The organism is Aeromonas sp. QDB18 (assembly GCF_027705325.1).
Lineage (GTDB): Bacteria > Pseudomonadota > Gammaproteobacteria > Enterobacterales > Aeromonadaceae > Aeromonas > Aeromonas caviae.
Window position 1 is genome coordinate 1 of the sequence record NZ_JAPDBQ010000009.1, and the last position, 56,123, is coordinate 56,123.

General features: G+C 63.1%; 53 protein-coding genes, 1 rRNA gene and 1 pseudogene (1 of these 55 running past the window's edge). 33 read left to right on the forward strand and 22 right to left on the reverse strand.

Annotated elements, in window-relative coordinates; genetic code table 11:
• The first annotated feature begins 179 nt into the window (after window positions 1-179).
• Window positions 180-294: ribosomal RNA gene (gene rrf / locus OKC30_RS03020) — 5S ribosomal RNA — on the forward strand.
• Between the two features lie 101 nt (window positions 295-395).
• Here rrf and OKC30_RS03025 read toward each other — a convergent pair.
• The 3 genes from OKC30_RS03025 to ilvY all read right to left on the reverse strand — a co-directional run bounded on the left by OKC30_RS03025 (window position 396) and on the right by ilvY (window position 4,252).
• A complete protein-coding gene (locus OKC30_RS03025) occupies window positions 396-2,969 on the reverse strand; it encodes a bifunctional acetate--CoA ligase family protein/GNAT family N-acetyltransferase (RefSeq protein WP_160838234.1) in 2,574 nt (857 codons plus the stop codon).
• Between the two features lie 90 nt (window positions 2,970-3,059).
• A complete protein-coding gene (locus tag OKC30_RS03030) occupies window positions 3,060-3,251 on the reverse strand; it encodes a hypothetical protein (protein WP_010676124.1) in 192 nt (63 codons plus the stop codon).
• A gap of 107 nt (window positions 3,252-3,358) precedes the next feature.
• Window positions 3,359-4,252 (reverse strand): HTH-type transcriptional activator IlvY, encoded by an 894-nt coding sequence (gene ilvY, locus OKC30_RS03035; protein ID WP_124245146.1) that lies wholly within the window; start codon window positions 4,250-4,252, stop codon window positions 3,359-3,361.
• A 193-nt stretch (window positions 4,253-4,445) separates the two neighbouring features.
• Here ilvY and ilvC point away from each other — a divergent pair, with 193 nt between their 5' ends.
• Window positions 4,446-5,927, forward strand: coding sequence for a ketol-acid reductoisomerase (gene ilvC, locus OKC30_RS03040; protein ID WP_039041087.1), 1,482 nt, complete (start codon window positions 4,446-4,448; stop codon window positions 5,925-5,927).
• A gap of 163 nt (window positions 5,928-6,090) precedes the next feature.
• On the opposite strand, the gene pgi is transcribed toward ilvC, so the two are convergent.
• Window positions 6,091-7,740 carry a glucose-6-phosphate isomerase gene (gene pgi / locus OKC30_RS03045; protein WP_039040994.1) on the reverse strand — a complete coding sequence of 550 codons (1,650 nt, stop codon included), beginning with the start codon at window positions 7,738-7,740 and terminating at the stop codon, window positions 6,091-6,093.
• 421 nt (window positions 7,741-8,161) lie between these two features.
• Here pgi and OKC30_RS03050 point away from each other — a divergent pair, with 421 nt between their 5' ends.
• Window positions 8,162-8,350 (forward strand): hypothetical protein, encoded by a 189-nt coding sequence (locus tag OKC30_RS03050; RefSeq protein ID WP_029314882.1) that lies wholly within the window; start codon window positions 8,162-8,164, stop codon window positions 8,348-8,350.
• Window positions 8,351-8,465: 115 nt separating this feature from the next.
• Here the strand turns inward: OKC30_RS03050 and OKC30_RS03055 are convergent, their stop codons facing one another.
• The 5 genes and pseudogenes from OKC30_RS03055 to coaBC form a co-directional block, all read right to left on the reverse strand.
• Window positions 8,466-9,302 carry a mechanosensitive ion channel domain-containing protein gene (locus OKC30_RS03055; RefSeq protein WP_042864726.1) on the reverse strand — a complete coding sequence of 279 codons (837 nt, stop codon included), beginning with the start codon at window positions 9,300-9,302 and terminating at the stop codon, window positions 8,466-8,468.
• A 386-nt stretch (window positions 9,303-9,688) separates the two neighbouring features.
• A pseudogene (locus OKC30_RS03065) lies at window positions 9,689-9,790 on the reverse strand (nucleoid occlusion factor SlmA); the annotation flags it as partial.
• Between the two features lie 10 nt (window positions 9,791-9,800).
• Entirely contained in the window at window positions 9,801-10,397 is a 597-nt protein-coding gene (gene slmA / locus OKC30_RS03070; protein WP_005307475.1) for a nucleoid occlusion factor SlmA, read from the reverse strand.
• 70 nt (window positions 10,398-10,467) lie between these two features.
• A complete protein-coding gene (gene dut, locus OKC30_RS03075; protein ID WP_010676116.1) occupies window positions 10,468-10,926 on the reverse strand; it encodes a dUTP diphosphatase in 459 nt (152 codons plus the stop codon).
• Window positions 10,927-11,002: 76 nt separating this feature from the next.
• Window positions 11,003-12,205: a bifunctional phosphopantothenoylcysteine decarboxylase/phosphopantothenate--cysteine ligase CoaBC gene (gene coaBC / locus OKC30_RS03080; RefSeq protein WP_161646788.1), complete on the reverse strand. Its 1,203-nt coding sequence runs from the start codon at window positions 12,203-12,205 to the stop codon at window positions 11,003-11,005.
• Between the two features lie 146 nt (window positions 12,206-12,351).
• Between coaBC and radC the strand changes: the two genes are divergently transcribed.
• The 6 genes from radC to OKC30_RS03110 all read left to right on the forward strand — a co-directional run bounded on the left by radC (window position 12,352) and on the right by OKC30_RS03110 (window position 16,000).
• Window positions 12,352-13,026, forward strand: coding sequence for a RadC family protein (radC, locus tag OKC30_RS03085; protein ID WP_160838230.1), 675 nt, complete (start codon window positions 12,352-12,354; stop codon window positions 13,024-13,026).
• 136 nt (window positions 13,027-13,162) lie between these two features.
• Window positions 13,163-13,399 (forward strand): 50S ribosomal protein L28, encoded by a 237-nt coding sequence (gene rpmB, locus OKC30_RS03090; protein ID WP_005307492.1) that lies wholly within the window; start codon window positions 13,163-13,165, stop codon window positions 13,397-13,399.
• 11 nt (window positions 13,400-13,410) lie between these two features.
• Window positions 13,411-13,578 carry a 50S ribosomal protein L33 gene (gene rpmG, locus OKC30_RS03095; protein ID WP_005323752.1) on the forward strand — a complete coding sequence of 56 codons (168 nt, stop codon included), beginning with the start codon at window positions 13,411-13,413 and terminating at the stop codon, window positions 13,576-13,578.
• A gap of 90 nt (window positions 13,579-13,668) precedes the next feature.
• Window positions 13,669-14,124 (forward strand): hypothetical protein, encoded by a 456-nt coding sequence (locus tag OKC30_RS03100; RefSeq protein ID WP_160838228.1) that lies wholly within the window; start codon window positions 13,669-13,671, stop codon window positions 14,122-14,124.
• Window positions 14,125-14,138: 14 nt separating this feature from the next.
• The gene (mutM, locus tag OKC30_RS03105) at window positions 14,139-14,951 is read left to right on the forward strand and encodes a bifunctional DNA-formamidopyrimidine glycosylase/DNA-(apurinic or apyrimidinic site) lyase (protein ID WP_160838226.1); all 813 of its coding nucleotides are present in this window, start codon (window positions 14,139-14,141) and stop codon (window positions 14,949-14,951) included.
• Between the two features lie 176 nt (window positions 14,952-15,127).
• Complete coding sequence (locus tag OKC30_RS03110; protein ID WP_160838236.1) at window positions 15,128-16,000, forward strand: VirK/YbjX family protein; 873 nt, start codon at window positions 15,128-15,130, stop codon at window positions 15,998-16,000.
• A gap of 74 nt (window positions 16,001-16,074) precedes the next feature.
• On the opposite strand, the gene coaD is transcribed toward OKC30_RS03110, so the two are convergent.
• Window positions 16,075-16,557 carry a pantetheine-phosphate adenylyltransferase gene (gene coaD, locus OKC30_RS03115; RefSeq protein ID WP_045522755.1) on the reverse strand — a complete coding sequence of 161 codons (483 nt, stop codon included), beginning with the start codon at window positions 16,555-16,557 and terminating at the stop codon, window positions 16,075-16,077.
• A gap of 221 nt (window positions 16,558-16,778) precedes the next feature.
• On the opposite strand from coaD, the gene OKC30_RS03120 reads away from it, so the two are divergent.
• Complete coding sequence (locus OKC30_RS03120) at window positions 16,779-17,822, forward strand: glycosyltransferase family 9 protein (protein ID WP_041214218.1); 1,044 nt, start codon at window positions 16,779-16,781, stop codon at window positions 17,820-17,822.
• 340 nt (window positions 17,823-18,162) lie between these two features.
• On the opposite strand, the gene OKC30_RS03125 is transcribed toward OKC30_RS03120, so the two are convergent.
• The gene (locus OKC30_RS03125) at window positions 18,163-18,939 is read right to left on the reverse strand and encodes a glycosyltransferase family 2 protein (RefSeq protein ID WP_010676108.1); all 777 of its coding nucleotides are present in this window, start codon (window positions 18,937-18,939) and stop codon (window positions 18,163-18,165) included.
• Between the two features lie 339 nt (window positions 18,940-19,278).
• On the opposite strand from OKC30_RS03125, the gene waaF reads away from it, so the two are divergent.
• From waaF to OKC30_RS03140, 3 genes are all read left to right on the forward strand, one after another.
• The gene (gene waaF / locus OKC30_RS03130) at window positions 19,279-20,376 is read left to right on the forward strand and encodes a lipopolysaccharide heptosyltransferase II (RefSeq protein WP_160838224.1); all 1,098 of its coding nucleotides are present in this window, start codon (window positions 19,279-19,281) and stop codon (window positions 20,374-20,376) included.
• Between the two features lies 1 nt (window position 20,377).
• The gene (waaA, locus tag OKC30_RS03135) at window positions 20,378-21,646 is read left to right on the forward strand and encodes a lipid IV(A) 3-deoxy-D-manno-octulosonic acid transferase (RefSeq protein WP_160838222.1); all 1,269 of its coding nucleotides are present in this window, start codon (window positions 20,378-20,380) and stop codon (window positions 21,644-21,646) included.
• Between the two features lie 110 nt (window positions 21,647-21,756).
• Complete coding sequence (locus OKC30_RS03140; RefSeq protein ID WP_160838220.1) at window positions 21,757-22,635, forward strand: DMT family transporter; 879 nt, start codon at window positions 21,757-21,759, stop codon at window positions 22,633-22,635.
• Window positions 22,636-23,035: 400 nt separating this feature from the next.
• On the opposite strand, the gene OKC30_RS03145 is transcribed toward OKC30_RS03140, so the two are convergent.
• Entirely contained in the window at window positions 23,036-23,899 is an 864-nt protein-coding gene (locus tag OKC30_RS03145; RefSeq protein ID WP_160836786.1) for a YicC/YloC family endoribonuclease, read from the reverse strand.
• Between the two features lie 146 nt (window positions 23,900-24,045).
• Here OKC30_RS03145 and rph point away from each other — a divergent pair, with 146 nt between their 5' ends.
• The 9 genes from rph to OKC30_RS03190 all read left to right on the forward strand — a co-directional run bounded on the left by rph (window position 24,046) and on the right by OKC30_RS03190 (window position 33,882).
• Window positions 24,046-24,762, forward strand: a complete 717-nt coding sequence (gene rph, locus OKC30_RS03150; protein ID WP_160836784.1) for a ribonuclease PH — start codon at window positions 24,046-24,048, stop codon at window positions 24,760-24,762.
• A gap of 341 nt (window positions 24,763-25,103) precedes the next feature.
• Complete coding sequence (gene pyrE / locus OKC30_RS03155; protein ID WP_160836782.1) at window positions 25,104-25,757, forward strand: orotate phosphoribosyltransferase; 654 nt, start codon at window positions 25,104-25,106, stop codon at window positions 25,755-25,757.
• Between the two features lie 179 nt (window positions 25,758-25,936).
• Window positions 25,937-28,366, forward strand: coding sequence for a heavy metal translocating P-type ATPase (locus OKC30_RS03160; protein ID WP_270661575.1), 2,430 nt, complete (start codon window positions 25,937-25,939; stop codon window positions 28,364-28,366).
• On the forward strand, window positions 28,363-28,752 hold the full coding sequence (gene cueR, locus OKC30_RS03165; protein WP_160836778.1) for a Cu(I)-responsive transcriptional regulator: 390 nt from the start codon (window positions 28,363-28,365) through the stop codon (window positions 28,750-28,752). Before OKC30_RS03160 ends, cueR begins: the two co-directional genes overlap by 4 nt.
• A gap of 153 nt (window positions 28,753-28,905) precedes the next feature.
• Entirely contained in the window at window positions 28,906-30,060 is a 1,155-nt protein-coding gene (locus OKC30_RS03170; RefSeq protein WP_039039690.1) for a GGDEF domain-containing protein, read from the forward strand.
• 30 nt (window positions 30,061-30,090) lie between these two features.
• Entirely contained in the window at window positions 30,091-30,354 is a 264-nt protein-coding gene (locus tag OKC30_RS03175; protein ID WP_010676098.1) for a YihD family protein, read from the forward strand.
• 197 nt (window positions 30,355-30,551) lie between these two features.
• Window positions 30,552-32,000, forward strand: a complete 1,449-nt coding sequence (gene ccoG, locus OKC30_RS03180; protein ID WP_160836776.1) for a cytochrome c oxidase accessory protein CcoG — start codon at window positions 30,552-30,554, stop codon at window positions 31,998-32,000.
• 74 nt (window positions 32,001-32,074) lie between these two features.
• The gene (locus OKC30_RS03185) at window positions 32,075-33,064 is read left to right on the forward strand and encodes a serine/threonine protein kinase (RefSeq protein ID WP_160836790.1); all 990 of its coding nucleotides are present in this window, start codon (window positions 32,075-32,077) and stop codon (window positions 33,062-33,064) included.
• A gap of 209 nt (window positions 33,065-33,273) precedes the next feature.
• Window positions 33,274-33,882: a thiol:disulfide interchange protein DsbA/DsbL gene (locus tag OKC30_RS03190; RefSeq protein ID WP_043153379.1), complete on the forward strand. Its 609-nt coding sequence runs from the start codon at window positions 33,274-33,276 to the stop codon at window positions 33,880-33,882.
• An 80-nt stretch (window positions 33,883-33,962) separates the two neighbouring features.
• Here OKC30_RS03190 and phnE read toward each other — a convergent pair whose 3' ends face one another.
• From phnE to OKC30_RS03215, 5 genes are all read right to left on the reverse strand, one after another.
• Entirely contained in the window at window positions 33,963-35,510 is a 1,548-nt protein-coding gene (gene phnE / locus OKC30_RS03195) for a phosphonate ABC transporter, permease protein PhnE (protein ID WP_109112443.1), read from the reverse strand.
• Window positions 35,498-36,259: a phosphonate ABC transporter ATP-binding protein gene (locus OKC30_RS03200; RefSeq protein ID WP_160836772.1), complete on the reverse strand. Its 762-nt coding sequence runs from the start codon at window positions 36,257-36,259 to the stop codon at window positions 35,498-35,500. Before OKC30_RS03200 ends, phnE begins: the two co-directional genes overlap by 13 nt.
• Entirely contained in the window at window positions 36,256-37,101 is an 846-nt protein-coding gene (locus OKC30_RS03205) for a putative selenate ABC transporter substrate-binding protein (RefSeq protein ID WP_043153390.1), read from the reverse strand. Before OKC30_RS03205 ends, OKC30_RS03200 begins: the two co-directional genes overlap by 4 nt.
• A gap of 342 nt (window positions 37,102-37,443) precedes the next feature.
• Window positions 37,444-38,622 (reverse strand): nicotinate phosphoribosyltransferase, encoded by a 1,179-nt coding sequence (pncB, locus tag OKC30_RS03210; RefSeq protein WP_104452104.1) that lies wholly within the window; start codon window positions 38,620-38,622, stop codon window positions 37,444-37,446.
• A gap of 1 nt (window position 38,623) precedes the next feature.
• A complete protein-coding gene (locus OKC30_RS03215) occupies window positions 38,624-39,259 on the reverse strand; it encodes a nicotinamidase (protein WP_043153394.1) in 636 nt (211 codons plus the stop codon).
• A 74-nt stretch (window positions 39,260-39,333) separates the two neighbouring features.
• On the opposite strand from OKC30_RS03215, the gene OKC30_RS03220 reads away from it, so the two are divergent.
• From OKC30_RS03220 to OKC30_RS03230, 3 genes are read left to right on the forward strand one after another with little or no spacing between them, the layout of a single operon-like run.
• Window positions 39,334-39,984 carry an NUDIX hydrolase gene (locus OKC30_RS03220; protein ID WP_104454977.1) on the forward strand — a complete coding sequence of 217 codons (651 nt, stop codon included), beginning with the start codon at window positions 39,334-39,336 and terminating at the stop codon, window positions 39,982-39,984.
• A 16-nt stretch (window positions 39,985-40,000) separates the two neighbouring features.
• Window positions 40,001-40,306: a hypothetical protein gene (locus OKC30_RS03225; protein WP_143236902.1), complete on the forward strand. Its 306-nt coding sequence runs from the start codon at window positions 40,001-40,003 to the stop codon at window positions 40,304-40,306.
• Window positions 40,303-40,776, forward strand: a complete 474-nt coding sequence (locus tag OKC30_RS03230) for a DUF523 domain-containing protein (protein ID WP_160836770.1) — start codon at window positions 40,303-40,305, stop codon at window positions 40,774-40,776. The genes OKC30_RS03225 and OKC30_RS03230 overlap by 4 nt, the downstream gene beginning before the upstream one ends.
• Here OKC30_RS03230 and OKC30_RS03235 read toward each other — a convergent pair.
• From OKC30_RS03235 to OKC30_RS03245, 3 genes are all read right to left on the reverse strand, one after another.
• The gene (locus OKC30_RS03235; RefSeq protein ID WP_045522722.1) at window positions 40,722-41,678 is read right to left on the reverse strand and encodes an acyltransferase; all 957 of its coding nucleotides are present in this window, start codon (window positions 41,676-41,678) and stop codon (window positions 40,722-40,724) included. The genes OKC30_RS03230 and OKC30_RS03235 overlap by 55 nt on opposite strands.
• 7 nt (window positions 41,679-41,685) lie before the next feature.
• The gene (locus OKC30_RS03240; RefSeq protein WP_160836766.1) at window positions 41,686-42,585 is read right to left on the reverse strand and encodes an acyltransferase; all 900 of its coding nucleotides are present in this window, start codon (window positions 42,583-42,585) and stop codon (window positions 41,686-41,688) included.
• A 132-nt stretch (window positions 42,586-42,717) separates the two neighbouring features.
• Entirely contained in the window at window positions 42,718-44,235 is a 1,518-nt protein-coding gene (locus OKC30_RS03245; protein WP_270661548.1) for a YifB family Mg chelatase-like AAA ATPase, read from the reverse strand.
• A 384-nt stretch (window positions 44,236-44,619) separates the two neighbouring features.
• Here OKC30_RS03245 and ilvG point away from each other — a divergent pair, with 384 nt between their 5' ends.
• The 6 genes from ilvG to ompA all read left to right on the forward strand — a co-directional run bounded on the left by ilvG (window position 44,620) and on the right by ompA (window position 52,434).
• Window positions 44,620-46,266 carry an acetolactate synthase 2 catalytic subunit gene (ilvG, locus tag OKC30_RS03250; protein ID WP_160836762.1) on the forward strand — a complete coding sequence of 549 codons (1,647 nt, stop codon included), beginning with the start codon at window positions 44,620-44,622 and terminating at the stop codon, window positions 46,264-46,266.
• Window positions 46,263-46,520 carry an acetolactate synthase 2 small subunit gene (gene ilvM, locus OKC30_RS03255; protein WP_010676086.1) on the forward strand — a complete coding sequence of 86 codons (258 nt, stop codon included), beginning with the start codon at window positions 46,263-46,265 and terminating at the stop codon, window positions 46,518-46,520. Before ilvG ends, ilvM begins: the two co-directional genes overlap by 4 nt.
• A 12-nt stretch (window positions 46,521-46,532) precedes the next feature.
• Window positions 46,533-47,477: a branched-chain amino acid transaminase gene (locus OKC30_RS03260; protein WP_039039680.1), complete on the forward strand. Its 945-nt coding sequence runs from the start codon at window positions 46,533-46,535 to the stop codon at window positions 47,475-47,477.
• 146 nt (window positions 47,478-47,623) lie between these two features.
• Entirely contained in the window at window positions 47,624-49,465 is a 1,842-nt protein-coding gene (ilvD, locus tag OKC30_RS03265) for a dihydroxy-acid dehydratase (RefSeq protein WP_160836760.1), read from the forward strand.
• A gap of 64 nt (window positions 49,466-49,529) precedes the next feature.
• Entirely contained in the window at window positions 49,530-51,062 is a 1,533-nt protein-coding gene (gene ilvA, locus OKC30_RS03270) for a threonine ammonia-lyase, biosynthetic (RefSeq protein ID WP_160836758.1), read from the forward strand.
• Between the two features lie 241 nt (window positions 51,063-51,303).
• Entirely contained in the window at window positions 51,304-52,434 is a 1,131-nt protein-coding gene (gene ompA / locus OKC30_RS03275; RefSeq protein ID WP_048209598.1) for a porin OmpA, read from the forward strand.
• Between the two features lie 52 nt (window positions 52,435-52,486).
• Here the strand turns inward: ompA and OKC30_RS03280 are convergent, their stop codons facing one another.
• Window positions 52,487-52,945, reverse strand: coding sequence for an HPP family protein (locus tag OKC30_RS03280; RefSeq protein WP_010676081.1), 459 nt, complete (start codon window positions 52,943-52,945; stop codon window positions 52,487-52,489).
• A gap of 87 nt (window positions 52,946-53,032) precedes the next feature.
• Between OKC30_RS03280 and OKC30_RS03285 the strand changes: the two genes are divergently transcribed.
• The gene (locus OKC30_RS03285; RefSeq protein WP_160836756.1) at window positions 53,033-53,572 is read left to right on the forward strand and encodes a TetR/AcrR family transcriptional regulator; all 540 of its coding nucleotides are present in this window, start codon (window positions 53,033-53,035) and stop codon (window positions 53,570-53,572) included.
• On the opposite strand, the gene priA is transcribed toward OKC30_RS03285, so the two are convergent.
• Window positions 53,569-55,776, reverse strand: a complete 2,208-nt coding sequence (gene priA, locus OKC30_RS03290) for a primosomal protein N' (RefSeq protein ID WP_160836754.1) — start codon at window positions 55,774-55,776, stop codon at window positions 53,569-53,571. The genes OKC30_RS03285 and priA overlap by 4 nt on opposite strands.
• Window positions 55,777-55,923: 147 nt before the next feature.
• On the opposite strand from priA, the gene rpmE reads away from it, so the two are divergent.
• Window positions 55,924-56,123 carry the 5' portion of a 50S ribosomal protein L31 gene (gene rpmE / locus OKC30_RS03295; RefSeq protein ID WP_010676078.1) on the forward strand. Its footprint extends 16 nt past the window's final position, so the window shows 200 of its 216 coding nt (coding positions 1-200); it begins with the start codon at window positions 55,924-55,926; its stop codon lies off the right edge, out of view.

Genomic DNA, 56,123 nt, shown 5'->3' on the forward strand with positions numbered 1-56,123 from the left:
TGTAAGCGTAGCGATACGTTGAGCTAACCCATACTAATTACCCGTGAGGCTTAACCATACAACACCCAAGAAGTGTTTCTGGCCTTGTAGCGAATGAGCGAACTACTTACAAATTCAGTGATAATGACAAGCAACTAGCGAAGTCGTTATTCACGTCAGCTTTCTGGATTAAGATTTTGCCTGGCGGCAATAGCGCAGTGGAACCACCTGACCCCATGCCGAACTCAGAAGTGAAACGCTGTAGCGCCGATGGTAGTGTGGCATTCGCCATGCGAGAGTAGGACACTGCCAGGCACCCAATACAAGAAACCCCGCTCACTCGAGCGGGGTTTTTTATTGCCTGAAATTCACGTTATCCATCCATATCTGGTTGATTTACCACCACGATTGTATCGTTATACAACCTGATCAGCACAGGGCAGCTCCATGTTGACTATCCCGTCTTCCAGCTGAATATCGATCTTGAAACCGAGCCGTTTGGCCAGATTGATCATGCCGCGATTGCTGGGCATGGTCATGCCAGAGAGCTGGCCTATGCCACGCTCTCTGGCATAGCGCACGATCTTTTCCATCATCAACTTGCCGAGTCCGAGGCCTTTCAAGTCTGAGCGGACCAGGATGGCAAACTCCGCATCCGATTGATCCGGGCTGGCAATGGCTCGCACCACTCCCAGGATCTGCTGGCTGAAAGGGCCGTCCTGACCCACGGCGACGAAGGCCATTTCCCGGTCATAATCGATCTGGGTCATGCGGGCCAGCTCCTCATGCCCCAGCTCCCCCACGTCGGCGAAGAAGCGTTTGTACCTGTCTTCATCAGACACCTGCCGCACGAACTGCTTGTGGGCCGGCTCGTCTTCGGGGCGGATGGGGCGCAGCAGTACATGACTCTGATCTTTCAGCCAGGCCCCCTCTTCCAGCTCGGTGGGATAGGGGCGAATGGCCAGTGGCAGCACTTGTTGTCCTCGCTCTGCCAGGACGAGCCGGGCATCCAGGATCACCATCTCTTCGCCACAGGCCTGCAGCGGGTGCAGATCCAGTTCTTGTATCTCGGGGAAGGCCAGCAGCAGCTCGGAGAGCTGGCACAGCACCTGGCCGAGGGCGTCGATATCGAGCCGTACCGGACTGGCCTGCTCGCGGATCTTGCCATCCTTGAGGGCACCAATGATCTGGTAGCGAGCCAGTGCCTGGTTGAGGGGAGGAAGGGCCGCGACCATCTCGCGGGGCTCGGCGCCGGATTCCCCGAGCAGGATGACGGGGCCGAAGACCGGATCCTGCTGCAAGCGGATCCGTAGCTCCAGACCCCCGCTGCGGCGTGCCATGCGTTGTACCAGAAGCCCTTCTATGCGGGCGCCAGGATCGTGCTGACGTACCCTGTCCAGAATGGCATCCGCCGCCTGGGCGACTTCCGCCGAGGTGCGCAGGTTCAGCATGACACCGTGTACATCGGATTTGTGGGCGATGTCGGGAGATCGCAGCTTCACCGCTACGGGGTAGCCGATCTGTTCTGCAGTCAGTGCGGCCTCGATGGCATCGGAAACGATCCAGGTCGCGAGGGTGGATAGCCCGGCTGCCTGCAAGATGGGATGGGCCAGGTGGGTGTCCAGCACCCTCTGCTGGCGCTCCAGCGCTTGCCCAAGGAGCTGCTGGCAGCGCTCGACATCGAGCCTGTCGCCCTGCAGGGAGGCTGGTGTTTCCATCAACTGCTTCTGGTTGCGGCGATATTCCACCATATGCATGAAGGCCGTGACGGCGCTTTCCGGGGTGCGATAGGTCGGGATGCCCGCCTCGTTGAACAGGCGTCTCCCCTCCTGGGCGGAGTATTCGCCTGCCCAGTTGGTCAGGATGTTGAATCGTCTGGCCCTGGGATGCTGCTTGATGAAGTCGATCAGGCTGCTGGCGAGGGTGACACCTCGGGCGGTGAGGGACGGTGCATGGATCAGCAGGATGGCATCGGCACTGTCCCCTTGCAGCAGCGTCTCGAGTGCACTCTTGTAGGCCTCGATATCGGCATCGCTGCCGATGTCGAGGGGCGGCATCGCCAGCTTGCCTCCCCGAGACAGCAGTACGTCTGCGGCCATGTTGGCGAGGCCGCGCCCATTGGAGAGGATGGCGAGCCGCTCCCCCTTGAGGGTCAGGGAGTGGCTCAGGGTCTCGACAGTGGCAAACAGTTCGTGGGTATCCCGGACGCGCAGCATTCCAGCCCGGCGGATGGCGGCATCATAGACATTGTCGAGACCGTTGGCCGGGTCGTGCCGACCGCTCTTGAGGATCAGGATGGGTTTGTTGCGCGAGGCGGCACGGGCGGCGGAGAGAAAGTGCCTAGCATCGTACAGCTTGTCCATGTAGATCAGGATGGCGCGGGTCGTCCCGTCCCGGGAGAGCTGATCCAGCAGTTGGCCAAAGTCGATGTCGCAATGATCGCCCAGGGAGATGAAGGCCGAGAAGCCGATTTCGCGCTGCTTGGCCCAATCCAGGATGGTGGTGCTGACCGCTGCCGACTGGGAGAGAAACGCCACCTGTCCCGGAGTCGCTGCAATGGGGGAAAAGCTGGCGTTGATACCCTGCCCGGGGAGCAGCATGCCCATGCTGTTGGGGCCGAGCAGCCGGATGCCGTATTGCTGGCACAGATGCTTGAGCCGCAGGCGCTCGTCAGTGGAGAACTGGGCGGCCAGTATGATGGCGGCTCCGGTTCCTTTCTTGCCGAGCCCCTCGATGAGCGGCAGTACCCGTTCGCGCCGGGTACAGACGATGGCGAGATCGGGGGAGAGGGGAAGGCTCTCTATGTCCGGATAGGCGAGCACGCCAGCGATGGCCTGGCTGCGGGGGGCTACGGGTAGTATAGGGCCCTGGAACTGACCCGCCAGCAGGTGCCGGATGACCACATGGCCTGCTTTCTGCGGATCACTGGAGGCGCCGATGACGGCGATCGAGTGAGGTTTGAAGAGCCGATCCAGGCCGCTTTGTTTCATGGGCACTCCTCGTGGTGGCCCCCGGGGCGAGGGGGACGGATGGTGCCAGTCTAATACGCTTTGCGTGCGGGTTCTGTGACCGATTGCGGATCACGATCTGGCCAGTGCGCTGGCGCGCAGATAAAAGCGCAGCTCCCCCTGAATGCATTGCACCGTGGCGAGGTGCCTGTCCTGGAGATAGATCTCCTGCTCCCGATCGAGTTCATGGCGCTGGACCCCGAGGCTTTGCAGATATTCTGCGAACAGGATGGCACTGCGGATTTCGACAAGATGCTGGCTCACGCTCTATTCCTTGATGGTGGCTGGATGGTGCTGGCCAGTGTCCCCTCTTCTCCCCCACTTTCATACTGATACATTTGACACTCACTGTGGCTCCGACGCCTGCCGGATCAGCGAAGGCCTCCCTGGCCGCGTGCGGTGTCCCAGAAGGCGCGGATCAGCGGCTCTTCCAGCCGCTTCTTGAGTACGGCGATGCCGACGTCGAACGCCTTGAGCGCCGGTTTGGGCTCGACCACACGCACCTTGTCCCCCATGGGGCTGTGATCGATGACGGCGGCAGGCACGACACCCACACCGAACCCGAGGGCCACCATGGCGACGATGCCCTCGTTGCCCGCCACTTCTGCATAGATGTTGGGAGCTATCCCCTTGTTGCGAAACCATTGATCACAGCGCTTTCGGGCCAGCCCCTGCTCGGAGAGGATCAGTGGCAGCCGCTCCCAGTCTGGCTCTCCCTGAGAAAACCACTGGCTCTGCTGCGGTGCGGTGCGGGGGGCGATGAACACCAGAGGGACTTGTTGCAGGCTGGCGAATTCCAGCTTGGACGAGAGCGCATCCGGCCTCGCTGCGATGGCGAGATCGGCTTCGTCAGCCAGGATCTTGTCCACTGCCAGTGCAGGGTCGCCGGTCTCCAGCTTGATCTCCAGTTGGGGATAACGGCGACGAAAGCGTTCCAGTACCTCGGGCAGCAGAAAGTAGCTGGCGGTGACCGAGCAGAACACCCGCAGCCGCCCTTGCAGCGGCTCGTCGCTGCGTTTGAGCTCCTGTTTGAGTTGGCGCCACTCCTGCAGCAAGGCACCGCCAAACTCCCGCAGCTTGTCACCAGCAGGGGTGAGCCGCACCGAGCGGTTGTCCCGCTCGAACAGCACGCAGCCGGTCTCCTGCTCCAGTCGCTGGATGGCGCGGCTCAGGGTGGAGGGGCTGACCGCCATGGCATCGGCGCTTTTGCCGAAGTGGAGGGAGTCGGCGAGGTGGAGAAACAGTTCAAGATTGCGAAGGTCCATCTTTTTATTCCTGCTGCGTTGTCAGGCGCCCTGTAGCACGATGGCTCGGCGGCGGGAGATTGCGGGAAATCACATTTCAATTCCTGCAACGTACTGTTTCGAATATATCAGTTCAGGCAATAAGTGTCCCGCGCTATAGTGGTTTCGACAACGCCGCTATCCGGCATGGAATCAATCGAACGGAGCAATCACCATGGCTAACTATTTCAACACCTTGAACCTGCGTCAGCAGTTGGCCCAGCTGGGCAAGTGTCGTTTCATGCAGCGCGAAGAGTTCGCGGACGGCTGCAACGTGCTGAAGGGCAAGAAGGTGGTGATTGTGGGCTGTGGCGCCCAGGGTCTGAACCAGGGTCTGAACATGCGCGACTCCGGGTTGGACATCTCCTACGCCCTGCGCAAGGCCGCCATCACCGAGAAGCGCGCCTCCTGGCAGAAGGCCACCGACAACGGCTTCGTGGTCGGCACCTATGAAGAGCTGATCCCGACCGCCGATCTGGTGCTGAACCTGACTCCGGACAAGCAGCACTCCGACGTCGTCAAAACCGTGATGCCGCTGATGAAGCAGGGCGCCGCTCTGGGCTACTCCCACGGCTTCAACGTGGTGGAAGAGGGTCAGCAGATCCGCTCCGACATCACCGTCGTGATGGTTGCACCCAAATGCCCGGGCACCGAAGTGCGTGAAGAGTACAAGCGTGGTTTCGGCGTACCGACACTGATCGCCGTCCACCCGGAGAACGATCCCCAGGGTGAGGGCATGGCCATCGCCAAGGCGTGGGCCTCTGCTACCGGTGGTGACCGTGCCGGCGTGCTGGAATCCTCCTTCGTCGCAGAAGTGAAATCCGACCTGATGGGCGAGCAGACCATTCTGTGCGGCATGCTGCAGGCCGGTTCCCTGCTCTGCTACGACAAGCTGGTTGCCGAGGGCACCGACCCGGCCTATGCCGGCAAGCTGATCCAGTTCGGCTGGGAGACCATCACCGAGGCCCTGAAGCAGGGCGGCATCAGCCTGATGATGGACCGTCTCTCCAACCCGGCCAAGCTGCGTGCTTTCGAGCTCTCCGAGCAACTGCGCACCCTGATGCGTCCGCTGTTCGAGAAGCACATGGATGACATCATCGCCGGCGAGTTCTCCCGCGGCATGATGGCTGACTGGGCCGAAGACGATGCCAAGCTGTTCGGCTGGCGCGAAGAGACCGGCAAGTCCGCCTTCGAGAATGCCCCTGCCTATGCCGGCAAGATCGCCGAGCAGGAGTACTTCGACAATGGCGTGGTCATGGTGGCCATGGTCAAGGCGGGTGTCGAGCTGGCGTTCGAAACCATGGTGGCCTCCGGCATCTATGAAGAGTCCGCCTACTACGAGTCTCTGCACGAGCTGCCGTTGATCGCCAACACCGTCGCTCGCAAGCGTCTGTACGAAATGAACGTGGTCATCTCCGATACCGCGGAGTACGGCAACTACCTGTTCGCCAACGCCGCCGTGCCGCTGCTGCGTGAGCACTTCATGCCGACCCTGCAAGCAGGGGACCTGGGCAGTGCCCGTGCCGAGAGCAAGGCGGTGGACAACCTGGCCCTGCTGGCTGCCAACGAAGCGACCCGCAACCACCCGATCGAGAAGATCGGCCAGACCCTGCGTGGTTACATGAAGGACATGAAGCGTATTGCCGTTGGCGGTTAAGCCTTCGCTGAGCGGCATCGGAAGGGGCGGGGATGACGATCCCCGTTACTGGCTGGCTTAGACACCTGGCCTGTCGTCCGGATGATGCAAACAGACAGATTGAAGCCTATAAAAAAGCCCCGCTCATCGAGCGGGGCTTTTGCATTCTGGAGGGCGCGAGCAATCAGGCCTTCCAGGCTTTCCAGGTGTTGATCAGGCCGTTGGTGGAGCCGTCGTGGCTGGTGACGGCCTCATCGGTGCCCAGCTCCGGCAGGATCTTGTTGGCCAGCTGTTTGCCCAGCTCCACACCCCACTGGTCGAAGGAGAAGATGTTCCAGATTGCGCCCTGTACGAAGATCTTGTGCTCGTACATGGCAATCAGGGAGCCGAGGGTTTTCGGGGTCAGCTGCTTGAACAGGATGGAGTTGGTCGGGCGGTTGCCTTCGAACACCTTGAACGGCACCAGATCCTTGACCTGCTCTAGCGTCTTGCCGGCGGCCAGGAACTCGGCCTCCACCGCTTCCTTGCTCTTGCCGAAGGCCAGGGCCTCGGTCTGGGCGAAGAAGTTGGCCAGGAGCTTCGGATGGTGGTCACCGATGGGGTTATGGCTGATGGCCGGCGCCAGGAAGTCGCAGGGGATCAGCTTGGTGCCCTGATGGATCAGCTGGTAGAAGGCGTGCTGGCCGTTGGTACCCGGCTCACCCCAGATGATGGGGCCGGTCTGGTAGTCCACCGGATTGCCGTCGCGGTCCACGTACTTGCCGTTGGACTCCATGTTGCCTTGCTGGAAGTAGGCAGGGAAGCGGTGCATGTACTGATCGTACGGCAGGATAGCTTCGGACTCGGCACCATGGAAGTTGTTGTACCACAGGCCGATCAGGGCCAGCAGTACGGGCACGTTCTGTTCATAGGCGGCAGTGGCGAAGTGCATGTCCATCTCGAAGGCGCCTTGCAGCAGGGCCTCAAAGTGCTCGAAGCCGAGGGAGAGGGCGATGGGCATGCCGATGGCGGACCAGGAGGAGTAGCGGCCGCCGACCCAGTCCCAGAACTCGAACATATTGTCGGTGTCGATGCCGAACTCGGCAACGGCCTTGCCGTTGGTCGACAGGGCGGCGAAGTGCTTGGCAACGTGGGCCTTGTCACCGGCATGACCGAGGAACCAGTCGCGGGCGGTCAGGGCGTTGGTCATGGTCTCCTGGGTGGTGAAGGTCTTTGAGGCCACCAGGAACAGGGTGGTTTCCGGATCGATCTTCTTGAGCGTCTCGGCGATGTGGGTGCCGTCGACGTTGGAGACGAAGTGCATCTCCAGGTGATTCTTGTAGGGGCGCAGGGCCTCGGTGATCATGACGGGGCCCAGATCGGAGCCACCAATGCCGATGTTGACCACGTGCTGGATGGCCTTGCCGGTATAGCCCTTCCACTCGCCACCGATGACCTTCTCGCAGAAGCCCTTCATCTTGGCCAGTACGGCGTTCACTTCCGGCATCACGTCCTTGCCGTCAACCTCGATGGGACGGTCGGAGCGGTTGCGCAGGGCGGTGTGCAGTACGGCGCGCCCTTCGGTCATGTTGATCTTGTCGCCGTTGAACATGGCGTCGATGGCGCTGCGCAGATCGGTCTCGCCAGCCAGGTTCACCAGCAGCTTGAGGGTCTCTTCGGTGATCAGGTTCTTGGAGTAGTCGACCAGGATGTCGCCACCGAAGGTGAGGGAGAACTTGTCAAAACGCTTGGGATCCTGTGCGAACAGATCCTTGAGACGCATCTCCTTGTTGGCTGCAAAATGGGCTTCCAGTGCCTGCCAGGCCTGGGTCCGGGTTGGATTGATATTTTTCATAGGATTATCAGTCTTCCAAGTTGTGTTTGAACCTTGCAGGCAAGGCTCCCGCCAAACCTTATTATGCGAGCATTATACCGGGCACTCCGTGCGCCCCGTGTAACAGAGCATTACCAATTGTCTGCAACGAGGGAGTGTACAACCAAAACAGTGCGATTATGAGTCACTCAGTACCCCGGGATCTTGCGTTCGCGCATGCTTGTTCGGGTTGAAAAGGCTTTCATTTCAAGGGGAGCGCGGCCGTGGCTCTGGAAAGCTGGCGTGACAGATCAAAGGGTATTCAACAGACGCTCATCGGACGGTTTTTTGAGCAGGCGCAAATGGTGGGCAACAGACGCTGGCTATCATATGAGCCGAATGGACGAGATCTCCCAGGGATGGCCAAGGTATGGAATCAATGGTGTGGAATGAGGAGATCGAGATGAAAGCCCTGTTATCCCTGTTTGCCCTGAGCCTGATCGCCACCGGCCTCATCGGTTTGCTGACCCTGACGCTGGCCAATGCGGCGCCGACGCTGGAGATCCGCGTACTGGCGGTGATCGGAGCCGTGCTGGGGGGTTATGTGCTGATGCAGCCCCTGCTCAACCGGGTTGCACGCCGGCTGGGGTGAGAACGCGGTGCGACCTGGTGCGCAAGACCGGCCTGTGGCCGGTTTTTTCATGTCACAGAAGGCAGAAACGACAGTGCCAGCCCGAAGGCTGGCACTGGAGAACGCACACCGAGGATCAATCCGCCGTCTTTTGCATGTGGACCACACGCTGGGGGAAGGGAATCTCGATGCCCTCGGCGTCGAAGGTGAGCTTCACCTTCTCGTGGAAGTCGAACCAGACACCCCAGTAATCGCCGGTCTTGACCCAGGGACGCACCACTATGTTGACTGAGGAGTCGGCCAGCGCGGCAACGGCAATGGTGGCGGCCTGCTCCTTCAGGATGCGGGGCTCTTCGCTCACCAGCCGCTCCAGGATCTGTTTGGCCTTGCGCAGGTCGGAGCCGTAGCCGATGCCGAAGGTCATGTCGACGCGGCGGGTATCCATGCGCGAGTAGTTGACGATGGTGCCGTTGAGGATGGCGGAGTTCGGCACTACCACCATCTTGTTGTCACCCGAGGTGAGGGTGGTGGTGAAGAGCTGCACCGATTGCACAACGCCATTGGTGCCTGCCACCTCGATGAATTCCCCTGCCTTGATGGGGCGGAAGATGATGAGCAGGAAACCGGCGGCAAAGTTGGAGAGAGAGCCCTGCAGCGCCAGACCGATGGCCAGACCGGCGGCACCGATGATGGCTACGAAGGAGGCGGTCTGCACCCCGACCCGGCCCAGAGCGGCGATCACCACGAACACCAGAATGGTGTATTTGAGGATGCTGCCGACGAAGTGGGTGACGGTGGTGTCCAGCTTGCGGGTCTGCATCACCTTGACCACGCCACCGCTGAGAAGGTTGGCGGCAATGTAACCGACCAGCAGGGTGATCAGGGCGGCGGCGATGTTGACCGCATACTCGATGATCAGTCCCTGGTTGTTGGTCAGCCAGGTCTGTGCTTCGGTAATGATCTCGGGTTCCATAGGATGTCCTGTTGGTGTGAAGATTTATGGCAGATGAATCTAACACTTGAGCGCGACAAGCTGGGTCGCATCTGGTGCTTGTCTCTTCTTTTGTGCCACAAAAAGCAAGGGAGGCCAAGGCCTCCCGCTTTGTCACAACCCTGCTGGCGCAGGGACGCTGGGCATGTGCGCACTCAGCTTTGCAGCAGCTGGCTGCGGATAAACTGCCACTGATCTTCAGTGGGCTTGATTTTGAACTCGGAGCGGACGTGCATTGGTTGATGCGGTCTGCTGGCTCAGCTTTGCAGCAGCTGGCTGCGGATAATCTGCCACTGATCTTCAAAGCCGGCAGTGGGCTTGATTGTGAACTCCGAGCGGACGTGCATTGGTTGATGCGGTCTGCTGGCTCAGCTTTGCAGCAGCTGGCTGCGGATAAACTGCCACTGATCTTCAAAGCCGGCAGTGGGCTTGATTTTGAACTCCGAGCGGACAATGCATTGGTTGATGCGGTCTGCTGGCTCAGCTTTGCAGCAGCTGGCTGCGGATAAACTGCCACTGATCTTCAAAGCCTGCAGTGGGCTTGATTTTGAACTCCGAGCGGACGAACTGGCTGATGCGGCCCTCGGTATAGGCCAGCAGCAGGTTGGCCAGCATGGTCTCATCGAGCTGGAAGCCCTGGCCTTCCCGCAGCCGTTTCTCGCGCAGTACCTGCTTGATCTGGGTCTCCAGCTTGTCGAACAGGATGCTGATGCGATCCCGCAGCCGATCGTGTTCGCCCAGCAGGGCATCGCCATTGAGAATGCGAGTGATGCCGGGGTTGCGCTCGGCGAATACCAGCAGCAGCTGCAGTATGTGATGGCAGCGGGACATGGTGTCCTTCTCTTCGGCCATGATCAGGTTGACCCGTGACAGCAGGGAATCCTCGATAAAGTCGATCAGCCCCTCGAACATCCTCGCCTTGCTGGGAAAATGCCGGTAGAGGGCCGCCTCGGACACGCCCACCTCGGCCGCGAGGCGTGCCGTGGTGATGCGCTGGCCCGGGCTGGTTTCCAGCATGTGGGCGAGTGCCTGCAGGATCTGATCGCGCCGACTCTGTTTCTGGTTACTGCTTGCCATGGATTCCCCTAAAAAAACAATGGCTTGATTCTATTATTTGGCACGTGCCCCAGGGGGACGTGTGGTCTTGTTATTGGCGACCAGAAGAACCAAACCCGCCTTCACCCCGTTCACTCTGATTGAATTCGTCGACCAGCTGGAAGCTGGCCTGTACCACCGGCAGGATCACCAGCTGGGCGATGCGCTCGCCGGGCTGCATGGTGAAGCTGTCGTTGCCACGGTTCCAGACCGAGACCATCAACTGACCCTGGTAGTCGGAGTCGATGAGGCCGACCAGGTTGCCCAGCACGATGCCGTGCTTATGGCCGAGGCCGGAGCGGGGCAGGATGGTGGCGCACAGACCCGGATCCTGGATGTGAATGGCCAGCCCGGTCGGCACCAGCGTGGTGTCGCCTGGGGCCAGGGTCAGTGGGGCATCCAGCAGGGCGCGCAAGTCCATGCCAGCGGAGCCCGGTGTGGCGTAAGCGGGCAGCGGGAAGTCGGTGCCGATGCGGGCATCCAGGATTTTCAGTTCAATTTGTGTCGTCATGAATCTTTTTCAATTGGATCGCCTGGCGATCGGGTGGTACTGCAGGAGCCTGGGGCTCCCGGCATGTTCAATGGGCTCAGGGTCGATAATGGCGTGCAATCAGGGCGACAAGATGACGGGCGAGCGTCAGCTTATCGGCCAGGGGCAGGGCGGCTTGACCCCCTTGCCAGAAGACGGTCAGGGCGTTGTCATCGGCATTGAAACCCTGGCCTGCACGGGACACATCGTTGGCTGCGATCATGTCCAGCCGCTTACGTCGAAGTTTGTCGAGGGCGTATTGTTCCACATCCACGGTTTCGGCGGCAAATCCGACGGTGAAGGGTTTGTCTGACAACGCCCCCACATCGGCGATGATGTCGGGGTTTTTGACCAGGGTCAGCTGCATCTGGTCGTTGTCGCCGGTCTTCTTGATCTTTTGCTCGGCCACCTGGGCGGGACGGTAGTCGGCGACGGCAGCGCAGCCGATAAAGAGGTCGCACTCACCGACCCGGCTCATCACCGCTTCGTGCATCTGCAGGGCACTCTCCACATCGATGCGGGTAACGCCGGCCGGGGTGGTCAGTGCCACCGGGCCGCTCACCAGGGTCACCTCCGCGCCCGCTTCGCGCGCGGCGCGGGCGATGGCGTAGCCCATCTTGCCGGAGCTGTGGTTGCTGATATAGCGCACCGGATCGAGCGCCTCGCGGGTCGGCCCGGCGGTGAGCAGCAGCCTGACGCCTGCCAGGAGCGGTTCGGCTGCGAGCTGCTGGCAGCAGCGTTCCACCAGTTCCAGGGGATCCAGCATCCGGCCCGGGCCCACGTCGCCGCAGGCCTGGCTGCCGGAATCCGGCCCCCACAGCTGAATACCGCGCTCGGCTAGGGTCTGAAGGTTGGCCTGGGTAGCGGCGTTGCGATACATCTGCTGGTTCATGGCTGGCGCCAGGGCGACAGTCGCCGGGGTGGCCAGGCAGAGGGTGGTGAGCAGCTCGTCCGCCATGCCGGCGGCCATGCGGGCCATCAGATTGGCGCTGGCGGGGGCGATCAGCACCAGATCGGCCCATTTGGCCAGCTCGATGTGGCCCATGCCCGCCTCGGCAGCTGGGTCCAGCAGACTGTCGGCCACCGGGTGGCCTGAGACGGCTTGCAGGGTCAGCGGGGTGATGAACTCCTTGGCGGAGCGGGTCATCACCACTCGCACCTCGGCCCCCTGATCTTTCAGGCGACGTACCAGTTCGGCACTCTTGTAGGCGGCGATCCCGCCACTGACACCCAACAGGATGCGTTTATCGGCCAATCTCATCTGCTGCTTCTCTTCCGGCTCACTCTGACTGGTCGGCTAAGATAGCACAGGCAATGGGTGGCGACAGAGGCTGACATGGGGAGTTGTGGTCGGGCTCGCGGGATTCTTTGCTATGTTTTCTCTCAATAGCCATGAGGGAGAGACAAATGAGCATCAAGGAGTGGCCGGAAGAGGAGCGCCCGAGGGAAAAGCTGCTGCGCCGAGGGGCGGCGACGCTCTCCGATGCCGAACTGCTGGCCATCTTCCTGCGCACCGGGGTCAGCGGGTTGAGTGCGGTGGATCTCTCCCGCCAGTTGTTGCAGCAGTTTGGTTCCCTGCGGGCACTGCTGGGGTCCGATCAGCAGGATTTTTGTGGCGCTCACGGGCTGGGACCTGCCAAGTATGCCCAGTTGCAGGCGGTGCTGGAGATGGGGAGGCGCCATCTGGCCGAACAGTTGCAACGGGGAGAGGCGCTCACCTCGCCCGGGCTTACCCGGGACTTTCTGCAAGCCCAGTTGCGGGATCGAGGGAGGGAGGTGTTCGCCCTGCTGCTGCTCGACAACCAGCACAGGGTCATCCGGTTTGTCGAACTTTTTTACGGCACCCTCGACTCGGCGAGCGTCTGGCCCAGAGAAATCGTGCAGATCGCGCTCAAACATAATGCAGCCGCCGTGATTCTGGCGCATAATCACCCGTCCGGCGTGGCCGAGCCCAGTCGGGCGGACCGCCAGATCACGGATCGGATCCTGGCCGCCCTGGCCCTGGTCGATATCAGAGTGCTTGATCACCTGGTGATCGGTGATGGCATCACGGTTTCTTTCGCAGAGCGTGGTTGGTTGTGACTGGGCTCTGGCACTGTATTAGTTGATCTTTGATCACGGATGCTGTATAAAATGCCGCCTTCTGTTTGCCCCGCAATCGAAGGCCAGCGGGGCAGATATTTGCTCGAGCAATGAAGTAAGATTTGGAGAGACTGACATGTCTAGAGTATGCCAAGTAACCGGCAAGCGCCCGGCAGTTGGTAACAACCGTTCGCACGCTAACAACGCTACCAAGCGTCGTTTCCTGCCGAACCTGCACACTCACCGTTTCTGGGTTGAGAGTGAAAAACGCTTCGTGAGCCTGCGCGTATCCGCAAAAGGCATGCGTATCATCGACAAGCGCGGCGTTGAAGTGGTTCTGGCTGAACTGCGTGCCAGCGGCGTTAAGGTATAAGGAATTAGATCATGGCTAAAGGTATTCGCGATAAGATTCGCCTGAACTCCAGCGCCGGTACTGGTCACTTCTATACCACTACCAAGAACAAGCGCACCATGCCCGAAAAAATGGAGATCAAGAAATTTGATCCCGTGATTCGTCAGCATGTGATCTACAAAGAAGGCAAAATCAAGTAATTACTTGGTTTCGCTGCAAAAACCCGGCCTCGTGCCGGGTTTTTTTATGGCTGGAATTCAGTACACTGCCGATTCGAAGGGAGGCTAGCCATGTTCAAACTGAGCCGCAAAGGCTGGAACAACGTGATCATCGTGGTCGTGTTGATCGTCATTACTCTGTTGCACCGGCTGGAGCAGGCCCAGCAGGAGAACAGTGCCAAACGCGCGCGTCCGCTGTTGCCGGAGAGTGCCGTGGTACTGACCTGGCAGGGGCCGAGCTGGCAGATAGAGCGTATCGGCCAGGGCTGGCGCAGCGCGCCGGATCTGGGGTTTGGCAGCGCCCAGCTGGCGGCCCGCATCGAGGCGTGGCAAGGCTGGCTGCTGCCCCCCGGCGAGCCCGTGCGCGGCACCCCGGTGACCCTCAAGATCTGGATCGCCGGACAGAGCGATCCGGTGGAAGTCGGGCTCTATCAGGACGACGGCAAGTTTGCCGCTCTGCTGCCCTCCTCGACCTGGCTCAGCCTGAGTCAGGCGCAATACCGTGACCTGATGCGTCCCATTCCCTGAACGAGAGATCGCCCATGCCTGAATTACCGGAAGTCGAAGTCAGCCGCCAGGGCATCTCCCCCTGGCTTACCGGCATCAAGGTGACCCGCGTGGTGGTGCGGGACGGCCGCTTGCGCTGGCCCGTGCCCGGCGAGATCCAGGAGCTGGTGGATCTCGTCATACACCGGGTCAGCCGCCGCGCCAAATACCTGTTGCTGGAGACCGACTTCGGCACCGCCATCCTGCATCTCGGGATGTCCGGCAGCCTGCGGGTGCTGGACATCGGCACCCCGGCCGAGAAGCACGATCACGTGGATATCGAGCTGGCCAACGGCAAGCTGCTGCGGCTCAACGATCCGCGCCGTTTTGGCGCCCTGCTGTGGACCCGCGAACCGGCCGAGGCCCATGCCCTGCTCGTCAAGCTGGGGCCGGAACCCCTCACCGATGCCTTCCATGCCGATTACCTGCGGGAGAGGGCGAAGGGGCGCAGCACCGCCATCAAGCAGTTCCTGATGGACAACCACGTGGTGGTCGGGGTGGGCAACATCTACGCCAACGAGGCGCTCTATGCCGCCGGCATTCATCCCAGGCGGGCGGCGGGCAACATCAGCGCCGAGCGGCTGGGCACCCTGGTGAGCGAGATCAAACGGGTGCTGGCCGAAGCCATTCGCCAGGGGGGCACCACCCTCAAGGATTTCACCAGCGCCGACGGCAAGCCGGGCTATTTCGTCCAGCAGTTGCAGGTCTATGGCCGCGGGGGGCAGCCCTGTTTCCACTGCCATACCCTGCTCACCGAGGTGAAGATGGGCCAGCGAACCACGGTGTTCTGCTCCCACTGCCAACGCTGAAAGAGGGATTTTTGAGCCGGGATCAGCCAAGTTGTAAGAGAGTATTTCCGGTCTGTTGATGCGGCGTCAGCCCATGACTACTATCTCGCCAGTTCAGGCTGCGAGGTAATAAAATGACAGCTAAATCAATAGACTGGGAACAGTTATCCCGGCAGGGACACTATTGTGCCCACGATATGGCCCGCTTCCTCTATCCCGAAGACAGCGCCCGCAAGACCTTCAATCGCGGCAAGTTTTTGCTGCGCAGTCTGCTCTACCGTGCGCAGTTGAACCGGGTATTCGAGCTGTTCCAGAGCGCCCCCCTGCGGGCGCTTCCCGCCCGCCACCCCGAGCTGCTCGACAAGCCGATGCGCCCCTATCGCTTCGCCTGCTCGACGGTGAACCAGCGGGTCAAGATGGTGGAGGATCACTACCGCCTGCTGCTGGGCCTGTACCCCGAGCTCATCGACCCGCTCTATCTGGGGGAGGGGATAGTGCTGGGCCATTATCCCGATGGCGGCTGGCGCATCGTGCTGCGTCACGACGGCACCTTCCGCCGGGAGGCGGAGCTGGCGCTCTCCATCGTCAACGCGCGGGGGGAGCGACTCTACAGCTGTGCCTTCTCCCTGGCGGGCAGCGAACAGGAGCTGGCCCTGGTGATCGGGTCGGTGCAGGGGCCGGAGCCCTGTGTCGAGCAGCCCCAGGAGCAGGTGCGGGCATTGACCCGGGCGGGTCAGGGTCTGAGACCCAAGTCGCTGGTGGTGATGCTGGTGATGGCGCTGGCCGGGGCCATGGGGGCCCACCGGGTCTGTGCGGTGCGCATGAAGGCCCACATCTTCCAGGCAAGACGGTACAGCAAGAAGAAGAAAGCCTGCCTGCAGGCGGACTACGACGAGCTGTGGCAGGAGTTTGGCGCCCTCGATCAGGACGCCAACTTCGTGCGGCTGCAACCCGTGGTGCGCAAGCCGCTGGAGGAGGTGGCCGCCAAGAAGCGGGCCATGTACCGGCGTCGCTACGAGTGGCTGGACGGGCTGGAGCGGGCGATCCGCCAGCAGTTTGCCCACGGCTAGGCGTGCAGTGCGTTGATGCAACAAGGGCTACCCGCGGGTAGCCCTTGTTCGTTTCGGCCCATCAGGGGAGGGGATTAGCGCTGCTGCTTGGCGGCAATGGCCTGAGCCACCAGGGGGTCGACGAACTGGTGGATGTCGCCACCGTGCAGCGCCACCTCCTTCACCAGGGTGGAGGAAATGAAGGAGTTCTCCTCGGCCGGGGTGAGGAAGACGCTCTCCAGCTCCGGCATCAGGCGGCGGTTCATGTTGGCGAGCTGGAACTCGTATTCGAAGTCGGAGACGGCGCGCAGGCCGCGGATCAGCACGTTGGCCTGCTGCTCCCTGGCAAAATCCACCAGCAGGCCGGAGAAGCCCACCACCTTGACGTTGGGCAGGTGAGCCGTCACCTGCCGGGCCAGCTGAACGCGCTCCTCGAGATCGAACAGCGGCCGTTTGCTCGGGCTGTTGGCCACCCCGACCACCACTTCGTCGAACAGTCTGGCGGCGCGGCCAATGAGATCGGTATGGCCGTTGGTGATGGGGTCGAAGGTGCCGGGATAGATTACCTTGTTGGTCATGCTGCTGATTCCTGAAACCGGAAAACTGGTCGCATTATAGGGGCTGTTGCCGGTTTGTCGCGACCGGGATGGCGCGGATTTCTGGCGCTGATCGGCGGCTGGGGTCGCACAAATCGGAGCCCCGTGGCGTCTTCGCTTGAGAATCGCCCTGCATCAGGCAAGAATACCCGCATCGCGCATCAAGCCTCCTTCGCTGGTGACAGGGAGCATAGGGATTTTTTATGAAACGTATTCTGGTAGTCCGCAATGACAAGATTGGTGACTTCATGCTGGCGTGGCCGAGCTTTGCCATGCTCAAGCGCTCCATGGAGTGTCATGTGACTGCCCTGGTTCCCGCCTACACGGCGCCCTTGGCCCGCCTCTGCCCATGGATCGACGAGATCATCCTGGATCCGGGTGCCCGGGCCGACAAGGAGCAGCAACGCGCCCTGCTGGCGCGCATCAAGGCGGCCGCCTTCGATGCCTCCATCTGCCTCTTCTCCAACACCCGCAATGCCAAGCTGGTGTGGAAGGCGCACATTCCCTACCGGCTGGCCCCCGCCACCAAGCTGGCCCAGGTGCTCTACAACCAGCGCCTGGTGCAGCGCCGCTCCCGCTCCCAGAAGCCGGAGTACGAATACAACCTGGATCTGGTGCGCCGCTTCCTCGCCGATCAGCATCAGACCGTGGTGGAGCCACAGGGCCCCTACCTCGACTTCGACCCAGAGAGCCTGCTGCAGGTGCGCGAGCAGGTCGCCGCCCGTCTCAGGCTCGACGCCAGCCGCCCCTGGCTGATGGTGCATGCGGGCAGCGGTGGCTCGGCCAACAACCTCTCCATCGAGCAGTACTCGCGCCTCATCATCAAGCTCAACCAGGCCTGTCCCGAGTTGCAGTGCGTGCTGACGGCAGGCCCGGGGGAGGAGGGGAAGGCGGAGCAGTTGGCGGCGGAACTGCTGGCCCATGGGGGCAACGGCTGGATCTATCGCTCCGACGAGGGGCTGCCGAAGTTCTGCCAGGTGATGGCCAACGCCGCCCTGTTCGTTGCGGGCAGCACGGGGCCCCTGCACATCGCCGCGGCCATGGACGTGCCGACCGTCGGCTTCTTCCCGGCACACCGTTCGGCGACGCCGCTGCGCTGGCGGCCGCTCAACGGCGAGGGGCGCCATCTGCCCTTCAGCCCGCCGGAAGACAGCGACCACCCGGAGGACATGAGCCAGCTCGATCCCAAGGCCATGGCGGCAGAGATCGCCCGCTGGGCGCCGCCCTTCTGGCGCGCCGAGCGCTGAGAGCGCACACAGAACATACAGACAGGGCCCCGCGGGGCCCTGTCTTGTATGGGGTTGCGCCCTGCTGGCAGACCGGCCGACCGGGCGTGGCTCCCGACAGCCCCTTTACGGGCCTGCCCGGGCTCCGGGCAGGGGAAACCTGTCGGTATAAGCCGGAGTCGGGTCATGTTGCCAATATTCATGCATTCGGCTTATAGCGGCCAGTTTTCGTCCGTGGCGCCCGGGTTTGCGCCGTGAGCGGCCCCGCGAGGGCTGCGCCCGCTCCATGGCAATGGGGTTTGCCCCTTGTTCCGCTGGAACAAGGGGTGAGTGATTAATGGGATGTTTGAGGCGCGATGCCCTATTTCGGCTGCTGGGGCTGCTGTCGAACCCAGAGATCGGCGTATTTGACGAAGGTGGAGTGGGCGGAGAGGATGGCCAGCAGCAGGCCCTGCTTGCCGTCGAGGAAACCGGCCTTGAGCAGGTACATCTTGAGGAAGCAGCCGACGGCGTGGACCAGCCCCTGGCCGAGGGATCCCTTCTTGCCGCGGGCGGTACGCTGATCGGCCCAGGCGCGGGCGTAGCCGGCGGATTTGACCAGGTAGTGTTCCAGATCCCGGTAGGTGTAGTGGAGGAGGTCGCCCTGCAGGTTGACGATCTTCATGTTGGCGCGCACCTCCACCTTCTCGTGTACCAGCGCCTCGTTGTAGCCGGTCAGCGCCTTGGGGTAGAGGCGCAGCACCCGATCCGGGTACCAGCCGCTGTGGCGGATGAAGCGACCGAACACCCAGGAGAGGCGCGGGATGGAGTAGATAGTGTCGCTGGCCGGGTTGGCCATGACCCCCTGGATGGCTTCCCTGAGTTCGGGGGTGAGCCGCTCGTCCGCGTCCAGCCACAGCACCCACTCCGACTGGACATGGGACTGGGCGAGGCGGCGCTGACGGCCGAAACCGGGCCAGGTGGTGTTGACGAAGAAGCGGGCGCCAAATTCGGCGGCGATGGCCGGGGTGTCATCCTGACTGCCGGAGTCGAGAATGACGATTTCATCCGCCAGGCCTTCGAGGGAGGCGAGGCAGGCACGGAGGTTGTCGGCTTCGTTCTTGACGATCAGGACGGCCGCCAGGGTCGGTTTTTTCACAGGCAAGGGACTCTTGTTGGTGCCCGGCGGGCGGGTCATGCTCGGATTGGCGCCCATTCTAGCCTAAAACCCCGCGCGGGGCATGACCCGAGGGCCCGGTGGGCCCGCTTTTGAATGCGGGGGAAGGGGGATCTCTGCTACCCGGCAGTCGGTGGCCCAGGGCACGCCGTGTCCGGGTCGAAGAGGGCCTCAGGAGGGATGCGCGGGGGAGCAGATCCTGCCAGGGAGGCGGTTTGCGGGAGCAGACGGGTATCTTCTGTTATTTCTTCGGCCTTTCTTGGGGCATAATCTCGCCCAGTAACGATCAACAGCCGGGCCAGTCCCGAGAGAAGACGCGCGATGAAGATATTGGTGATCGGCCCCTCCTGGGTCGGCGACATGGTGATGTCCCAGAGCCTCTACAAGGCGCTCAAGAGCAACCACCCGGGCAGCGAGCTCCATGTGATGGCGCCGGCCTGGTGCGTTGCGCTGCTGGAGCGCATGCCCGAGGTGGACAAGACCATCCCCATGCCGCTTGGCCACGGTGACTTCAAGCTGGGGGCACGCCGCCGCCTTGGCAAGCAGTTGGCCACGGAGCAGTACGATCAGGCCATCATCCAGCCCAACTCCATGAAGTCGGCCCTCATCCCCTGGTTTGCCAGGATCCCGGTGCGCACCGGCTGGAAGGGGGAGCACCGCTTCGGTCTGCTCAACGACATGCGCAGCAACAAGCAGGCCTTCCCGCTGATGGTGGAAGGCTATGTGGCTCTGGCCTACCCCAAGGGGCAGATGAAGAGTCGGGACGACATTCCCGCTATTCCCCATCCCTCCCTGCACGTGGATCTCATCAACCAGGGCAAGGCGCTGGAGCGGCTCGGCCTGAATCGTGCCCGCCCCGTGCTGGTACTCTGTCCGGGGGCCGAGTTCGGCCCGGCCAAACGTTGGCCGGAAGGGCACTACGCCGTGGTGGCGCAAAAGCACCTCGACGAGGGATGGCAGGTGTGGATCTTCGGTTCGGGCAAGGACGTGGACGTGGCCAACACCATCCGCGATCGGATCAACCCCCTGTCGCGCCCCAACTGCCACGTGCTGGCGGGCAAGACCAGCCTGCACGAGGCGATCGACCTGATGGCGCTGGCCGGTCGGGTCATCGCCAACGACTCGGGCCTGATGCACGTGGCGGCCGCCCTCAACCGGCCGCTGATCGGCGTCTACGGCTCCACCTCGCCCCTCTATACCCCACCGCTGGCGGACAGGGTCGAGATCGTCCACACCGACATCGAGTGCCGCCCCTGCTTCAAGCGCACCTGCAAGTTCGGCCACCTCAAGTGCCTGATCGAGCTGATGCCGGAACAGGTCATCGAGGCGGGAAATCGGCTGGAGCGTGGGGAAACGGCAGATCTGACCATAGTGCTGCAGCCGGTGGAATCCTCCGCTGCTGAACCAGGTAATAGCTAGCATGATCTACCGGTTGCTCTACAACCTGCTGATTCACCTGGGGTTGCCCCTGGCGTTGCTGGCGCTCTACAAGCCCAAAAAAGGCAAGCCCGGCTTCGGGGCGCGCTGGGCCGAGCATCTGGGACGATTGCCGCCGACCGGACAGGAGTCTCCCCTCTGGATCCATGCGGTGAGCGTGGGAGAGACCCTGGCCATCACCCCCTTCATCCGCGCCCTCAAGGCCGAGCGCCCCGAGCTGCCCATCCTGCTCACCACCACCACCCGCACCGGCGCTGAACAGGCGGCCAAGCTCGGGGATCTGGTGGTGCACCGCTATGCGCCTCTCGACTATCCCTGGGCCGTCTCGGCGTTTCTGAGCACCGTCAAGCCCCGCGCCCTCTGGGTGATGGAGACAGAGCTGTGGCCGAACTGGCTGGCGGCCTGCGAGGCACGCCACCTGCCGGTGACCATCCTCAATGCCCGCCTCTCGGAGCGATCCTGTCAGCGCTATGGTCGCTTCCAGGGTGCCTTCGATGCCTTGAGCCGCCCATTGACCCACCTGCTCTGCCAGCATCAGGACGATGCGGATCGCTTCCATCGGCTGGGCATAGCGCGCAACCGGCTGGCGGTGACCGGATCCATCAAGTTCGACATCCAGTTTGGCGACGAGGTGCAGGCCAGGGGCCGTGCCCTGCGCCAGCAACTGGGGGAGGCACGACCTGTCTGGATCGCCGCCAGTACCCACCAGGGGGAAGACGAGCAGGTGCTGGCTGCCTTTGATCGGGTGCTCAAGGCCCATCCCTCCGCCCTGCTGATCCTGGTGCCGCGCCATCCCGAGCGTTTCGATCGGGTGGCCGAACTGTGTGCCCCCTACGGTTGCGTGCGGCGCACGGCGGGCAGTGCGGTCGGCGAGAGCGACAAGATCTACCTGGGTGACACCATGGGCGAGCTGCCGCTGATGCTGGCGGCGGCGGATCTCGCCTTTGTCGGTGGCAGCCTGGTGCCCGTGGGCGGTCACAACCTGCTGGAACCGGCGGCGCTGGGCAAACCCTGCCTGACCGGCCCCGTCTATTTCAACTTCAGCGACATCACCCGCCAGCTGGTGGCCCAGGGTGGCGCGGCCGTGGTGGCGGACGCCGAGGCGCTCGGCCACCGGGTGAGCACCCTGCTCGGCGATGCCCCTGCCCGCCGCGAGATGGGGGAGCAGGCCCGCGCCGTGGTGCTGCGCAATCAGGGGGCGCTGGCGCGCACCCTCTCCCATTGCCTTGCCAGCCTGGAAAGTGACGACTGAGGCGGGGCGGCGTGGTGGCCGCCCGCCAGCATGTCTGCCAAACCCCGGGAGACAATCCGCGTCCCTTTTCTTTATGCTCTTCCCTTTGCCCCTGACCCTGTGATGCTCCGATGAACCGCGCTCCCCTGCTGCTGATGATACTGGTCACCCTGCTGGCCGCCGCCGGCTGGCTCTTCTCGAAAGAGGCTATCCGCGAATTGCCCACCGCCGCCTTTATCGGCAGCCGCTTCCTGCTGGCCGCCCTGCTGCTCTTGCCGCTCGCCTGGTTGCGGGAGCCGCCGCCCAGCCGCTCGCAGCTGCTGCGGGCCGCCGGGTGCGGCACCCTGCTCGGGGCCAGCCTGCTGTTCTGGGTCACCGCCATCAGCCAGAGTGATGCGCTCGGCAGCGGCGCCTTCATCATGAGCGTGGCCACCCTGATGGCGCCGCTCGCCGCCTGGGCCGCCTTCAAGGCCAGACCCGGCCGCCACTACTGGCTCACCCTGCCGCTCGCCGTCGCCGGCCTGCTGCTGCTCTCCAGCAGCACCCACTGGGGCGTGTCGCTCTCCCTGTTCTGGTTTCTGGCGGCAGCCGCCACACTGGGGGTCCAGCTCGCGGTGCACCGCCACTTCGCCCAGTCCATTCCCCCCACCTGGCTCACCTGCATCCAGCTGGCGGTGACCGGGCTGCTTGGCACCCTGCTCTCCCTGCTGACCGAGCAGTGGCCCGTCGACATCAGCCACGGCATCTGGGGCTGGTTTGCCGCCAGCGTCCTGATCGCCACCACCTTGCGCTACTGGCTGCTGACCCATGCCCTGAGTGGGATGACTACGGCCCACGCCGCCCTGCTGATGCTGCTCGAACCGGTCTGGACCCTGATCCTGAGCACCCTCTTCTATGACGAGCCGCTGGGCGGCGCCAAGCTGGCCGGCGTGGGCCTGGTGCTCGGCGCCCTGGTGCTCTACCAGCTTCCCCTGCTGCTGCGCAGCCGCAAGTTGAAGTCACCGGTCTAGCCTGAACGGGCGACAAACCTAAGTGGTTCGGAAAAACGAGATGGTCTGCATGGCAGGCCCTCTCTGCTGCGAAGGCCAGGCTGTCTTCGCCTAGGGTTGCCATCAGCCAGGGCGCTGTTCTCAGTGTGAAGCGGACATAAAAAAGCCCCCGCATGGCGGCAATGCTGTTCAGATAAGCACATTTTTGACTAATTATTCATAAATGCGACTTGAGTTGGGGGAGCAAGGCTGTTTCCAGTCGATGTTCCTTCAGCCTTTATCCAGCGTGGCTTGCAATAGAAAGAGGGAGGCATCATGCCTCCCTCATTTTTTAGCCCTGATACTACGTGGACTGGAACTCAAATTCTCTTAAGTGAACAGCATTGCCCGCATGGCGGGGGCTGTGCATCGAGGAGAGGGATCACTCGATGTTCTGGATCTGTTCGCGCATCTGCTCGATGAGCACCTTCAACTCGACGGCGGACTGGGTCACCTCGGCGTTGATGGACTTGGAACCCAGAGTGTTCGACTCGCGGTTGAACTCCTGCATCATGAAGTCCAGACGGCGGCCGCAGGCGCCCCCCTTCTTCATGATCTTGGTGGTTTCGCCGATGTGCATCTCCAGGCGATCCAGCTCCTCGGCCACGTCGATCTTCTGGGCCAGCAGCACGATCTCCTGCTCGATGCGGGCCGGATCCAGCTCCACCTTGGCTTCGGCCAGCCGGTCGGTGAGCTTCTGGCGCTGCCACTCGATGATCTGCGGCAGGTGCTCGCGCACCTTCTTCACTTCCACCTGGATACCGGCCAGACGCTGCTCGATCAGTGCCTTGAGGTTGGCCCCTTCGCTGGCGCGGGAGGCGAGGAAGTCATCCATGGTCAGGTCGAAGCCGGCCATCAGCTCGGTGGCGACCACGTCCATGTCCTGCTCGGCGGCGGCCATGACACCCGGCCAGCGCAGCACGTCCACCGGGTTGAGCTGGCCCTGACCCGCTTCCTTCATCACCCAGTTGGCGCTGTCGATGATGAGCCTGGCCAGCTCTTCATTGATGTGGAGCTGGCTGGCGGCGGCCTGGGCGGCCTCGAAGCGCAGGTTGCACTCCACCTTGCCCCGCTGCAGCTTGGCCCGGAAACGCTCACGCAGCACCGGCTCCAGGCTGCGCAGCTGCTCCGGCAGGCGAATGTAGGTCTCCAGATAGCGCTGGTTGACCGAACGAATTTCCCAAACGGCTGTGCCCCAGTCGCCCTTGAGTTCCTTGCGGGCGTAGGCGGTCATGCTGTGAATCATTGATTATTCCGGGCTTGATGAAGTGTGCGGCCAGTATACTCAGCCAGGCCTGCCCCGTCAGCCGACGAGGTGGTTTTAGCGGCTGATATTTGAGTAGCAATCGCTTATACTCCTGCGCCAATTCAGCCAGCCCAGAGGTCAGTCCCATGTCCCGTCCCAGCGATCGCAGCGCCGCCCAGGTGCGTCCGGTAACCATCACCCGCCACTTCACCAAGCATGCTGAAGGGTCCGTGCTGGTGGAATTCGGCCACACCCGTGTGCTGTGCACCGCCAGCGTCGACACCAGCGTGCCGCGCTTCCTGAAAGGCAAGGGGCAGGGCTGGGTCACCGCCGAATACGGCATGCTGCCGCGCTCCACCCATTCCCGGATGAACCGTGAAGCCGCCTCCGGCAAGCAGAGTGGCCGCACCCTGGAGATCTCCCGCCTGATCGCCCGCTCCCTGCGCGCTGCGGTAGACCTGACCGCGCTGGGCGAGCACTCCATTACCGTTGACTGCGACGTGCTGCAGGCCGACGGCGGCACCCGCACCGCCGCCATCACAGGTGCCTGCGTGGCGCTGGTGGATGCGCTGAACTGGATGGTCGAGAAGGGCATGCTCAAGCAGAGCCCGCTCAAACAGATGATCGCCGCCGTCTCCGTCGGTATGTTCGAAGGGGAGGCCATCTGCGATCTGGAGTACATCGAAGACTCCGCCGCCGAGACTGACATGAACGTGGTGATGACCGAAGATGGTCGCATCATCGAGGTGCAGGGCACCGCGGAGGCCGAACCCTTCACCCACGAGGAGCTGCTGGAGATGCTGGCCCTCGCCAAGGGCGGTATTGCCGACATTATTGCGCTGCAGAAGCAGTCACTTTCCTGATACCAGGACCTGTTGATGCTTCGGCACAAGTCGCGTTGCAGTGTCAAAGGATGCCAGGCTAGGCGCAGGATGCCGCCAATGGTTATTCCCTTGGCAAGTCCTGCAACAACGCATGGCATCCTTTGCCACGCAACCCGTAGGGACGGGTCTGTTTTTGTGCATAACGTCGTTATTCGATGCCTCGTTTGGATTACCAAACTTCGCATCTCATGCCTAGTTCTGCGCAAAAACCGACTCCGTCGCGGCTGTGACGAAGCGTCAACAGATCCTGCAAACGCGGCATTGACCGCGTTTTTTTATACCCCCACACCAGTAAACGACAAGCCAAGCAAGGAGCCAGAATGAAAGCCTACCAGCGTCAATTTATCGAGTTCGCCCTGGAGAAGCAGGTCCTCAAATTCGGTGAATTTACCCTGAAATCCGGTCGTAAAAGCCCCTACTTCTTCAACGCCGGTCTGTTCAACAGCGGCCGCGATCTGGCCCGTCTCGGCCGCTTCTATGCCGCCGCCCTGATGGATGCCGGCATCGAATTCGACGTGCTGTTTGGCCCGGCCTACAAGGGGATCCCCATCGCCTCCGCCACCGCGATGCAGCTGGTGGAGCAGCACGACGTGGACGTGCCCTGGTGCTTCAACCGCAAGGAGGCCAAGGATCACGGCGAGGGTGGCAATCTGGTGGGCAGCCCGCTCAAGGGGCGCATCATGCTGGTGGACGATGTCATCACTGCCGGCACCGCCATCCGCGAATCCATGGATCTGATCCAGGCCAACGGCGCCTCCCTGGCTGGCGTGCTGATCGCGCTGGACCGTCAGGAGAAGGGCAAGGGCGAGCTCTCCGCCATTCAGGAAGTGGAGCGTGACTACGGTGCCCACATCATCGCCATCATCCAGATGAGCGACTTGATCGAGTATCTGGAGGAGAAGCAGGCCGAACAGCCGGAGCTGGCGGCGCAACTGGCCGCCATGAAGGCTTACCGCGCCCAGTACGGTATCTGAGTTGCCGCGCATACCGCGCAATAGTTGAAGGCGGCGCCCGTTTGTTCTCTGGCAGCAAACGGGCGCCGTTTTTTCATCTGCAAAAAGTGGATCATGTGGCTTGAGCTTACCCTTACAGTAAAGGTTAGGGTTTGCCAGTCGGCGTTTTGTGGTGCCGACGGGTTCCTGGGAGGAACAACATGACCACTCATCTTCAATCACCCATTCATCTGCAGTTGCCGCTCAGCGGCATGAGCTGCGCCAACTGCGCCGGCCGCATCACGACCGCCCTCAACAAGCTCGACGGGGTATCGGCCACCGTCAACTTCGCGCTGGAGCAGGCGGCCATCGAGCTGACCAGCCCCGACCGTCTGCCGGCGGTACTGGAGAGCATCCAGGCGCAGGGTTATGACTACGGCAGTGAGACCATCCTGTTTCAAATCACCGGTATGACCTGTGCCGGTTGCTCGGCCCGCCTGAACAAGATGCTGGCGGCGCTGCCCGGCGTCATCTCCGCCGACGTCAACTTCTCCATCGAGCAGGCTCGTATCGTGCTGGTTCCCGGGATGCAGACGCCCGCTGGCCTGCGCGAGCAGATCGAGGCCCTCGGCTTCGGCGCCCAGCTGGCACAAGGCTCGGCCAGCGGCCGCCGCCAGCAGTTGCTGGAGCGGGAAGCGCAGGAGGCCGCCACTGCCCGTCAGGCGCAAACCCGGGTCATCGTCTCGGCTTTGCTTACCCTGCCGCTGCTGGTGGGGATGCTGGCCATGGCCGGTCTGCTGCCCTGGCATCTGCCCGCCTGGCTGGAGCTGGTGCTCGCCACCCCGGTGCAGTTCTGGATTGGGGCCCGCTTCTATCGCGGTGCCTGGCTCGCCATCAAGAATCGCTCCGCCAACATGGATGTGCTGGTGGCGACCGGTACCAGCGCGGCCTACTTCTACAGCCTCTATCTGCTGCTCAACCTGGGGATGGCCGCCAGTGGCCAGCTCTACTTCGAGGCGAGTGCCATCATCATTACCCTGATTTCCCTCGGAAAAATGCTGGAAGCGCGAGCCAGACGCAGTACCCAGTCCGCCATTCGCGAACTGATGGCGCTGCGGCCGGAAACCGCCACCGTCTGGCGCGGCGAGCGCTGGCAGAGCGTCGCCATCGACGAGGTGCTGCGCGGCGATCGGCTGCGGGTACTGGTGGGTGAGCGGGTGCCGGTGGACGGCAGAATCGTGAGCGGCGAGAGCGAGCTGGACGAGTCGATCCTCACCGGTGAGAGCCTGCCGGTGCTGCGCAGTGCGGGCGACAAGGTGCTGGGCGGTGCCATCAACCGCTCCGGCGTGCTGGAAATTGAAGCCACTACGGTGGGGGAGGACTCCAGCCTCAGCAAGATCATCGCGCTGGTAGAGAACGCCCAGATGGGCAAGGCGCCGCTGCAACAGCTGGTGGACAAGGTCTCTGCCGTGTTCGTGCCGGTGGTGATGGCCATCGCCCTGTTCACCCTGCTGGTGTGGTACGCCATCAGTAACGACTTCGGTCAGGCGCTGCTGGCGGCGGTGGCCGTGCTGGTGATCGCCTGTCCCTGTGCGCTGGGGCTGGCGACGCCGGCGGCCATCGTCACCGGTACCGGGGTGGCGGCGCGCCACGGCATTCTGATAAAAGACGTGGATACCCTGCAGAAGGCCCACGCCATCAAGGCGCTTATCTTCGACAAGACAGGTACGCTCACTCAGGGCAGGCCCGTGCTGGCGAGCTGGAGCGGCACAGCCGAGCAGCTGCGTCTGGCCGCCGCCCTGCAGCAGGCGAGCGAACACCCGCTGGCGCTGGCCATGCGCGAGGCGGTCGGCAAAGAGGTGCTGCTACCCCAGCCGGAGGCGGTGGAGGTGCGGGTCGGTGCCGGTATTGTCGGTCAGGTCGCCGGTCATACGGTCGCCATCGGCAATGGCTCTTTGCTGGCCCAGCTCGGCATTGAGGTGCCCGCGCAGGATAAGCAGCCTGCCGACGGCGCGACCCGGGTCTGGGTGGCCATTGACGGCTTGGTAGCGGGCATTGCGGCGCTGGCTGATACCCTGCGCCCCGAGAGTCCGGATGCCATCGCCACCCTGCGTCAGCGCGGCATCGCCAGCTGGCTGGTGAGCGGTGATGCGCCGGCGCCGGTGGCCCATATCGCCGCCAAGCTGGGGCTGGACGGGGCCTTTGACTCCGTGCTGCCAGCCGGCAAGGTAGACAAGGTCGCGGCGCTGCGGGCGCAGACCTCCGGGCTGGTGGCCATGGTGGGGGACGGTGTGAACGATGCCCCGGCGCTGGCCGCGGCGGACGTGGGGATCGCCATGGGCTCGGGGTCCGACGTGGCGATGGAGACCGCCGCCATCACCCTGATGCGATCTGATCCGCGGCTGGTGGCCGATGCCATCGACATCTCGGCGGCGACCTGGCGGACCATACAGCAGAACCTGTTCTGGGCCTTCGCGTTCAATGTGATCGGCATTCCGCTGGCGGCCCTGGGCTATCTCAGCCCAGAACTGGCGGGGGCGGCCATGGCCCTGAGCAGCATCACCGTACTGAGCAATTCCCTGTTACTGAAGCGCTGGCAACCCGGAGCGGGCAGCCGGCGCCCATCCGAATCGAAGAGGAGTCATCCATGAACATCAGCAAGGTTGCCAAGGCCACCGGCCTGACCGCCAAGACCATCCGCTATTACGAGAGCATCGGGCTCATCACTGCGCCGGTGCGCAGTGACAACGGCTACCGCAGTTACAGCGACGGTGCCCTGCGGGAACTGCGCTTCGTCAAGCGGGCGCGGGAGACCGGCTTCAACCTGGAGGAGTGTCAGGAGCTGCTGGCGCTCTACCGGGACGAGCACAGAACCAGTGCCCAGGTGAAGAAGCTGGCCCAGGAGAAAATCGTCGATCTGCGCTCCCGCATCGCCGGTTTGCAAGCCATGCTCAGCGCCCTCGAGGAGGTGGTGAGCTGCTGTCACGGAGATGCGAATCCCCAGTGCCCCATCCTCGACGAGCTGGAGAAAGGGTGAGGGAGGGTTGCGCCATTCGACCCTGTAGAAAAGGGTCTGTCGGGGCCTGTGCGGGAGAGGACGCGCTGAGTGGCAGCTTAATAGCGGTCGATTGATTGTTGAGCAGGAAAGGGGAGTGTTAAACTGTGCGGCTCTTGTACAGGGAGTACCCAGTTGACACAGAGTGTGAAATATCAGGTGCGGCGGGCCATCATGGTCCAGCTCTATACCCATGCCTCCTTCAGCCTGCCTTGCCTGGGGCTGCTGGCGATCAGCTGGAGCCTGCTGTTCCACGATTACCTGCCGGCCAGCGAGTCGCTGGGCTGGCTCGGTCTAGTCCTGCTGCTGTTGCTGGGGCGCTGGTGGCATCTGCGCTGGCGCCAGCCTAGGCTGGCGGAGCTTCCGCTGCCGGTGCTCGAGCGCGAGCTCTTTGTCGGGGTGACCATCACCTCCATCGTCTGGGCACTGGGCGTGCTGCTCTACATGGACAAGCTGCCCGACACCTATCGTGCCGCCATGATGATGCTCTCCAGCCTGATCCTGACCGGCAGCGCCATCATGCTGTTCGGCAGCCGTCGTACCCTCTATGGGGCCGTGCTGCCCCTCGGGTTTGCCATGTTGTTCGAGCTCAGTGGCGGCAACACCCAGGAGCGTATCGTCTCCTGCATGCTGGCGGGGTATCTGTTCGTCTTTCTGCCGACCCTGCTGCGGCGCCTGCGGCGGGATCAGGTGGCCTCTCTCTACCACAGTTTTTCCAATGCGGACCTGGTGGCCGAGCTGAAGGCGGTCTCCGAGCACCTCAAGCTCACGTCCCGCCTCGACGGTCTGACCGGCATCGCCAACCGGGCCCATCTCGACGACTCCCTGGCGCGCGCCTGGCGTCGCTGCCACCGTGCCAGGGCGCCTCTCTCTCTGGTGCTGGTGGATGTGGACTACTTCAAGCAGTTCAATGATCACTATGGTCATCAGGTGGGGGACCAGTGCCTGCAACAGGTGGCGAGCCTGCTGGCCGAAGTGCTGCGGCGGGAAGACGATCTCGCTGCCCGTTACGGCGGAGAGGAGTTCGCCCTGCTGCTGCCTTGCACCACCTTGCAGGGGGCCATGCAGATCGCCGAGCAGGTGCGTACCTCGTTGCGAGCCCTCGGCATTCCCCACCACAAATCCCGGGTCTCGGGGCGGGTCAGTTGCAGCTTCGGAGTGGCGACCCTGGTGCCGGATCAGCATCACTCCATTGCCGAGCTTATCCAGAAAGCGGATGCGGCGCTCTATCAGGCCAAGCATAATGGCCGGGATCGTATCGAAGTAGCCTTGATGGGTAAGGTTGCCTGAGTTTCACAAGACAGATTAAAGAGGTCGTCTATGCAATGTCATCGTATCGAAGAGCTGCTGGAACTGCTGCAGCCTGCCTGGATCAAGGAGCAGGATCTCAGCCTGGTGCAGTTTGTTGCCAAACTGGCCGAGGAGGCGGGATTTGACGGTCCGCTGTCCGCACTGACCGACGACATGCTGATCTACCACCTCAAGATGCGGGAATCCGACAAGCAGGCGATGATCCCGGGGCTGGCCAAGGATCACGTGCCCGACTTCAAGGAAGCCCTGCTCAAGGCCCGCGGCATCAAGTAATCCGGGCGTCACATCGCCATCAGAGAAAGGTTTCAAGAGAATCTGTGAAAAGGCGCATAGTCAACTGGCTATGGGCCTTTTTTGTTGCCTGAAATTGCGACGGGACTCGAACTATAGATACATTTAACCCACACAATTAGCAGGTTGTTTAAGATATAATCGCTTTCATAACAATATGAGTGGAGCGATGTGTTGCAATGGCCGACAAGGACAAGATCGACATCAAGGATGTGACCGGTGACGTCACCGGGACTTTCAATCCCAACACCTTCAAGGCGGGAGATGACAGGTTCAACCCCGGCAACCGCATCTATGTCCGCTCCCAGACCGGCTACTGGCAGCGGGTGCGCAAGGCCATGGGCTGGTTCTTCGTCGCGCTCTTTGTCCTCCTGCCCTGGCTGCGTTATGACGGCCGTCAGGCGGTGCTGTTCGATCTGGAGCACCAGCAGTTCCATATCTTCGGTGCCACCATCTGGCCGCAGGATCTCACCCTGCTGGCCTGGGTCTTCATGATCGCGGCCTTCGCCCTCTTCTTTGTGACCACCTTCCTGGGCCGGGTCTGGTGCGGCTACCTCTGTCCCCAGACGGTGTGGACCTTCCTGTTCATCTGGTTCGAGGAGAAGCTGGAAGGGGCCGCCAACAAGCGTCGCAAGCTGGATGCGGCGCCCTGGAGCGGCGAGAAGCTGGCCCGGAAGGGCACCAAGCACCTGGCCTGGATCCTGCTGTCGCTGGGCACGGGGCTGACCTTCGTCGCCTACTTCCAGGATGTGTTCCAGCTGGTGCCCGATTTCTTCACCCTGCAGGCGGGAGGCTGGGTCATCTTCTGGGTGCTGTTCTTTGCCGCCTGCACCTATGGCAACGCCGGCTGGATGCGCGCCATCATGTGTATCCACATGTGCCCCTATGCCCGCTTCCAGTCCGCCATGTTCGACAAGGACACCTACATCGTCGGCTATGACAGCCAGCGTGGCGAGACCCGCGGCGCCCGTGGTCGCAAGGCCGATCCCAAGGCTCTGGGGCTGGGGGACTGCATCGACTGCGACCTCTGCGTGCAGGTCTGCCCGACCGGTATCGACATCCGTGACGGTCTGCAGTACGAGTGCATCAACTGCGGCGCCTGTGTCGACGCCTGCGACCAGACCATGGAGCGGATGGGGTATCCGAAAGGGCTCATCAGTTACACCACCGAGCACAAGCTGGCCCACAGTGAAACCCAGGTGGCGCGGCCCAAGCTGATTGGCTATGGCCTGGTGATGGTCGTCATGCTGGGGGTCTTCGTCTACAACGCCATGTCCATCATGCCCATGGGGCTCGACATCCTGCGGGATCGCAACCAGCTGTTCCGGGAAAACAGCGAGGGGCTCATCGAGAACACCTATACCCTGAAGATCCTCAACAAGACCCTGAACTCCCAGACCTACCGGCTGGACGTGGAAGGGCTGCCGGAGTACCAGTGGTTCGGACCCCGCGAGGTGACACTGAAGGCGGGCGAGATCTATACCCTGCCGGTGAGCCTGGCGGTGGATCCCTTCAACCTGAAGCGCCCCACTCTGGACGTCCAGTTCGTGCTCAAGCGGGAAGGCGCGGCGCCGGACGACAGCAAGGGGACCTTGCGCCAAACGAGCAAGTTTATCAGCAGGTTGTGACGGCAAGGCGCACCGCCATGCACGGCAACGGCAGACAGTGGTGATAGAATGGGGTGCAACAGCGCCCCTTTTCTATGGTGGATGACATGCGTTTCAACTATTCCGACCTCAATCCCGATCTCATCATGGATGCCATCGATCTCAGCGGCTTGCGCATCGATTCCGGCCTTATCGAGCTCAACAGTTACGAGAACCGCGTCTATCAGTTCCAGGATGAGGATCGCCGTCGCTACGTGGTGAAGTTCTACCGCCCCGGTCGCTGGAGCCGGGCACAGATCCTGGAAGAGCACGCGTTTGCCGCTCGCCTCTGTGAAACTGAGATCCCGGTCGCCGCTCCCATTGCCTTTGCCGGCGAGACCCTGCTGGAGCATCAGGGCTACCCGTTTGCCATCTGGCAGAGCGTCGGGGGGCGCCAGTTCGAGGTGGACAACTTGGACCAGCTGGAGTGGGTGGGGCGTTACCTCGGTCGCATCCACAGCGTCGGTGCCAGCCATGCCTTTCATCACCGGGTTCCGCTGGATGTGGAGAGCATGCTGCACGAGCCGCGTCAGTTGCTGGCGGCAGGCGAGTGGTTGCCGAGCGGGCTGGCCAAGTCCTTCTTCGGGGTGCTGGACGAGCTGATCCGGCACGTATGCAACGCCATGACCCTGGATGTGGCGCGCATCTCCCTGCATGGGGACTGCCACCCGGGCAACATCCTGTGGCGTGACGGCCCCCTGTTTGTCGACCTCGACGATTGCCGCACCGGCCCCGCCATCCAGGATCTCTGGATGATGCTGAACGGGGAGCGTCATGAGCAGCAGATCCAGCTCGATACCCTGCTGGCGGGGTATGAGGAGTTCATGGAGTTCGACCCGCGGGAGCTGGCGCTCATCGAGCCGCTGCGTGCCATGCGCATCGTCCACTACATGGCCTGGCTGGCAAGACGCTGGGAAGATCCCGCCTTCCCCCGCCACTTCTCCTGGTTCAACACCGAACACTACTGGCGCCAGCAGATTGCGACCCTGCATGATCAGCTCGAGGCATTGAAGGCCCCGCCGCTCAGCCTGATGCCGCAGTGGTAGGGGCGCGAACCCGGCAGATCGCCACGCCACGGGGCGTCCGTTGGTGGTGTCGCCCGTACCATTGCCACAGCGGCAAGGTGCCCGTGGGAGGCGGGATGGCGGTCCCGCCTGTCTGCCTTTGCCATTGACGGCACGAGGGTGAGGCAATAGGCTTGGACTGCTTCGGTTCGCCGGGCGTGCCTCACAGTGATCCCTTAACAGGAAACGTCATGAAAAAAGTACTATTTTTCCTCGCTGCCATGCTGATGATCCCCATGGTTCACGCCGCCCCGCAATTCAAGGAAGGTGTCAACTATGACGTGGTCAGCCAGACCGGCAGCGCCCAGCCGGAAGTGATGGAGTTCTTCTCCTATTTCTGCCCGCACTGCGCCAAGTTCGAGCCGATTGCCGAGGATCTGAAGAAGAGCCTGCCGGAAGGCGTGCCGATGAAGAAGAACCCGGTGGCCTTCCTGGGCCGTGAAATGGGCCCCGAGATGCAGCGTGCCTACGCCGTCGCCAATCTGCTGAACGTCGAAGGCAAGCTGACCCCGGCCATCTTCGACAAGATCCACACCCAGCGCCAGATCCCCCAGAGCCGCGCCGACGTGAAGCAGGTTTTCGTGGACAATGGCGTGCCGGCTGAGGAGTTCGACGGTGCTGTCGACAGCTTCGCCGTCTCCGGCATGGTCTCCCAGTTCGACCGCAACACCGAGAGCTACAACGTGCGCGGCGTGCCGGCCTTCCTGGTGAACGGCAAGTACATGGTGAAAATCGAATCCATCACCTCCCAGGAACAGTTCAACCAGCTGGTGCAATTCCTGCTGGCGAAGAAAGACTGATCCAGACTGACCTCGTGAAAAAAAGCCCGCCGGTGCAAACCGGCGGGCTTTTTGTTTATCAGGGCCATGCAAGGCGGGCCTCAGATCTGGCAATCCCGCTGGCTGGGGGCCGGGCGAGGCAAACGGGTGCGGCGGCTGAGGGCCTCCGCCAGCCAGACCAGCAGCAGTATGGCCAGCAGCAGGGTGGCGGTCTGGTCGTAGCGGAACAGGCTGAGCGAGACATAGAGCTGCTGTCCCAGGCCGCCGGCGCCAACCACGCCGAGTATGGTGGCGGCCCTCAGGTTCATCTCGCCGCGATAGAGGCTGTAGGCCAGCCACTGGCGCGCCACCAGGGGGAACACCCCGTACCAGAAGCAGGCCGTAGGGCCGGCCCCGCTCAGCTGCAAGGCGAGGCGAGGGGCGGGATCCGCGTTCTCCAGGGTCTCCACGAACAACCGCGCCAGCACCCCGGTGGTGTGCAGGGTCAGCGCCAGTATGCCCGCCACCGGCCCCAGTCCGACCGCGATCACCAGCAGGCTGGCGAAGATGAGTTCGGGCACGGAGCGCAGCAGGTTGAACAGCAGCCGCAGCGGCCAGCAGTGGCGCGCGAGGCAGGCCAGCGGCAGGGCCAGCAGGGCGCTGAAGAGGGTGCTTAGCAGCGCCATCTGCACCGTATCGAGCAGGCCCATAGCCACTGTCTTGAGGAAGGGCCATGACCAGTCCGGTCGCAAAAACTCTCCCAGGAAGGTGCCCAGGCCCCCCAGTGAGAAGCTCAGCATGCGCCAGTCGAGCTGATACAGCGCGAGGACAGCGGCCAGCCCCAGGCAGATCAGCAACAGCAGGCCGGGGGAGCGGCTGTGGCGCAGCCAGGCGCTGAGGCCATCCGCGAGCGTCACCAGCAGGATGAAGGCCAGCAGCAGGGTCACCACCTCGCCACCGGCAAACATGCGCAGGGAGAGTTCGAGCTGCTGACCGAGCCCGCCGGCGCCGACGAAGCCCATGATGACGGAGGCGCGCAGGGCGCACTCCCAGCGGTAGACGGTGTAGGAGAGCAGTTCCTGACGCACCGCAGGCAGCACGCCGTACCAGAGCGCCTGCAGCCGGCCGCTACCGCCCAGCAGCAGGGCGCGGGCCGGTTGCAGGGCACCGCTCTCCATGATCTCGTTGTAGACCTTGGCCAGCATGCCGCCGTAGCTGACGGCGATGGCCAGGATGGCGGCGAGCGGCCCGAGCCCCGACAGACGCACGAACAGCAGCGCCCAGATGAGCTCGGGCAGGCTGCGCAGCACGATGGCGACGAGGCGCGAGAGGGCCCGCAAGGCGCCGCGCAGCGGGCTGGGCACCGGCCCCAGTTCGGCCAGCGACAGGGCGCGGGAGCCGAGCAGGGCGAACGGCACGCCGAGCAGCAGGGCGCCCGCCAGTCCCAATGTCGCCACCGCCAGACTCTCCAGGGTCGCGGTCAGGGTCAGGACGAGGAAGTCCCGATCCATGCGGGGCGGCCAGCTGGTGGCGAGGAAGTTGCCCATCTGCCGCCAGCTCTGGCCGTCGAACAGGCCGAGCCAGCCGTCGGCCTGTTGCCACAGGCTGTAGCCGATGAGCAGCAGCAACCAGGGCAGGGGATGGCGCCAGCGGCTAGTCAAATTGAACACGCCGCCGCCTCGTCATCACCGGCGTAGAGCTCGGCCAGCATGGCCGGGGTGACGGCCGCCGCCGGACAGTCGAACAGCACTCGCCCCTCCCGCAGGCCGATGATGCGGGGGAAACGGCCGAGCGCCAGCTCGACCGCATGCAGGTTGGCGATGAGTGTGCTGCCCCGGGCGCGGGCCTGTGCCAGCAGGGCATCCAGGCTGCCTTGGGCGAGCACGGGATCGAGGGCGGAGACGGGCTCGTCCGCCAGGATCAGATCCGGCTGCTGATAGAGCACCCGTGCGATGCCGACCCGCTGCAACTGGCCACCGGAGAGCTCGCCGCAGCGCTGTTGCCACTTGTCGGCGAGGCCGAGGCGCGCCAGCTCGGCTAGCGCGCCTTCGGGGTCGCAGGGGCGCAGCAGGGAGAGTAAGGAACGGCCGAGGGACCACTGACCGAGCCGGCCGGCCAGCACGGCGGTCACCACCTGCTGGGAGGCGGGCAGCGGCGGTTGCTGCCAGACCATGCCGATCCGGCTGCGCAGCCGCTGGCGGTCCCGGGTGGAGAGGGTCCAGGGCTCCTGGTCCCAGAGGGTGAGCCTGCCTTCGCCGCGCAGCTCGGTGCCGAGCAGCCGCAGCAGGCTGGTCTTGCCCGCGCCGCTCGGCCCTATGATGGCCACGCACTCGCCTGCCGTTATCTGCAGGTTGAACGGCTGCAGGATGCGGCTCTGGCCGAGCCGCAATCCTTCCCCGTCCAGCGCGACGGCGATCACTTCAGCAGGCCGGCCTGGGTGGCGGCGGCTTCGATGCCCAGGTAATTCTCGGGCTTGGTCTCGATGAAGCGGGTAGCGCGTTGCAGCTTGAGGATCTCGGCCTGGGCGGGCACCGCCGGATCCAGGCTGAGGAAGGCTTGCTTGATCTTCTCTTGCAGGGCCGGATCCATATCACCGCGTACTGTCCAGTTGTAGTCAAAGTAGGTCGGGGTGGTCCAGATCACCTTGACCTTGGTGGTGTCGACCTTGCCCTCTTCCACCAGTTTCTCCCACACGGAGGCGTTGAGCGCACCGGCCGGCACCTTGCCGGAGGCGACCCAGGCGACGGTGGCGTCGTGGGCGCCGGAGAAGGCGACGTGGGCGAAGTCACGTTCCGGGTTGATGCCCTGCTCGGCCAGGAAGTGGCGTGGCATCAGGTGACCGGAGGTGGAGGAGGGGGAGCCGAACGCGAAGTCCTTGCCCTTGGTGTCGGCCAGGGTCTTGATGCCACTGTCGGCATTGGCGATGAACTTGGAGGTGAACTGGGCATCTTCCTGACGCTGCACCAGGGGTACCACCTTGTCGGCACGGCGGTGTGCCTGCACATAGGTGAAGCCCCCGAGCCAGGCCATGTCCAGCTTGCCGGCGGCCAGCGCCTCGACCACGGCGGCGTAGTCGTTGACCGGCACGAACACCACCTCGCGGCCTGTTTTCTCGGCCAGGTAGTCACCCAGGGGGGCAAACTTGCGCTGCAGCTCGGTGGGGGCTTCGTCCGGGATGGCGGAGACCCGCAGCGGTTCGGCGGCGACGGCGCTCAGGCTGGCGAGCAGGGTGGTGAGGGCGAATATCCATCTGGAGGTCATGAGTGGTTCCTTGTGGTCTGGCGTTCGAACAAGCGAAAGGTCCGACGGGGGCCGCAATGCTGTTCAGATAAGCACATTTTTGACTAATTATTCATAAATGCGACTTGAGTTGGGGGAGCAAGGCTGTTTCCAGTCGATGTTCCTTCAGCCTTTATCCAGCGTGGCTTGCAATAGAAAGAGGGAGGCATCATGCCTCCCTCATTTTTTAGCCCTGATACTACGTGGACTGGAACTCAAATTCTCTTAAGTGAACAGCATTGCGACGGGGGCCGGACCTTTCAGGTGAGTCATGGTAGGGGGCCATCGGCGCAGTGCGCAAGATGGGACACTCAAAAAGGCGTCTTATACCCCGACGTGGAAGGCCTGCTTGAGGTTGCGGATGAAGTCCGCGTCCCGGCACAGGGTCTTGCCCGGGCTGTCGGAGATCTTGGCGACCGGGCCGCCGTTGCACTCCATCAGCTTGAAGACGATGTTCATCGGGGTGACGCCTGGCAGATCGCAGGTGAGCTTGGTGCCGATGCCGAAGCTGGTGTTGATGCGACCACTGAAGTGGCGGAACAGCCGGACTGCCTTGTCGAGGTCGAGGCCGTCGGAGAAGACCAGCGTCTTGGTGGCGGGATCGATACCGAGGCGCTGGTAGTGGCTGATGGCCTTCTCGCCCCAGACCACGGGGTCACCGGAGTCGTGGCGCAACCCCTGATATCGGCTCGCCAGCTCGAAGTCGAAGTCGCGCAGGAAGGCATCCATGGTGATGCAGTCGGTCAGGGCGATGCCGAGGTGGTTGGTGAACTCGTCCAGCCAGCTGGTGAGGGCCGCGCGCTGGCTGAGTTCCAGCGGGAAGCCGAGTTGCTGGTGAGCCTGGAACCACTCGTGGGCCTGGGTGCCCACCGCCGGCAGCCGGTATTTCTGGGCCAGCTGGTAGTTGCTGGTGCCGCGAAACGCCGGCAGCCGATCCTGGAGGCGGCCCACCACGGCATCCTGCACCGCATGGGAGAAGCGGCGGCGGGTGCCGAAGTCGATGAGGTTGAACTCGGTCATCTCCTCCCGGCTCAGCTCCCGTTCCAGCTTGTCGATCTTCTGGTCGAGCCGCTCCAGTGCCTGGCTGACGCCGAACTGGGGGTAGCGGAAGCGGTTGCGCATCTCGCTGATGATGGCGAGCACCGGGATCTCCCACAGGATGACGTCCTGCCAGGGCCCTTCGACCCGCACATTGATGCGGCCATCCTGCTCGAACACCTTGAGCAGGGAGGCATCCAGCGGCTTGCGGCGCAGGTGATCCAGATAATCCGGGGTGAAGAAGGGGCGCTCGGCCAGAAAATCGAGCTCGGGTCGGGTCAGCCGCAGGGAGCCGGCGAGGCGCAGCTGCTCCTCGATCTCGCCCATCATGGGCAGCAGATCCTCTTCGTTGCGGCTGTGGAATTCGGCCACCACCTCGGCATCCGGGTAGCGATGGAACACAGCCTGCTGCATGTGCAGCTTGTAGGCATCGGTGTCGAGCAGGCTGTTGAGGATCGGGGGCATATCAGGCGTCCAGCAGGCGTTGTACATCGGCCAGGGTCTGGGCCAGCTCGGCGCCGGCCTCGATCATCTGGGCACGGGCCTGGGCGATCGTCTCGGGGGCGATGCCGCGGCAGGCATCGAGGTGGACGATGACCCGGAAGCCGGCGCGGAGCAGTTGCAGCACGCTGGTCTTGACGCAGTAGTCGGTGGCGAGGCCGCCGACCAGCACGGTCGCGACGCCGCGGGCCTGCAGGAACTCGATGAGCCCGGTGCTGCGACGCTCGGCGAGGTCGTGGTAGCAGGCGCCATAGGGGTGCAGATCCGGCTCGACCCCCTTCCAGACGAAGAAGTCGTAGTCGATGGGGGCGGGCAGGCCGTCGAGCAGCTCGAAGCCAGGGGTGCCCGGCACGCAATGGGCCGGCCAGGTGAGGTCGGCGTTGGGCAGATCCAGCGGTTGCAGCATGGCGGCCGGCTCGCTCACGACCCAGGCAGCGTTCGCGGGGTGGGCGTCCTTGCTGCCGACTCGCAGGGTGGCGAGGGCGGCCTGGGCGTTGAGCGCCGCCACAATATCATCCCCGCCTGCGACGGGCAGCTCGTTCGGACAGAGCGGAGTAAACCCCTTCTGCGCATCAATATCCAGGCTGGCGATGGTTCCCATGGGTGACTCCTGCACATAATATTCTTGTGATATTATCTACCAAACATTATTAGAAGGCGAGCAGGTCGACCAGGATGCCGAGAATGAGTCTGGATATGGTGGTGCTGCGGTTGCGCGAGGAGCGGCTCGAACTGCTCCTCGAAACCCGGGATCGCCCCCCCTTTGCCCACTGCTGGCAGCTGCCGGCCCTGCGCATCGACGAGACCCGGGATCGGGATCTGGATGCCGCCCGCCACCGCCTGCTGGCGCAGTGGGGGCTGGCGCAGTGCTACAGCGAGCAGGTCTGCACCCTCGGCAACCTGGAGCGGGATCCCCGGGGTTGGTCCACCACCCTCGTCTACCTGTGCCTGGCGGAGCCCGAGGCCGGCGCCGTGCGCGGCTGCTGGCACCCTCTGGATGACCTGCCCAACCTGCAACTCGCCTTCGACCATCCCCAGCTCATCGCCATGGGGCTGGAGCGGCTGCGCATCAAGAGCCGTTACAGCACCTTGCCGCTGCACCTGCTGGGGTCGGAGTTCACCCTCTCCGAGGTGCAGCGCGCCTTCGAGATCATCCTGCAGACCCCCATGAACACGGCGGCGTTTCGCAAGCGGATCCACCGGGCCGACATCCTGACGGACACCGGCCGCAAGCGTACCGGCAAGCAGCGGCCCGCCATTCTCTACCGGCTGGAGAGCCCCTGCTGCGTGATGTTCGATCAGGTGATGAACGGGGCTGAGGCATGAAGAGAGCGCTATTGCTATGAATTACAAAGTGAAGCTTTCATTAATTGTGCGGGATGTAGATAAGACCTGTTTTTGCAGTGGTTCCAAAGAGCTTAACTTGCCTTTCGCACCATTTTCAGGGCTTCGTTTGCATGAAGGAATGCAAGTTTACACTCTTGCTGCTGTCGGATGGGCAGACCATGAACAGTGCTTTTATGGCTCTATAGAAATTAGTGAAGAGCTACTGCCCGATGGCGATCTAATAGATATGGATTTCATTGTTGAAACAGCAAAAAGTACCGGGTGGGTTGGCTTTAATAAAATTCATAAGGCACAGGTGTGAAGGAAAAAATCTTAGTCAGCTCCTGTCTACTGGGCCAGCCGGTGCGCTACGACGGCCGCAGCAAGGGCATCATCAGCGACTGGCTGTCCGAGTTGGGCGCCGAGGGGCGGGTGCTGGCCTTCTGTCCCGAGGTGGCGGGGGGGCTGCCGACCCCGCGACCACCCGCCGAGCGGCAGGGTGAGTCTGTAGTCACCGAAAGCGGGCTGGATGTGACGACCGAGTTCGATCGCGGCGCCGCCCTGGCGCTGGCGCTCTGCCAGCAGCAGGGCATTCGCTTCGCCCTGCTGAAAGAGGGGAGCCCCTCCTGCGGCAGCGGCCGTATCTACAACGGCCGCTTCGAAGGGGTCTCGGTGGCGGGCGAGGGCAAGACCACCGCCCTGCTGCGCCGCCATGGCATCGCGGTGTTCAGCGAGGATCAGCTGCCCGAGCTGGCCTCGGCGCTCGCCTTGGCTGCCTGCGGATCGGTCTGAGCCGCCGCATCGGCCGCCTGCCACTGCGCCAGCACGTCGTCTTTTTCCTTCCAGCGTGCGTTCAGCCACTCCTGGAAACCGCGTTTGAACTGCTTGTCGTTGAAGTAGTCCCCCACCAGTTGCTCGTCCACCGGCAGCTCCTCGATCCGCACCCGGATGCGCTTCATCTTCCCCATCAGGAAATCCTTGAAGGGGGTGTCGGGGTTGTCCGGGTAGCTGATGGTGACGTTGATCAGGCTGTCGAACTGATCGCCCATGGCTGCCAGGGTGAAGGCGAGTCCTGCCGCCTTGGGGGGCATGAGATGGCGATAGCGGGAGCGGGCGGCCTCGCGCTTCTGATCGGTGAAGCGGGTCCCCTCCACGAAGTTGATGACGGTGGTGGGTATGTGGCGAAACTTCTCGCAGGCGTTGCGGGTGGTCTCGATATCCTTGCCCCGCAGATGCGGATTTCTTAACAGAAACTCTCTCGAATAGCGGCGCATAAAGGGCATGTCCAGCCCCCAGCAGGCGAGCCCCAGCAGCGGGATGTAAATGAGCTCGTGCTTCATGAAGAACTTGGGCACCGGCAGCCGATTGCGAAACAGGTGGCCGAGCACCACGATATCGGTCCAGCTCATGTGGTTGCTGATAATGAGATACCAGCCATCCTTGCGCAGCCGGGTATTGTCCTCAATCTGCCAGTCGATGCGGGTAGTGAGGCGGATCACCAGGGCGTTGCAACCGAGCCACAGGCCCATGAAGCGATTGTTGAGCCGGCTGCAGGCGCGACCAAAGGCCGGCACGGGCAGCAGCAGTTTGGCCAGAGAAACCAGCAGGATCAGGCTGGCACACAGGGCGGTAAACAGTATGGTCAGGCCGGCGCTGATGAACAGCACCAGGGGGCCCGGGAGCAGGTTTGGCATGAGTGTCTTACTGCGTCTTGTCCGCCAGCAGCTTATCCAGGGTCTGGTCCTTCTCGTGCCAGATCCCGTTCAACCACTGTTGAAACTCTTGTTGGAACTCGGGGTCATTGAAGTAATCCCCCACCAGATTGCGTTCGATCGGCAGAAAGCGGACCCGAACCTTGATCTCCTTGACCCGACCACACATGAAGTCCCAGTAGCTGGGGACGCCGCCGGGATAGGCGATGGTCACATCCACCAGCTTGTGCAGTTGATCCCCCATGGCCGCCAGGGTGAAGGCGATGCCCCCTGCTCTCGGGTGCAGCAGATGACGATAGGGTGCCCCTTGCCTGTCGTGCTTGCCGACGGTGAAGCGGGTCCCTTCCACGAAGTTCATCACACTCACCGGCATATGGCGGAAACGGACACACGTCTTGCGCGTGGTTTCTATGTCTTTTCCCCTCAGATGTGGGTGCTTTTCCAGAAATTTTCGGGAATAACGCCGCATGAATGGGAAATCCAGCGCCCACCAGGCCAGACCGAGAAAAGGTACCCAAATCAGTTCTTTCTTGAGGAAAAACTTCAGGAAGGGGATTTTTTGATTAAAAATCCGCTGCAATACCAGTATGTCGACCCAGGATTGGTGGTTGGCAATCACCATATACCACTCATTCCGGCGCCCTTTGTCCACTCCGACCACATCGAAAGGGGTGTTGATGATGGTTTTCTGGATCAGATTGTTAAAACCTATCCAGTGGGTGGCGCAGCCGTCCAGGAGGGTGTTGCAGAGACGTCGCACCCCCTGGAAGGGCAGCAGCAGCTTGATGAGGCCAAGCAGCAGGACGGGGACAAACCAGAACAGGGTGTTGATGAAATAGAGCAGGGTCGAGAGGCTGCCGCGCAGTCGCTCTATCAGCTTGTTGGGCATGGTGGAATCCGTCTTCGTATCGGTGGATGGCAACCAAGTGGTCAGATCTGTTGCCATAATATCAGCCGGCCCACGACTAGACCATGGTGGCGCCCTTTCCGGGTCGGGTGGTGGCTGCTGTCGTTCCCCCGCTCACTGGCCCCCGCGCAGCCGCGACAACAGCCTATCCATGGCACGATAGCCCAGGGCTTCGATCAGATGCGCTCTCTCGATGGTGACGTGTCCCGCCAGATCGGCGATGGTGCGCGATACCCGCAGGATGCGGTGCCAGGCCCGGATGCTGAGCCCCAGCTTCTGGATGGCACCTTCCAGAAACTCGGCATCCTGTGGCGATAATCTGCAAACATCTTCGATTTCACGACTATCCAGCAGGTTGTTGAGTTTTCCGCTGCGACTCAGCATGCGCTCTCGCGCCCCCAGCACCCGTTCGCGTATCTGCTGGCTCGATTCCCCCCGCTCCGCCTTGCCGGTCAGGCTCCCCCTGGGCAAGAGCGGGACCTCTACCGTCAGATCGAACCGGTCGAGAAAGGGGCCGGAGAGCTTGCCCAGATAGCGCAGAATCTGATCCGGGCTGGAGCGGGTCTGGCCGTCGCCATAATGGCCGCAGGGGCTGGGATTCATGGCACCCACCAGCTGGAAGCGGGCGGGAAAATCCACCTGGCGGGCGGCACGACTGATGGTAATGTGCCCGGTCTCCAGCGGTTCGCGAAGGGAATCGAGCACCTTGCGCTCGAACTCCGGCAGTTCATCCAGAAACAGGACCCCGTTGTGGGCAAGGGAAATTTCGCCAGGCCTGGGATGGGTACCCCCGCCCACCAGCGCCACCGCCGAGGCGCTGTGATGGGGCGTGCGATACGGCCTGTGGTGCCAGTGGCCGGCGCGGGGGGTGAGGCCGCCGATGGAGTGGATGGCGGCGGTCTGCTGCGCCTCCTGTTCGCTCAGCGGTGGCAGAATGCCGGGCAGACGGCTGGCCAACATGCTCTTGCCGGTGCCGGGGGGGCCGATGAACAGCAGGTTGTGGCTGCCAGCTGCGGCGATCTCCAGCGCCCGCTTCGCCTGGGACTGACCGATCACATCCTGCAGATCCGGCACGTCGTGCAGGGTCTCCGCGCTCTGGGGTTCCGGCAGCGGCAGTTCGTACTGGCCCGCCAGCCAGGCGGTGACCGCCAGCAGCTGGTGGGCGGTGCGCACCTCGGCATCCTGTATGAGGGAAGCCTCCGGACCGTTCTCCCGTGGGACCAGCAGGGTGCGCCCTGCGTCGCGGCAGGCGAGCACCGAGGGGAGCACCCCAAGCACGGGGCGGATCTCGCCCGTCAGGGCCAATTCCCCTAAAAATTCGTGATCGAGCAGGTATCTTGCGGGTATCTGCTTGGATGCGGCGAGAATGCCGATGGCGATGGCCAGGTCGAAGCGACCCCCCTCTTTGGGCAGATCCGCAGGGGCCAGGTTGACCGTGATGTGTTTGCTCGGGAACTCGAAATTGCCGTTGAGCAGGGCGCTGCGCACCCGATCCCGCGACTCCTTCACCGAGGTTTCCGGCAGCCCCACCATGTTGAAGGCGGGCAGGCCGTTGGAGAGGTGCACCTCCACCGTGACTTGCGGCGCCGCTATCCCCAGGCTGGCACGGCTATAAACAACAGCTAATGACATAAATACCGTCCTTGGTTTGATGTATATGCTGGTTAACCGTTTTTAATTAGTTTTTTGTTCCAGTTGTCAGGTTTCAGAGCAGTCAAAATCAGAGTCTTGTCAGGTAAAAAGTGCTTGCCCAATAAAAATCACCGTGCTAGTTCTAATAGCCATTCGCGGCAAGCTCCGCTCCCATTTCACAGGATTTCCGGTTGTAACTATGAACATGGCCTCCCGTTTCGTCAGCATTATTGTGGTCCTAGTGGTGATTATTATCTCACCGCTCGGGGCTCGTTTGGCTGCACGGAACAAGGGATAGACCCACCACCGGACAGAACGAAACAAGCGACCCCCGAGCCTCACGGCCCGGGGGTTTTTTTTCGACCAAAGGACAGGATTTTCCACATGAACGGCGCGCAGTTTTTGGTACAGGCTCTCAAGAAACAGGGTGTGACCCAGGTGTTTGGTTACCCGGGCGGGGCCATCATGCCGGTCTATGACGCCCTGTATGACGGTGGCCTGGCCCATCAGCTCTGCCGCCACGAGCAGGGTGCCGCCATGGCTGCGGTGGGTTATGCCCGCGCTTCCGGTCAGGTGGGGGTCTGCATCGCCACCTCTGGCCCCGGCGCCACCAACCTGGTCACCGGCCTCGCGGAGGCACTGCTCGATTCGGTACCGCTGGTGGCCATCAGCGGCCAGGTGCCCTGCGCCGCCGTCGGTACCGATGCCTTTCAGGAAGTGGACGTGCTCGGCATGTCCCTCTCCTGCACCAAGCACTCCTTCATGGTGACGGACCCGGCGGATCTGGGACGGGTCATTGCCGAAGCCTTCGCCATCGCCACCGAAGGGCGTCCGGGTCCCGTGCTCATCGACCTGCCCAAGGATGTGCAGCTGGCCGCCGTTCCCTCTCAAAGCCCGCTGTTTGCAGTGGAGGAACCCGAACCCCTGAATCCGGCCGAACTGACGGTCGCCCGTACCCTGCTGGCCGGTGCTGAGCGTCCGGTACTCTACGTCGGCGGCGGGGTGGGCATGGCCAATGCCGAGCAGCAGCTGCGCGACTTTGCCGCCACCACGGGGATGCCGGCGGTCACCACCCTCAAGGGGATAGGTGCCCTCGACCCCGACAGCCCCGTTTATCTGGGCATGCTCGGCATGCACGGTACCAAGGCCGCCAACCTGGCGGTACAGCAGTGCGATCTGCTGGTGGTGGTAGGCGCCCGTTTCGATGATCGGGTGACCGGCAAGCTGGAGGAATTTGCCCCCGAGGCGAAGGTGATCCACCTGGATGTGGACGCCGCCGAGTTCGGCAAGCGTCGCGCCGCCGATGTGGGGATCACCACGGATCTCAAGCGTGTGCTGCCCGCCCTGGCGATGACGCTGACCCTCGACCCCTGGCGCGAGCACTGCGCCACCATGGCTCGGGAATACGCCTTCCGCTACGACCATCCGGGTCAGGCCATCTACGCCCCGGCCCTGCTCAAAGAGCTTTCAAGCCAGCTGCCGGAGACCAGCGTGGTGGCCTGCGACGTGGGTCAGCACCAGATGTGGGTGGCCCAGCACATGCGTTTCACCAGCCCGCGCAACCACCTGTCCAGTGCCGGCCTCGGCACCATGGGCTTCGGCCTGCCCGCCGCCATCGGCGCCAAGATGTCGCGCCCCGATGACGAGGTGGTGCTGGTGAGCGGTGACGGCTCCTTCATGATGAACGTGCAGGAGCTCGGCACCATCCGCCGCGCCCGGCTCAAGGTGAAGATGGTGCTGCTGGACAACCAGCGCCTCGGCATGGTGCGTCAATGGCAGGAGCTGTTCTTCGACGGTCGCTACAGCGAGACCAATCTGTCCGACAACCCCGATTTCGTCGCCCTGGCTGCCGCCTTCGGTATCCCCGGCGAGACCATCACATGTAAAGAAGAGATAGGTCCGGCACTGGATCGCCTGCTGGCGAGCGAGAGTGCCTATCTGCTGCATGTGGCTATTTCAGAGGAAGAAAATGTCTGGCCCCTGGTTCCGCCAGGAGTCGCCAACCACAAGATGATGGAGCAACGCCCATGAACCAGCTCAATACCAGCACCCTGGAAATCCATGCCCAACCCAGACCCGAAGTGATGGAACGGGTGCTGCGGGTGGTCCGTCACCGCGGTTTCAATCTCTGCGCCCTCAACATGGAGCAGGATTGCCAACAGCTGCGGATCACGGTTACTGTCGAATCGGTACGTCCCATCCAGCAGTTGTGGAGCCAGCTGGTGAAGCTGGTGGATGTCTCCCGGGTCGATGCACTGGAACAGCAACCCCGGATCAGAGCTTAAGGAGCCAAGCCAATGTCACAGCCTTCCCAATCCGCCGCCCACCCCCAATACATCTGGTTCAACGGCAAGCTGGTCCCCTGGCAGGATGCCCAGGTGCATGTCATGAGCCATGCCCTGCACTACGGATCCTCGGTGTTCGAGGGGGTGCGGGCCTATGACACTCCCAAGGGGACTTGCATCTTCCGCCTGCAGGAGCACACCCGCCGCCTGTTCGACTCCGCCAAGATCTACTGGATGGACGTCCCCTACAGCGAGTCTGAGGTGAATGAAGCCTGCCGCACCGTGGTGCGCGAGAACGGCCTGAAGAGCGGCTACCTGCGCCCGCTGGCCTTTGTCGGCAACGTGGGGCTGGGGCTGCATCCGCCGCTGGATGCCAAGGCCGACCTCATGGTCGCGGCCCTGCCCTGGGGCGCCTACCTCGGTGAAGAGGGGTTGAAAAACGGAGTGGATGTGTGCGTCACCTCCTGGAACCGGCTCGCTCCCAACACCATCCCGACCGGTGCCAAGGCGGGGGGCAACTATCTCTCTTCCCAGCTCATCAGCCGCGAGGCCAAGCGCAACGGCTTCGCCGAGGGGCTGGCGCTGGATGTGAACGGCTATCTGAGCGAAGGGGCGGGGGAGAACCTGTTTCTGGTGAAGAACGGCGTGCTGTTCACCCCGCCCGCCACCGCCGCCATCCTGCCCGGCATCACCCGCGACACCATCATGACGCTGGCGCGCGACTTGGGTTACGAGGTACGCGAGCAGGCGCTGCCCCGTGAAGCGCTGTACGTCGCAGACGAAATCTTCATGACCGGCACCGCCGCCGAGGTGACCCCGGTGCGCTCGGTGGATCGGATGAAGGTGGGCGCCGGTTGCCGTGGCCCGGTGACCGAGCAGTTGCAGAACGCCTTCTTCGGCCTGTTCAACGGCAAGACCGAAGACAAGTGGGGCTGGCTGACGCCGGTCAACGACTGATGATAGCGGGGAGGCGTCACGCCTCCCCGAGTCGCTTCCGGTGAAGGCTCCCCGAGGTGCCTTCACCAGGATCGATTCCCGATCCGCGAATCACACATTCATGTTGAAAGACAATGCGCCCCAGGGGCATTCAGGGAGTAGAGACAATGCCGAAGTTGAGATCCGCCACCACCACCCACGGACGTAACATGGCCGGGGCCCGCGCCCTCTGGCGTGCCACCGGCATGACCGATCAGGATTTCGGCAAGCCCATCATCGCCGTGGTCAACTCTTTCACCCAGTTCGTGCCGGGCCACGTCCACCTCAAGGATCTGGGCCAGCTGGTCGCCCGCGAAATCGAGGCGGCTGGCGGGGTCGCGAAGGAGTTCAACACCATCGCCGTGGATGACGGCATCGCCATGGGCCACGGTGGCATGCTCTATTCCCTGCCGTCCCGCGAACTCATCGCCGACTCGGTGGAGTACATGGTCAACGCCCACTGTGCCGACGCCATGGTCTGCATCTCCAACTGCGACAAGATCACCCCGGGGATGCTGATGGCTGCCCTGCGCATCAATATCCCGGTCATTTTTGTCTCCGGCGGTCCCATGGAAGCGGGCAAGACCAAGCTCTCCGACCAGATCATCAAGCTGGATCTGGTGGACGCCATGATCCAGGGCGCCGACCCCAAGGTCTCCGATGCACAGAGCGATCAGATCGAGCGCAGCGCCTGCCCCACCTGCGGCTCCTGCTCCGGCATGTTCACCGCCAACTCCATGAACTGCTTGACCGAGGCACTGGGTCTCTCCCAGCCGGGCAACGGCTCCCTGCTGGCAACCCACAGCGACCGCGAGCAGCTGTTCAAGCTGGCGGGCCAGCGTATCGTCACTCTGGCCAAGCGCTGGTATGAGCAGGACGATGCCTCGGCACTGCCGCGCAACATCGCCACCAAGGCGGCGTTCGAGAACGCCATGGCGCTCGACATCGCCATGGGCGGCTCCACCAACACCGTGCTGCACCTGCTGGCGGCAGCCCAGGAGGCGGGCGTCGACTTCACCATGGCCGACATCGACCGCATGTCCCGCAAGGTGCCCCAGCTGTGTAAGGTGGCGCCTTCCACCCAGAAGTACCACATGGAAGATGTGCACCGCGCCGGCGGCGTGGTCGCCATCCTGGGTCAGCTGGAAAAAGCGGGCCTGGTGCACGGCGATGCCCGCAACGTGCTGGGCACCTCCCTGGTGGAGCTGCTGGCCGAATATGACGTCAGCCGCAGCAATGACAAGGGGGTTCACGACTTCTACCGTGCAGGCCCTGCCGGCATCCGTACCACCAAGGCGTTCAGTCAGGATTGCCGCTGGCCCGAGCTGGATCTGGACCGCGCCGAGGGGTGCATCCGCTCCTTCGATCACGCCTACAGCCAGGAAGGTGGCCTGGCGGTCCTCGCTGGCAACCTCGCCCTCAACGGGGCCATCGTCAAGACCGCCGGGGTGGACGAGGAGAACCTCACCTTCCGCGGCCCGGCCCGGGTATTCGAGAGCCAGGAGAGCGCGGTGAGCGGCATTCTGGACGGCACGGTGAAAGCCGGTGAAGTGGTGGTGATCCGCTACGAGGGCCCGAAAGGGGGCCCCGGCATGCAGGAGATGCTCTATCCCACCACCTATCTGAAATCCATGGGATTGGGCAAGGCGTGTGCCCTCATCACCGACGGTCGCTTCTCCGGCGGTACCTCGGGTCTCTCCATCGGTCATGTCTCCCCGGAGGCGGCCTCTGGCGGCACTATCGGTCTGGTAGAGGATGGCGACATCATCAACATCGACATCCCGGCCCGCAGCATGGTGCTGGAGGTGGCCGACAGCGTGCTGGCCACCCGTCGCGCCGCCGTCTCTGCCCGTGGCTGGAAGCCGGTCGATCGTCAGCGCGAGGTCTCCTTTGCCCTGCGCGCCTACGCCATGTTCGCCACCAGCGCCGACAAGGGCGCGGTGCGCGATCGCACCCTGCTGGGGGAGTGAGAGAATGAACTGTCATGATATGGGCGCATTGCGCGCCCTTCGCCACGAGACGGGGGTATAAACCATGGTCTCTGCGGCGGATTATCTACGCAAGGTGCTGCTCTCCCCCGTCTACGAGGCGGCGCGGGTCACCCCCTTGCAAACCCTGAAGAAACTCTCCGAGCGGCTTGGCAATCACGTCAGCCTGAAGCGGGAGGATCTGCAACCGGTTCACTCCTTCAAGCTGCGCGGCGCCTACCACAAGATCGCCACCCTGACCCAGGAGCAGAAAGAACGCGGCGTCATCGCCGCCTCTGCCGGCAACCACGCCCAGGGGGTCGCCCTGTCGGCCGCCAAGCTCGGCATCAAGGCGATCATCGTGATGCCCAAGACCACGCCGGACATCAAGATCGACGCGGTGCGCCGTCAGGGCGGCAACGTCATGCTGTTTGGCAACAGCTTCGATGAGGCCTACGGCGAGAGCCGCCGCCTCGCCGAGTTGGAGGGCTACACCCTGATCCCGCCGTTTGACGACGTCGAGGTGATCGCCGGGCAGGGCACCATCGGCAAGGAGCTGCTGGAGCAGGATACCCACCTCACCCACGTCTTCGTGCCGGTGGGCGGCGGCGGCCTGGCCGCCGGGGTGGCGGTCTACATCAAGCAGCTGCTGCCGGATGTGAAGGTGATCGGGGTGGAGGCGGAGGGCTCCGCCTGCCTCAAGGCGGCGCTGGCGGCTGGCGAGCCGGTCAATCTGGACCGGGTCTCGCTGTTTGCGGACGGGGTGGCGGTCAAGCGCATCGGTGAGGAGACCTTCCGGCTGTGCAACCAGTATCTGGACGAGGTGGTGACCGTCTCCAACGACCAGATCTGCGCCGCACTGAAAGACATCTTCGATGACTGCCGCGCCATCGCCGAGCCATCGGGGGCCTTGTCGCTGGCCGGCCTCAAGGCCTACAGCGAGCGGGAGCAGGTGAAAGGGGGGCGGATGGCGGCCATTCTGTCCGGCGCCAACGTCAACTTCCACAGCCTGCGTTACGTGTCGGAGCGCTGCGAGATCGGCGAGAAGCGCGAGGGCATGCTGGCGGTGACCATCCCCGAGCGCAAGAGGGCCTTCCTCGACTTCTGCCGTCAGCTGGGGCCCCGCATGGTGACCGAGTTCAACTACCGCTATGCGGACGCGGAGCAGGCGTCGCTGTTCGTCTCGGTGCGCCTCACCGGCGGTGACGAGGAGCTCGGCCAGATCATCGATCAGCTCGGTGGCAACGGCTACCCGGTGGTCAACATGACCGAGAGCGAGCTGGCCAAGAACCACGTGCGCTACATGATTGGCGGCCGCCCGGCCCGGCCCCTCGGTGAACGGCTCTACAGCTTCAAGTTTCCGGAGCAGCCGGGGGCCCTGATGCGCTTCCTGGAGACCCTCGGCTGTCGCTGGAACATCAGCCTGTTCCACTACCGCAACCACGGTGCCGACTACGGCCGGGTGCTCTGTGCGTTCGAGCTGCCGGACGAGGACGTGGCCGCCTTCCACGACTACCTGCACGAGATTGGCTACGGCTGGAAAGAGGTGAGCGAGGATCCCGCCTACCGCCTGTTCCTGGCGAGCCAGGGCAGCCAGTGAGCCATCCCCTTGCCAGATGAAAAACGAAGAGCCCGGCTCTTCGTTTTTTTATGGGCAACGCGCCGGCCCCCATGATTGGGGGCACGGTGGCTGATAATGTCGCCAATATCACACTCCTGAGACCCTGGTCGTTTGAGGCTGGTTGCAGATGGGATAATCTGAATGCGGGGCTTGGGTTCAGGGCCCCGTCAGGGAAGAGAGACGCAGCCGCGTCATAACAATTCATTGCAGGGGCTCATCCATGAACAGATCTATGCTCGCCGTCCTGATCGGCGCTTTGATGGCAACAGGGACGGTGCAGGCTGCCGCCCAGGACAACACCTGGTATGTCGGCGGCAAGGCCGGCTGGTCAAATTATTACGGGGTGGATTACAACGCTCAGGTCGAAGAGCTGTTCGATGCGACCAAGGTGAACGAGAACAGCGATGATCTCGGTCTGGGGCTGTTTGCCGGTTATCAGGTGAACAGAAACGTGGCGGTTGAGCTCGGCTATGACTGGCTCGGCAAGTATCAGGTGGACAAGCACTACTCGGGCAACGGGGTTGATTTCGCACTCGATGGCGAGGCCAAGGCCCAGATGGTGCAGGCCACCATGAAGATTATCCTGCCTGCAACCTCGGCACTGGATATCTACGGCCGTCTCGGGGGGGCCTATGCCTGGACCGAGAGCTCACTCAACGTCAGGGCCAGCGATGGCACCAGCAGCCTCTCCGAATCCCATGAGGGCAACAAATATCATGGTGCCGCCTTTGTCGGGGCGCTGGGGGTCGAATACGCCATCGACAAGGATTGGGCCGCCCGCCTCGAATACCAGTACACCACCCCCCTTGGGAAGACTTCCCTCGACGAGTCAGGCATCGAGATGGACAACGGCCTGCTGTCGGTCGGCATGCTCTATCGCTTCGGCCAGATCGGCGACGAGCCGGTGGCACCAACGCCTGCGCCCGAACCTGCGCCCGCCCCGGCCCCCGTGCTGGTGGAGAAGCAGTTCAGCCTGGATTCCGATGTGCTGTTCGAGTTCAACAAGGCGACCCTGAAGCCAGCCGCCAGTCAGGCCCTCGACAACCTGTTTGCCCAGATCCTGGCAGCCAATCCGAAAGACGGGGTGGCGACGGTGATCGGTCATACCGACCGCATCGGCTCGGAGGCCTACAACCAGTCCCTTTCCGAACAGCGTGCCCGCACGGTGGCGGATTATCTCATCGCCAAGGGATTGTTTGCCGACAAGGTGCGTGCCGAAGGGCGGGGAGAGTCTTCGCCCGTGACCGGGGGCAGCTGCCCGGATGGCGCCAAGGCGCAGATGATCGCCTGCCTGGCCCCGGATCGCCGGGTCGAGGTGCGCCTGACCGGGGTCTCCCAGGTTGCCGAATAAGCCATCTTTGCCTTGCTATTAAACAACGAGGGGGCCTTGGCCCCCTCGTTGTTTATGTGGGTGTGAGCCGTGACGTTTGCAGCCGCCTGGCGCAATGACTCACCATGATCAGCAGCAAGGCGCCGGGCAGCACTGTTTGCCAGAGGAAAGGCCAGGACTGGGTGGTGAGCAGGATCAACAGTGGATTGGCTCCGGCAGGGGGGTGGATCAGCCCCAGTCCCTGCATGAGTGCAATGGACAGGCCCACACCCAGCGCCAGCTTGAGTTCCATCGGTAGCGGTAGCAATTGCACCACCAACCCCACGGTGGCCGATAACAGGTGGCCTCCCAGCACGTTCTGCGGACGGGCCAGCGGACTGTCCGGCAGGGAGAAGAGCAGCACACAGCTTGCCCCGAACGGTGCCATCAACAGGGTCGACTGCCAGCTCATGTCCAGCCAGCCGAGCAACATTATGGCCAGGCAGGCACCGAGCCCTGCCAGCCAGGCACTTCGCCATCGTCTTGTTTCCATCTCCTGTCTCCTTGTCTGTGCCGGATCACTTGATCCAGCCTGCGACATTAGGTAGACAGATCGGTGTACTTCAAGAGGAAAGTCACCATGAGCGACAAACGGCAACAGCTGATGACGACAGCCTATCGGCTGTTCAATCGTCACGGTTTTCACGCCACCGGCATCGATCGCATCTGGGCCGAGGCGGGCAGTACCAAACGCACCCTCTATCGCCACTTCCCCACCAAGGATGTCTTGATCGAAGCGGTGCTGATGGCACGGGATGCGGAGTTCTTTGCCCTGCTCGATGCCAGGATGGATGGGGTGTCGGGACGGGAGGCCAGGTTGCTGGCACTGCTCGATGGCTTTGCGGACTGGTTTGGCCGCAGCGACTTCTACGGCTGCAACTTCATCAACGCGAGCGCCGAGTTCTCCGATCCTCGCCACCCGGTGCGCAAGCTGGTGGTGGCCCACAAGCGTGCGTTGCTGAACTGGGTCAGGAAGGCCCTCGAATGCACCGAGGTGCAGGCCACCGGGTTATGCCTGCTGTTGGAAGGGGCCGTGGTGATGGCCCACAGCTATCAGCAGCCCCTGGCTCTGGAACAGGCCAGGGTGTTGGCGGAGGCCGTGCTGGCAGAGCCGCGCTAGTTCAGTTCCGTGGGGTCGATATCCAGGCTCCAGCGCACCCGCTTGGTCTCGGGCCACCCCTCCAGCTCCTTCACCGCCCAGTCGAGCAGCTGGGCCAGTGGTGCCCGGCTGGGCCCCTGCACCAGCAGCTGCATGCGAAACTTGCCCGCCTTGCGCTCCATGAAGCCGCTGATGGGCCCGAGCACCTGCACCTGGGGATAGCGGGCGCTGCGCAGGGTATCGGCGAGACGACTGAGGAACAGCTGTACCTCGTCGCGGCCGTTGGCCTCGGCCCGAAACAGCCCCTGATGGCTGAACGGTGGCAGCCCCAGCAGGCGGCGCTCTTTCAGCGCCGTGTCGGCGAAGTGGCCATAGCCGTTCTGGGTCAGATCCTGCAGCAGGGCGTGTTCGGGATGGTGGCTCTGCAGCACCACCAGCCCCGGTTTGCTGGCGCGACCAGCCCGGCCCGCCACCTGGGTGTAGAGCTGGGCCAGCTTCTCGGCGGCGCGAAAATCGGCGCTGAACAGGGCGCCATCCACATCCAGCAGCCCTACCAGGGTTACATCCGGGAAGTGGTGGCCCTTGGCCAGCATCTGGGTGCCGATCAGGATCTTGTACTTGCCCGCCTTGATGTCGCCGAGGTGCGTCTCCAGCTCCCCCTTGCGGCGGGTGTTGTCCCGGTCGATGCGCACCACCGGATATTGCGGGAACACGGTGCCGAGCAGTTGCTCCAGCTGTTCGGTGCCGACCCCGGAGCCGATGAGCTCGCTGCTGCCACACTCGGGACAGTGGTGGGGCAACGGGCGCACGCTGTCGCAGTGGTGGCAGTGCAGCCGTCGCCCGGCCTGATGCCAGGTGTACCAGGCGTCGCAGCGCTCGCAGGCGGCACTCCAGCCGCACTGGTGGCAAATCAGAGCCGGGGCATAGCCACGGCGGTTGAGAAACAGCATCACCTGGTTGCCCGCCGCCAGGTGCTCTGCCATCAGCTGTTCCAGCTGGGGGGAGAGGCCCGCCTGCAGCCGCACGTTCTTGATGTCGAGGATCACCTGGCGAGCGGTCTGGGCGTTGCCGGCGCGGCGAGTGAGAGTGAGGTGGTGATACTTGCCGCTGCGGGCGTTGTGCAGCGTCTCCAGCGACGGGGTGGCAGATCCAAGCAGGATGGGAATGCCGGCGCGATGGGCCCGCATCACTGCCAGATCCCGCGCGTGGTAGCGAAAGCCGTCCTGTTGCTTGAAGGAGCCGTCGTGCTCCTCGTCGATGATGATGATGCCGAGGTCCTTGAACGGCGTGAACACCGCAGATCGGGTGCCGATCAGAATGGCGGCACCGCCGTCGCGGCAGGCGAGCCAGGCATCGAGCCGCTCCCTGTCGTTCATGGCGGAGTTCATCGCCACCACGGGCACGTTGAAGCGGCGCCGGAAGCGGTTGATGGTCTGGGGGGTGAGGCCAATTTCCGGCACCATCACCAGCGCCTGCTTGCCCGCCTTGAGCAGGGGCTCGAGGATGCTGAGGTAAACCTCGGTCTTGCCGGAGCCCGTGATGCCGTCCAGCAGGAAGGCACCGAACTTGTTGCTCTGGCTGGTGACGGCGGCCACCGCCAGCGCCTGCTCGCCGTTGAGGCGCAGCCCCTCACCCGGCTCGAAGCGGGTGGCCCAGTCGCCATCATGGCTCGGCTCCAGCGAGCGCTTCTCCAGCAGTCCCTTCTTCTCCAGCGCGGTGAGGGCCGCGCTCTGGATCTCCTCCTGTTTGAGGGCGGAGGGGGTCTGCGGCCCCTTGCGCAGCAGGGCGAGGGCCTGCTGCTGCTTGGCCGCCCGCTTGAGCTCGTTGAGGTCGATGGCCATGCCCGCATCGGTGGCAAACCAGAACTCCAGCTCCCGATAGGCGGCGGGCTCCCCCTTGCGCACCAGCACCGGCAGGGCGTGGGGCAGTACCTCCCCCAGCGGGTGCTGGTAGTAACCGGCGCTCCAGGCCATCAGCGCCAGAATGTCGGGCCCCAGCACGGGGGCGCTGTCGAGCACCCTCTTCAAGGGCTTTAATTTGTTGCGGGGGACCAGGCTCTCGGTCGGGTGATCCACCACCAGACCGACCAAGGTCTGCGGGCCGAACGGGATCTCGACCCGGCAACCGGGGGCAGGCAAGGGCAGGGGAGAGAGATAGTCGAAATGACGGCGTAACGGCACCGGCACAGCCACACGAACCAGATCCAGCGTTTGGGAAGAATTCACCAGGGGTTGCCTATTTTTTCTGCGAAGCCACTTGCCTGATCTCAGGCGTTTCCTATATTATTCGCAGCCTTTGAAACTGTGTTCAACAATCGTGTGGTGTCCGACAAGAGATCGGATGGCGACACGGCCTGATAATTGAGGTTGTCCATGAAAGCTGGTATCCATCCTGACTACGTAGCCATCACCGCCAAGTGCTCTTGCGGTAACGTCATCAACACCTTCTCTACCATCGGTAAAGATCTGAACCTGGACGTGTGCTCCGAGTGCCACCCGTTCTACACCGGCAAGCAGAAAGAAGTTTCTAGCGGCGGCCGCGTAGACAAGTTCAACAAGCGTTTCGGTGGCTT

Coding starts and splice junctions, on each gene's coding strand:
- OKC30_RS03100 (WP_160838228.1), top strand. CDS start 13,669: ATGTTCAAACTGAGCCGCAAAGGCTGGAACAACGTGATCATCGTGGTC.
- OKC30_RS03220 (WP_104454977.1), top strand. CDS start 39,334: ATGCCGAGAATGAGTCTGGATATGGTGGTGCTGCGGTTGCGCGAGGAG.
- waaF (WP_160838224.1), top strand. CDS start 19,279: ATGAAGATATTGGTGATCGGCCCCTCCTGGGTCGGCGACATGGTGATG.
- pgi (WP_039040994.1), bottom strand. CDS start 7,740: ATGAAAAATATCAATCCAACCCGGACCCAGGCCTGGCAGGCACTGGAA.
- OKC30_RS03240 (WP_160836766.1), bottom strand. CDS start 42,585: ATGCCCAACAAGCTGATAGAGCGACTGCGCGGCAGCCTCTCGACCCTG.
- OKC30_RS03025 (WP_160838234.1), bottom strand. CDS start 2,969: ATGAAACAAAGCGGCCTGGATCGGCTCTTCAAACCTCACTCGATCGCC.
- rpmG (WP_005323752.1), top strand. CDS start 13,411: ATGGCTAAAGGTATTCGCGATAAGATTCGCCTGAACTCCAGCGCCGGT.
- dut (WP_010676116.1), bottom strand. CDS start 10,926: ATGACGACACAAATTGAACTGAAAATCCTGGATGCCCGCATCGGCACC.
- ilvA (WP_160836758.1), top strand. CDS start 49,530: ATGGTCTCTGCGGCGGATTATCTACGCAAGGTGCTGCTCTCCCCCGTC.
- coaBC (WP_161646788.1), bottom strand. CDS start 12,205: ATGAGATTGGCCGATAAACGCATCCTGTTGGGTGTCAGTGGCGGGATC.
- OKC30_RS03260 (WP_039039680.1), top strand. CDS start 46,533: ATGTCACAGCCTTCCCAATCCGCCGCCCACCCCCAATACATCTGGTTC.
- mutM (WP_160838226.1), top strand. CDS start 14,139: ATGCCTGAATTACCGGAAGTCGAAGTCAGCCGCCAGGGCATCTCCCCC.
- OKC30_RS03160 (WP_270661575.1), top strand. CDS start 25,937: ATGACCACTCATCTTCAATCACCCATTCATCTGCAGTTGCCGCTCAGC.
- ompA (WP_048209598.1), top strand. CDS start 51,304: ATGAACAGATCTATGCTCGCCGTCCTGATCGGCGCTTTGATGGCAACA.
- OKC30_RS03235 (WP_045522722.1), bottom strand. CDS start 41,678: ATGCCAAACCTGCTCCCGGGCCCCCTGGTGCTGTTCATCAGCGCCGGC.
- pyrE (WP_160836782.1), top strand. CDS start 25,104: ATGAAAGCCTACCAGCGTCAATTTATCGAGTTCGCCCTGGAGAAGCAG.
- ilvG (WP_160836762.1), top strand. CDS start 44,620: ATGAACGGCGCGCAGTTTTTGGTACAGGCTCTCAAGAAACAGGGTGTG.
- OKC30_RS03245 (WP_270661548.1), bottom strand. CDS start 44,235: ATGTCATTAGCTGTTGTTTATAGCCGTGCCAGCCTGGGGATAGCGGCG.
- rpmB (WP_005307492.1), top strand. CDS start 13,163: ATGTCTAGAGTATGCCAAGTAACCGGCAAGCGCCCGGCAGTTGGTAAC.
- cueR (WP_160836778.1), top strand. CDS start 28,363: ATGAACATCAGCAAGGTTGCCAAGGCCACCGGCCTGACCGCCAAGACC.
- OKC30_RS03175 (WP_010676098.1), top strand. CDS start 30,091: ATGCAATGTCATCGTATCGAAGAGCTGCTGGAACTGCTGCAGCCTGCC.
- waaA (WP_160838222.1), top strand. CDS start 20,378: ATGATCTACCGGTTGCTCTACAACCTGCTGATTCACCTGGGGTTGCCC.
- OKC30_RS03225 (WP_143236902.1), top strand. CDS start 40,001: ATGAATTACAAAGTGAAGCTTTCATTAATTGTGCGGGATGTAGATAAG.
- OKC30_RS03285 (WP_160836756.1), top strand. CDS start 53,033: ATGAGCGACAAACGGCAACAGCTGATGACGACAGCCTATCGGCTGTTC.
- OKC30_RS03050 (WP_029314882.1), top strand. CDS start 8,162: ATGAAAGCCCTGTTATCCCTGTTTGCCCTGAGCCTGATCGCCACCGGC.
- ilvM (WP_010676086.1), top strand. CDS start 46,263: ATGAACCAGCTCAATACCAGCACCCTGGAAATCCATGCCCAACCCAGA.
- OKC30_RS03190 (WP_043153379.1), top strand. CDS start 33,274: ATGAAAAAAGTACTATTTTTCCTCGCTGCCATGCTGATGATCCCCATG.
- rph (WP_160836784.1), top strand. CDS start 24,046: ATGTCCCGTCCCAGCGATCGCAGCGCCGCCCAGGTGCGTCCGGTAACC.
- OKC30_RS03145 (WP_160836786.1), bottom strand. CDS start 23,899: ATGATTCACAGCATGACCGCCTACGCCCGCAAGGAACTCAAGGGCGAC.
- ilvY (WP_124245146.1), bottom strand. CDS start 4,252: ATGGACCTTCGCAATCTTGAACTGTTTCTCCACCTCGCCGACTCCCTC.
- ilvD (WP_160836760.1), top strand. CDS start 47,624: ATGCCGAAGTTGAGATCCGCCACCACCACCCACGGACGTAACATGGCC.
- OKC30_RS03140 (WP_160838220.1), top strand. CDS start 21,757: ATGAACCGCGCTCCCCTGCTGCTGATGATACTGGTCACCCTGCTGGCC.
- OKC30_RS03055 (WP_042864726.1), bottom strand. CDS start 9,302: ATGGAACCCGAGATCATTACCGAAGCACAGACCTGGCTGACCAACAAC.
- ilvC (WP_039041087.1), top strand. CDS start 4,446: ATGGCTAACTATTTCAACACCTTGAACCTGCGTCAGCAGTTGGCCCAG.
- pncB (WP_104452104.1), bottom strand. CDS start 38,622: ATGCCCCCGATCCTCAACAGCCTGCTCGACACCGATGCCTACAAGCTG.
- coaD (WP_045522755.1), bottom strand. CDS start 16,557: ATGACCAACAAGGTAATCTATCCCGGCACCTTCGACCCCATCACCAAC.
- ccoG (WP_160836776.1), top strand. CDS start 30,552: ATGGCCGACAAGGACAAGATCGACATCAAGGATGTGACCGGTGACGTC.
- OKC30_RS03110 (WP_160838236.1), top strand. CDS start 15,128: ATGGCCCGCTTCCTCTATCCCGAAGACAGCGCCCGCAAGACCTTCAAT.
- slmA (WP_005307475.1), bottom strand. CDS start 10,397: ATGGCAAGCAGTAACCAGAAACAGAGTCGGCGCGATCAGATCCTGCAG.
- OKC30_RS03185 (WP_160836790.1), top strand. CDS start 32,075: ATGGTGGATGACATGCGTTTCAACTATTCCGACCTCAATCCCGATCTC.
- OKC30_RS03120 (WP_041214218.1), top strand. CDS start 16,779: ATGAAACGTATTCTGGTAGTCCGCAATGACAAGATTGGTGACTTCATG.
- radC (WP_160838230.1), top strand. CDS start 12,352: ATGAGCATCAAGGAGTGGCCGGAAGAGGAGCGCCCGAGGGAAAAGCTG.
- OKC30_RS03280 (WP_010676081.1), bottom strand. CDS start 52,945: ATGGAAACAAGACGATGGCGAAGTGCCTGGCTGGCAGGGCTCGGTGCC.
- OKC30_RS03205 (WP_043153390.1), bottom strand. CDS start 37,101: ATGACCTCCAGATGGATATTCGCCCTCACCACCCTGCTCGCCAGCCTG.
- OKC30_RS03215 (WP_043153394.1), bottom strand. CDS start 39,259: ATGGGAACCATCGCCAGCCTGGATATTGATGCGCAGAAGGGGTTTACT.